Below are 55,876 nucleotides of genomic sequence, written 5' to 3'. Positions count from 1 at the left end.
TGGCGATCGACGTGTCGCTGTCGATGGACGCCGACGACGTGGCGCCGAACCGCCTGGAGGCGGCGCAGGAGGCGGCCAAGGCGTTCGTGAACGAGCTGCCGGCGACCTACAACGTGGGCCTGGTGTCGTTCGCGAAGTCGGCCAACGTGCTGGTGTCGCCGACCAAGGACCGCTCCGCGGTGACCTCCGGCATCGACGGCCTGACCCTGGCCGAGGCGACCGCCACCGGCGAGGCCGTGTTCACCTCGCTCGACGCGATCCGCACGGTCCCGGCGGACGGCGCGGACGGCGCTCCGCCGGCCCGCATCGTGCTGCTGTCCGACGGTTACCGCACGTCGGGCCGGTCGACCGAAGACGCGGCGACGGCCGCGACGCAGGCGAACGTGCCGGTGTCGACGATCGCGTTCGGCACCGACACCGGTGTGGTGAACATCCAGGGCGAGAACAAGCTGGTCCCGGTGGACCGGCAGTCCCTGCAGCAGTTGGCCGAGTCGACCAAGGGCTACTACTACGAGGCGGCGTCGCTCGGCGAGCTCAAGAAGGTCTACGAGGACATGGGCAGCTCGATCGGCCACCGCGTCGAGTCCCGCGAGGTGACCCAGTGGTACGCCGGGGTCGCCCTGCTGTGCGGCCTGGTGGCCGCGGGCCTCAGTCTGGTGTGGACGTCCCGCCTGCCGTAAGGGTCACGAGTTGCTGTGCACCAGCACGAACAGCACGACGACCCAGGCGGCGGCGAGGGTGAAGCTGAGAGGCGCGACGAAGTTCTTCATGTGACTGACTCCCGCGTTGGTGACTGGCGATGGAAAGCGCGCAGATCACGTCGCGGCCGGCACCGCGCATCCCGGCGTCGCGGCGCACACGACAGGGACGGCCGCACCACTTCGGCGAAGCGGTGTGAACCGGGGATGCGGGGTGGGATCGATGTCAGCAGACGGGCTGACGACCGGCCCGGCCACGACTAGGAGGATCGCTATCTCGCACAGCGATCACCTCCTGCAAGTAGTCGGGCTTCGGGGCCGTCGGAGACTGTACCCCTTAAGCGCCACTTAAGAAACGCGACCGGCACTCTCGTGGCGAGGACCACCCGAGAGGACTACGTCGGTGACCGCGCGCAGGGTCGCGCTGCCCTCGGTCAGGTAGTAATCGTGCCCGGCCACACCGTCGGTGGGCAGGGAATACGCGCCGAAGCCGGCCGAGGACGGCCGCTTGCCCAGCCCCAGTCCGAAGAGTCGGACCTGCGGGATACGGCGGATCCAGTCCTGGGGGGCGAGCGCCGACCAGACCCGGGCCCCGCCGAGATCGGCCGCGTGCGAGACGCCCATGCCGGGCGAGCCGAGCGCGATCACGTCGCTCACCTGGGGCAGCCGGGAAGCGGCCAGCCCGACCACGAGCGAGCCGTAGCTGTGCCCGATGAGCGTGATCGTGGCGCTCGACTGCCGTTCGACATCTCGGACAAATCGCGTCAGTAGCGCGGCTCCGGCCTCGGCGCGGCCGTAGGTGGCGGCGGCGAGACCGACGCCCTCGGGCGGGTCGTAGCCGAGCCAGGAGATGACCGCCACGTTCCGGTCCCGCTTGCTGAGCTGCTGGTAGAGGGTGCGGCCCTGGACCCCCGGCGCGCGCCGGGCCACGCCGCCGAGCCCACGGTCGAAGTCCTCGAGAGTGGTGTCCACGCCCGGCACCAGGATCGCGATCCGGCTGGCGGTGGCGAGGTCGCCGAACACCTCGGCGGTCCGGCCGTCGCCGGCCGGGTCGAAGAACAGGAAGTGCCGGCCCTGCGCGGCCCAGTTGGCGTAGGGGCAGCCGGTGGCGAGCATGCGCACGGCGGTCTCGCGGTAGGCCTCGGCGAAGGCGGGCAGCGGGGCCGGCGCGGCGGCCGCGGCCGAAACCGGCGCGGAGACCGGGATGGGCAGGAGAAGGGCCAGGGCGAGGGCGCTCGGGAGGATTCGCATGGGCCGCACACTCCGGCCGGAAAACCCCTGCGGTCGTCACCCCGCAGACCGCACTTGCGACCCCTACCCCGGTACTACGAGGCCGGTCTCGTAGGCGAAAACGACCGCCTGCGCCCGGTCGCGCAGGTTCAGCTTGGCCAGGATCCGTCCGATGTGGGACTTCACTGTCTGCTCGGCGACCACCAGGTCCTCGGCGATCTCCTGATTGGACCGGCCGCGCGCGATCAGCCGCAGCACGTCGGTTTCGCGCGGGGTGAGCGCGTTCAGCGCCACCGGCCGGGGCCGGTCGTGGCTGGGCCGGGTGGCGAACTCGGCGATCAGCCGCCGGGTCACCGACGGCGCGAGCAGGGCGTCGCCGGCCGCCACCACGCGGACCGCGTTGATCAGGTCGGCGGCCGGGGCGTCCTTGAGCAGGAAACCGCTGGCCCCGGAGCGCAGCGCCTCGTACACGTAGTCGTCCAGATCGAAGGTGGTGAGGATGAGCACCTTCGGCCCGTCGCCGATCCGCCGGGTCGCTTCCAGGCCGTCCATCACCGGCATCCGGATGTCCATCAGCACCACGTCGGGCGCGAGCTCGCGGGCCTGGGCCACGGCGGCGGCCCCGTCGGCCGCGTCGCCGACGACGACGATGTCGGGCTGGCTGCCGAGCAGCGCGCCGAACCCCTGCCGGACCATGGCCTGGTCGTCGGCGATCAGCACCTTGATCATGCGGGCTCCTGGGCGAGGGGGAGGACGGCGTGCACCACGAACTCGGCCCCGGCCGGGCCGGCGGTCAGGGTGCCATCGAGCAGCGTCGCACGCTCCCGCATCCCGACGATCCCGTGGCCACTGCCCGCGAGCGGAGCGGTCGCGGGCCCCGGCCGGTCGCCCGGCCGGCGCAGAGGGTTGCGGACGGCCAGTTCCAGGCGGCCGGGAAAACCGCGAGCTTCGACCGTCACCGGCTCGCCGGGCGCGTGCCGGGCCGCGTTGGCCAGGGCTTCCTGCACGATCCGGTACGCCGCGAGCCCCACCGTCGCGGCCGCCCCGTCACCCAGATCGGTCGCCTCGAGCGTGACCTCCACGCCCGCGCTCCGGGCCGTCTCGACCAGGTCGCCGAGGTCGGCCAGGGTCGGCTGCGGCGCCTTGTCCGGCTCGGCCTCCTCGGAGCGCAGCACCCCCAGCAGGCGACGCATGTCGGTCAGCGCCTCGCGGGCCGACACCGCGATCCCGGCCAGCTCGTCCTTGGCGTCAGCAGGGAGGCCCGGCAGGCGGTAGGGGGCGGTCTCGGCGCGGACCGCGATCATCGACATGTGGTGGGCGACCACGTCGTGCATCTCCCGGGCGATCCGGGTGCGTTCCTCCAGCACCGCCCGCCGGGCCCGTTCCAGCTCCGTGAGCTCCTCCTCCTCGGCGAGCTTCGCGGCGAGCAGCTCGCTGGTGCGCCCGCGCCGGTAGACGATGTCGCCGACCCCGGCGATCGCCACCAGCAGCACGGCCGCGCCCCAGGCGTTCGCGTCGGGGGCGAACAGGAACACCGGGACCAGGCTGAAGGCGGTCGCCCAGCCGGTCACCCCGGAGCTCTGGGTGACCGCGAGCCGGGCCAGGACGAACAGGAAACCGAGGATCTGCACGCTGTTCCACGGCCAGGGTTCGGTCCGGCCGGCGTTGATCACGCCGAGGAACATCATCGGGTACGCGATCCGCCAGGCCCAGACCGGCAGGCGGTAGGAGACCAGCATCGGCAGCACCGAGCCGGCCGCCAGGATCCCGATCACGATCGCCGGGAGCTCCCGGTTGTCGGCCAGGTAACGGTCGGCGGCGAGGCCCAGGCCGATCAGCGCTAGCAGGCCCAGGGGCAGCACGAACATCATGAATCGGCGGCGGGCCGGCGGCCGCGGCGTCTCCCGGGCGGTCAGAAGTGTGCGCAGCGGCCCCGTGGCATTGCGCGGTCGCGCCGGGCCGATAGTCTCCATCCCGGCAGGTTACGGCGCTGTTGCGGCGTCGTCGTGACCCTGTGGTGCCAACCGGCACCCCCTACCTGGGTATGAGGAGAGCGTTCGTGGCTCGCACGGTATTGGTGACTGGCGGCAACCGGGGCATCGGTCTCGCCATCGCGCAGGCATTCGCGAAGCAGGGCGACCGGGTCGCGGTGACGCACCGGGGGAGCGGCGCGCCCGAGGGCCTGTTCGGCGTGCAGTGCGACATCACCGACTCGGCCGCGGTCGACGCCGCCTTCGCCGAGGTGGAGAAGGAGCTCGGCCCGGTGGAGGTGCTGATCGCCAACGCCGGCATCACCGACGACACGCTGCTGCTGCGGATGAGCGAGGAGCAGTTCGAGCGGGTGATCGACACCAACCTGGGCGGCGCGTTCCGGGTCGCCAAGCGAGCCAGCTCCAAGATGCTGCGCGCCAAGTGGGGCCGGATGATCTTCATCTCGTCGGTGGTCGGCCTCTACGGCGGCCCCGGTCAGGTGAACTATGCGGCGAGCAAGGCCGGCCTGGTCGGCATGGCCCGCAGCATTACCCGTGAGCTGGGCAGCCGCAACATCACCGCGAACGTGGTCGCCCCCGGCTTCATCGAGACCGACATGACGGCCGCTTTGCCCGAGGCGCGCCAGGCCGAGATCATCAAGGCGGTGCCGGCCGGCCGGCTCGCCAGCACCGACGAGGTGGCGGCCGTGGTGACCTTCCTCGCGTCCGACGCCGCCGCGTACATCAACGGCGCCGTGATCCCGGTCGACGGCGGCCTCGGTATGGGTCACTGAAAATCAACTAGGAGAGTATTTCCCGTGTCTGGACTGCTGGCCGGCAAGCGGCTGCTCGTCACCGGCGTGATCACCGACGCCTCGATCGCCTTCTCGGTGGCGAAGATCGCCCAGGAGCAGGGCGCGACCGTCGTGCTGACCGGCTTCGGCCGGATGTCGCTGGTCGAGCGGATCGCCAAGCGCCTCCCGTCGCCGCCCCCGGTGATCGAGCTCGACGTGACCGACCCCGAGCACCTGGCCGCGCTGCCCGGCAAGGTGGCCGAGCACATCGACGGCATCGACGGCGTGGTGCACTCGATCGCGTTCGGCCCGCAGAGCGTGCTCGGCGGCGAGTTCCTCAACGCCCAGTGGGACGACGTGGCGAAGGCGCTGCAGGTCTCCACGTACTCGTACCAGGCGCTCGCGGTCGCCTGCCTGCCGATGATGCAGTCCGGCGGCAGCATCGTCGGCCTGACCTTCGACGCCACCAAGGCGTGGCCGGTCTACGACTGGATGGGTGTGGCCAAGGCCGGCCTCGAGTCCGCCTCCCGCTACCTCGCCCTTCACCTGGGCGACCGGGGCATCCGCAGCAACCTGGTCTCGGCCGGCCCGCTGCGCACGATGGCGGCCAAGTCGATCCCCGGCTTCGAGCAGTTCGAGGAGGCCTGGGCCAAGCGTGCCCCGCTCGGCTGGGACCTGCACGACACCACGGCGGCCGGCAAGGCCGTCTGCGCGCTGCTGTCCGACTGGTTCCCGGCCACCACGGGTGAGGTGGTGCACGTCGACGGGGGCTACCACGCGCTCGGCGCCTGACCAGGAGGAGGATGGGTGCGTGGCTTACGACGCGTTCGTCCTGCTGTCCTTCGGTGGCCCCGAGAAGCCTGACGATGTGATGCCGTTCCTGCGCAACGTGGTGCGCGGGCGCGGCGTCCCCGACGAGCGGCTCGCCGAGGTGAGTGAGCACTACATGCACTTCGGCGGCGTCTCGCCGATCAACCAGCAGTGCCGCGACCTGCTGGCCGCGGTCGACGCCGACTTCGAGGCCCACGGCGTCGACCTGCCGACGTACTGGGGCAACCGCAACTGGCAGCCGATGCTGGAGGACACCGTCGCGCAGATGCGCGACGACGGCGTCACTCATGCCCTTGGCTTCGCCACCAGCGCCTACGGCGGTTATTCGTCCTGCCACCAATACTGGGAGGACATCGCGCGGGCACGGGAGAAGGTCGGCCCCCGCGCGCCGCAGATCAGCAAGCTGCGCCAGTTCTGGGACCACCCCGGCTTCATCGGGCCGCACGTGGACGCCGTACAACTGGCTTTGGAAAAGCTGGAACCGGCGCGCCGGGCCTCCACCCGCGTGGTCTTCACCGCGCACAGCATCCCGGTGAGCATGGCGCGCACCGCCGGCCCCGACGGCGGCCGATACACCGCCCAGCTCGAGGAGACCGCCCGGCTGGTCTCCGCCGAGGCGGCCACCGACCTGCCCTGGGACCTGGTGTGGCAGAGCCGTTCCGGGCCGCCGCAGGTGCCCTGGCTGGAGCCGGACATCAACGACCACCTGACCGCGCTGGCCGAGAAGGGCGTCACCGACGTGGTGGTCAGCCCGATCGGGTTCGTCTCCGACCACCTCGAGGTGCTCTGGGACCTCGACAACGAGGCGCTGGAGACGGCCAAGAAGCTGGGTCTGGGCTACGCCCGTGCCGCCACGCCCGGCACCGACCCGCGTTTCGTCACGATGGTCCGGCACCTGGTGGAGGAGCGCACCGCCGGGCGTGCCCGGGAACGGCTCGGTACCCTCCCGATCTGGGACGTCTGCCCCTCCGGCTGCTGTCCCACCCCTCAACGCCCTGGAGCGAAATGACCGAGCGCAAAGCCACCGAGAGCTGGCTCACCGACATGGACGGCGTGCTCGTCCACGAGGGCGTGCCGGTTCCCGGCGCGCCCGAGTTCGTCAACAAGATGAAGTCGTCCGGCAAGCCGTTCCTCATCCTCACCAACAACTCGATCTACACGCCGCGCGACCTGCAGGCCCGCCTCAACCGGATGGGCTTCGACGTGCCGGAGAAGTCGATCTGGACGGCGGCGCTGGCCACCGCGCAGTTCCTGTCCGACCAGCGGCCGGGCGGCACGGCGTACGTGATCGGCGAGGCCGGCCTGACCACCGCCATGCACGCGGCCGGTTACGTGCTGACCGAGTTCGACCCCGACTACGTGGTGCTCGGCGAGACCCGCACCTACAGCTTCGAGGCGATCACCAAGGCCATCCGCCTGATCGACAGCGGCGCCAAGTTCATCTGCACCAACCCCGACGCGACCGGCCCGTCCAACGAGGGCGCGCTGCCCGCGGCCGGCTCGGTCGCCGCGATGATCTCCAAGGCCACCGGCGTCGACCCCTACTTCGTCGGCAAGCCCAACCCGATGATGATGCGGTCGGCGCTCAACGCCATCGAGGCCCATTCGGAGAGTACGGCGATGATCGGCGACCGGATGGACACCGACATCCTGTGCGGCCTGGAGGCGGGCCTGGAGACGATCCTGGTGCTCTCCGGCATCAGCTCCCGGGCCGACACCGACCGCTACCCGTTCCGCCCGTCCCGCATCGTCGACTCGGTGGCCGACCTGATCCCGGAAATCTAACGGGTGAAAACCCCTTATTCCCCGACATAGTTGGCGGCGGCGCGCCTAGCTTGGTCGGATGCGCCGCGGCCCGAGCACCCGCCGCCGCACGGCCTCCGTGACCGCGGCGGTGCTGGCGTTCGGCATCGCGTCCTGCTCCGGCGAGCCGCCCGAGCCGCCCGAGTCGGCGCCGGTGCCAAGTCCCAGCGCGGCGCCCTCCGCCCCGGCGCCAAGTCCCAGCGCGGCCCCCGCGACGGTCGCGCCGGCCGCGAAGCCGACCGGCGGCCTGAAGACGATCAGCTACACGCACGTGCCGGCCGGCTTCCCCGCCGACCCGGCCCCGGCATCGCTCGGCCCGCTGACCGAGGGGCTGCACCCGACCCGGAAGCTCGCCGTGTACGACGCGCCCGGCGGCACGCCGCACGCCTACCTCGCGCCGACGATCCGCGGCGTGCCGGTGGTGGTCCCGATCGTCGCGAAGAAGCCCGGCTGGTCGGCGGTCCTGCTGCCGTCGGTGAACCGGCGCATCGGCTGGCTGCCGGATCGCGGCTGGACGGCCGTCCCCCTGCGCGATCAGGTGATCGTCCGGCTGAGCGACCGCACCCTGACGTGGTTGCGCGGCGGCGTACTCCAGAAGACCTGGACCGTGGGAATCGGCGCCACCCGCACCCCGACGCCGCTGGGGCGGACCTTCGTGCTCGGCCGCACCGGCACGCACGGCCACATCTACGCCGGCCTCGACGCCCTCGTCCTGGGCGCGGTGCCGGACGACCGGGGTGCGGTGGCCCCGGGCCTGCAGAACGCGCACACCGGCATCCACGCGTGGTACCGCAAGTCGGTCTTCGGCCACCGCATCTCCAACGGCTGTGTGCGGATGCCGGCCGCCGCCCAGCAGACCCTCCTCGACAACCTGGCCCCGGGAACGCCGATCACCGTGCTCTAGCCGGGTGGACCCGCTGTGCCAAGGTGGAAGGCAGCTTCGCGCCCCGCGGGTAGGGAGGTCCGGCTGTGCCCTCGCTTTCCTGGTCGGTTGCCGGCGCTTTCGACGATTTCTTCTCCTACCTCTTGTTTTCACTCGCGGCAACCGCGGCCCTTTTCGGCGGTCCTCCGCTTGCGCTCTGGTTGTATTCGATGTCGACGGCGCGGCGGGTCAACCTGCCATTGGTGGAGGCGAACAGTTCGGTAGATCCGGTTCCTTACTCCGTGCGGGTGCAGGACCGCGAGCGGTTGCTCGAGACTTTGTACCGGCTGTCGAATGGTTCCATCTCCGAGTTCACGAAGATTACTGTCCTTCATGCGCATTTGGCCGGTATGGATGCGGCGTCACTGTGCCGAGCCCTGGCCTTTCTCGACGATGCGAAATTTGTCGAATGGAGACGTCCCTGGGATCGGGGGCGTCGTCGGTGGAACAACGGGTTCGTGATTCTGGCCGAGGGTGGCGTGAACGCGGCGAAGAAGAAAATTCCGCTCGACCCCGAATCGGCGGCCATGAATGATTTGATGGATTGGGTGTACAGCGCGACGCGGCCGGTCGGCACCGACGCCGTGCGCCTGTCATCCGCGCGACGCGATCTGCCTCACCTGCGGCATTCGATCCTTCTGACGTCGTTGAGATTGCTCGAACGGCGCGGGCTGGTGACCTTCTCGCCCCGTGATTACGAGTTGTGCGAGGTGGGATGGATCGGAGTGTACGAGCGCGATCCGAACGAGGTCCGCTATTCGGATCCGCGCCAGCGTGACCGGGATGTGCGGTTGACCGGCCAGGGCAGTGAGGTAGCGGGGGAACGAGCACTGTGGAAATCGTCCACGTCCTCGGGGATCGGTCGGGCCGATCCGGTCCGGCCCGTTGTCGGGTGGGGGATGACCGAGTCCGAGATGGCCAGAACGAAGATGGTGGAGTGGCTCGACCCAGATTCTCTGGCGAAGCTAGATCGCCCCACCGTGGGGTCCTATGTGAAAGCGACCGGGCTTTCCGTCGACGAAACTCGGAAATCGGTCGAAGCGCTGATGCGCCAGGACCTCGTGGTGCGTAGCCCGATTCCACTGACCGGGATATCCGAGCTTCCGCTCGCCCTGACCGAGAACGGGCGGGCGTTCGCCCAGTCGGTCCGTCGCGCCCGGCAGTCGTCCCATGCCCGGCGCGCGGCGTGCCGGGACGCGCTCCTGGGCTGGTTGTACGACCAGGACGGGGAAGCGGACGTCACTGATTTCCTGCCGGACCGGCGGGCAACCTATTTCGGCGTGCGCAGGGCGTGAACATCACCTCGCACAGCCCCGGTTCCTACCAGCTCGTGACGCAGAACCGGGCGGACGGGCAGCAGATCGCGCCGGGCTTCGAGGTGCTGGCGCAGGCCGTCGCGGACATCCTGAAGCAACTCCCCGCGCTCGGTCTTCCCGCGCAGGACCAGGAGGACGTCGAGGAGGTCGCCAACGAGGTGCTGGGCGAGGTCGTCCAGGCCGAGCCGAACCGGGGAAGGCTTCGCCGGGCCGCGGCAGCCCTGCGCGGCTTTCTCATGCCGGTGGCAGCCGGGGCGATAGCCGGTGTCGGCGAAGAGGCCCAGGAGTTGGCGAAGCAGGCGGTCGAACACCTGGCGTCGGCAGTGACGTAGGAGCGCCGGTAGGCTTGCCGCCGTGATTGCGGAGGTTCTGGCGACGGCCTGGGTGTGTGTGCGGGACCGGCGGGTGCTGGTGGTGCGTCCGCATTACACGGACGTGTTCTATCTGCCCGGCGGGAAGCCGGAACCGGGGGAGAGCTATGCCGAGGCGGCCGCGCGCGAGGTGCTCGAGGAGGTCGGCCTGGTCGTCGATCCGGCCGACCTGACGCTGTTCACCGAGATCGTGGCGGAGGCGCACAACCGGCCGGCCGGCACTCAGGTGCGGCTGCTCTGCTTCACCGGCGGCAAGACCGACGACGAGCCGGTGGCGGCGGCGGAGATCGGCGAGATCGCCTGGTTCACCTCGGCGGACACCGAGCGCTGCGCGCCCGCGATCCGGCTGCTGGTGGGCGAGCTGGTCACGGCCGGGCTGATCGGCTGACCCGCTCGGCGGCGTAAGCGCGCAGCAGGTCGTGGCAGGCGTACCGGCCGGGGGCGGCTTCGGTGAGCAGCGCGGCCCGGGCCAGCTCGGCCAGGACGACCGTGGCCTGCCCGACGGTGAGGCCGGTGAGGCCGGCCGCCGCGGTCGCCGTGAGGTCCGGGCCCGGATGGTGGCCGATCAGCCGGAACAGCCGGGCGGCCGGTGCGGTGAGCCGGCCGAAGGACCAGGCGAACACGGCCCGGACCGAGGTGTGCGGGTCGCCGGCGGCGTCGGCCGGCCCGATCTCGGCGTTCACCGCGGCGAGCGACCGGCCCCCGGCGCGGGCGGTGATCAGCGACAGGGCCAGCGGCATTCGGGCGCACCGGTCGATCACCGCGGCGACGGCCAGGGCGTCGGTGGCCACCCGGTCCCAGCCGAGCCGGTTGATGAGCAACTGGGCGGCGTCGGCGGTGCTCAGCGGCGGGACCGCGGTCAGCTTCGCGCCCTCCCGCACGATCAGCCCGGTCAGCTGGTTGCGGGTGGTCACCACGGTCACGCAGCCGGAGGCGGCCGGCAGCAGCGGCCGCACCTGGGTGGCGACGCCGGCGTTGTCGAGCACCACCAGCGCGCGCCGGTCGGCCATCTCGGCGCGGTAGAGCGCGACCCGGCCGCCGAGGCCGGCCGGGATGTGCCGGGTGGGCACGCCGAGCGCGGTCAGGAACCGCCGCAGCGCCTCGGCCGGCTCCATCGGCTGCGCCACGTGGTCGAAGCCGCGCAGGTTGACGAAGAGCTGCCCGTCGGGGAACCGGCCGGCCGCCCGGTGCCCCCAGCGCACGGCCAGCGCGGTCTTGCCGCCGCCGCCCGCTCCGGCGAGCATCGCGAGCCCGCCGTCGCCGATCGTGTCGAGCTCGGACAGCTCGACGGAGCGCCCGGCGAAGCCCCGCTCATCGCGCGGGAGCAGTGCGGGCGCAGCGGGTTTGAGCAGCAGGAAGTCAGTCATCAGGGCCTCCGGCCGGGGCAGCCGGTAGCCGCCTGACACATCGACCACGAACAATTCCATACCTGGCGGGTAGACCACAATGCGCGACGTCCTGATTACGCTCTCTTCTTATCGCGCACACTAGGGGCCATGCAGATCGAATTCGACGCCGAACTGTGGATCTGGGATGCCCGGCCGGACGAGGCCTGGACGTTCGTGAGCCTGCCGGTGGACGCATCGGACGTGATCCGCGACCTGACCGCCGGCGATCGCCGCGGCTTCGGGGCGGTGCGGGTGGAGGTGCGCATCGGCGCCACCACCTGGCGGACGTCGATTTTCCCGGACGCGAAGCAGGGCGCCTACGTGCTGCCGATCAAGAAGGCGGTGCGGAAGGCGCAGAAGCTCGACGTGGGCGACAGCGCACGGGTGGCGGTCGAGTTGATCAACCTCTGAAACTGAGTCAACCTTTGAAGAAGTGGTTCGCGACCGCCGTGTGCAGGCTGAAGCCCAGCTCGGCGGGCCCGTAGAGGATCTCCCAGCCGAGGGTCTCCTCGTTCGGCGCCGACGGCGGGAGCGCGCCGGCGTTGGGCAGCGCGGGCAGCAGGCCGAACACGAGCAGGGTGCCGTCCGGGGCGCTGAGCGTGTCGAAAAGGCGTACGTCATCGGCCGAAGCCTGAAGCCCGACCTCTTCGAAAAGCTCTCGCACCGTCGCGGCCTGCCACGCCTCGCCGTAGTCGACGAAACCGCCCGGCAGGGCGAGCAGCTCCCGCGCCGGCGGGATGCCGCGCCGCACCACGAGCAGGCCGGAACCGACCGGCTGCACCGCCACCGCCACCGGAGTGGGATTGCGGTAACTCGTCTCGCCGCACGCCCCGCAGCGGCGCGGCCACGCCTGCCCGGGGGTGAACCGGGCGCCGCAGAACGTGCAGTGCGCGAATTTGTCAGGCATGCAGCGGCGCGTTACAAGCGGCGACCAGGGCCTGGCGGCAGGCCGACATCAGCGGCCGCAACGCCGCATCACGCTGCTGGGCCTCGAATCCGTTGATGGCGCCGCCCGGCGCGTTCGTCTCGGCCAGCGCGAGAACCTGGTCGAGCACGCTGGCCCGGGCGAACAGCCGCCGCGACCGCGGGTCGAAACCGGGCGGCAGCGTGGCCGTGCTCTCCGGCCGGCGCAGCGCCTGCAACGCGCCGGCCAGCTCGGGTTTCCAGTGCGCCACGTCGAGCTTGGTGAGCTGCGTGGTCGTCTCGGTCAGCACCCGGGTCAGCTCGGCCTCGGCCTCGGCCGCGCCCATCTGGAACACCGGCCGGTGCTCGGCGACCGGGAAGAACCGCCACAGCACCGTCTCGAACTCGACCCCGGAGCCGGACGTGTGCCGCCGCACCTGCGGGACCACCCCGAACGACGGGGTGACCAGGGCCTCGCCGGCCAGCAGCGCCGCGCCGGTCAGCTCGCCCGGGCCGGGCAGGCCGCGCGGGTCGCCGGGAACCGGCAGCACCAGGCGGATGTCGTCGGGATGAAGCTTGGCGAAGAGCGGCAGCCCCTGCGGCAGCGGCACATCGGTCCACGTGCCGGGGGCATCGGCGACGAGGTGCTCCTCGTCGGCCGCGATCTCGTCGGCCAGCTCGTCGAAGGGCACCAGACCGGCGCGCCAGGCGCGCACCCAGGCCACGAACCGGGTGGAACGCCGCGCGGTGCGGGTGGCCGCATCAGCTGCGGGGGACATGCGAGCAAGGGTACGTGCCCACCGGGAAGGTTGTCTCGGCCGGAGCGTCAGAAACGCCGTGTCCCAACGCACGGGTTACCGTGCCTTGCATGTATGGGGAGGACGTGCTCAAGGCGCAGTGGCGCAAGAAAAGGGTCGTGCCCGAGGTGGACGCCGAGCCCGATCTGGTGGTCGAGGACGCCGATTCCGGTTTCTGCGGCGCGGTGGTCGGGTTCGAGCTGGGCGCGGTCGTCCTGGAGGACCGGTTCGGCAAGCGGCGCAATTTTCCGCTGACCCCGGCCGCGTTCCTGCTCGACGGCAAGGCGGTGACGCTGCGGAAACCGGCGGCTGCTCCGCAACAAGCTCAGCGGCGGACAACCGCGTCCGGCTCGATCGCCGTTGCCGGCGTCAAGGCGCAGGTGGCCAAGGCCAGCCGGATCTGGGTCGAGGGCATCCACGACGCCGCCCTGGTCGAGCGCATCTGGGGCGACGACCTGCGCATCGAGGGCATCGTGGTGGAGCCGCTGGACGGCATCGACGACCTGGCCGCGGCGGTCCAGGCCTTCGGTCCGAGCCGCGATCGCCGCCTCGGCGTGCTCGTCGACCACCTGGTGCCCGGCTCCAAGGAGAGCCGCATCGTGGCCGCCGTCAAGGACCCGAACGTGCTGGTCACCGGCCACCCGTACATCGATATCTGGCAGGCGGTGAAACCGGAGCGGGTGGGCATCAAGAAATGGCCGGTGATCCCGCCCGGCCGCAACTGGAAAGAGGGCGTCTGCGAGGCGTTCGGCGTCCGCGTGCCGGCCGATCTGTGGCGGCGCATTCTGCGCGAGGTCAATTCCTACAAGGACGTCGAGACGCCGCTCATCAATTCGATGGAACGGCTCATCGACTTCGTCACGGTACTGGAGTGAGGGCCTCTCCCAGCCGCTTCGCGGCTTCGGCGAGCCGATCCGGAGATTGCGCGGCGTAACCGATGATCAGGCCGGGCGGGCCGGGTTGCAGGCGGTGCCACGACAGCGGATGCACGAGTACGCCGTGGGCAGCGGCCCGTTCGGCAAGTTCTGCATCGGATGCCGGCTGAGGCAGCAACGCCAGCAGATGCAATCCCGCCGCGACGCCGGTGACGCGGGCCGCCGGCAGATGCTCGGCCAGCCCGGCGATCAGGGCGTCGCGGCGGCGGCGCTGCCGTTGCCGGACCAGCCGCAGGTGCTTCTCGTAGTCGCCGTTGCTCAGCAGGCGCGCCAGGACGAGCTGCGGGATGGCGGGGTTGCCGAGGTCGGAGTCGTGCTTCGCCTCGAGCAGGGCGGGCTGCAGCCGGCGCGGCGCGATCAGCCAGCCGAGGCGCATGCCCGGCGCCAGCGATTTGGAGACGCTCCCGGAGTAGGCCACCCGTTCCGGCGCGGAGCCCTGCACGGCCGCGACCGGCGCCCGGTCGTAGCGGTGCTCGGCGTCGTAGTCGTCCTCGATGACCAGGCCGCCCCACTCCAGCAGCGCGCGGCGGCGGGCCGGGCTGAGCACCACGCCGGTCGGGAACTGGTGGGCCGGGGTCAGCACCGCGACCTCCTGGGTGATCCGGTCGACCCGGATGCCCTCGTCGTCCACGGGGACGGCTTCCGCGCGTACACCCCAATGGGTCATCTGGTCCCGGGCCCCGCGCGAACCCGGATCCTCGACCGCCGCGGCGGTCACGCCGCCGGCGGCAAGCGTCTGCGCGAGCAGCGCGAGCGCCTGAGCCACCCCGCTGACCACGATGATGTCGTCGGCCTCGGCGCGGATGCCGCGGGTGCGGCGCAGCCAGCCGGCGAGCTCGGCCCGCAGCCGCGGGGTGCCGCCGGGATCGCCGTAACCGAGGTCGGCCGCGGTGATCTCGTCGAGCACCGCCCGTTCGGCGCGCAACCACTGGCTGCGCGGGAAGGCCGACAGATCGGGCACGCCGGGGGAGAGGTCGATGTCGATGTTCTCGGCCGGGGGCAGCGGCAGGCGCAGGTCCTCGAGCGCGCGGCGGCGGTCGGACGGCGGTTCGGCGCCGCGGCCGTGCCCGAGAACCGTGGTGCCGGCGCCGGTGCGGCCGGTGGCCAGGCCCTCGTCGATGAGCCGCTGGTAGGCCTCGACCACGACGCCGCGGGAGATCCGCAGGTCGGTGGCGAGCACCCGGGTCGCCGGCAGGCGCGCGCCGCCGGGCAGCCGGCCGTTGTTGATCGCGTCCCGCAGGCCCGCCGTCAGCCAGGAGGTGAGGCCCTTGGCCGGGGCGTCCCCGGCGCGCAGCTGGAGGAAATCGGAGCCGGAAATTGGTCCTCCTTTTGCCTACCGCAATTGGCTCTTCCAATGGACCATACCCGCTTGGAGCATGGGCCTCGTGAACCGCTTACCAGCCCTCGCCGGCGCCACCGGCATGATCTTCGTGGGCGGCAGTGTGGCCGTCTCGGGCGCGCTCGCCGACGCTCCCGTCCTGACCGTCCAGTGCCTTCGTTACGCCGTCGCCTGCCTCCTGCTGCTCGCCTTCGCCCGGGTCCGCCGCCCCCGGCTGGTGAAGCCCCGCGGCGCCGAATGGCTGTGGCTCATCGGCGTGGTGATAACCGGGATGTTCGTCTTCAACCTTGCTCTCGTCCTCGGCGCGCGCCACGCGGAGCCGGCCGTGCTCGGCGTCGCGGTCGCCTGCGTGCCGGTCCTGCTGGCCGTCGCCGGCCCGCTGCTGGAGGGCCGGCACGTCGCGTACCGGCTGGTCGTGGCGGCCCTGGTGGTGACCGCCGGGGCGGGGCTGGTGCAGGGTTTCGGCCGCACCGACCGGATCGGTCTGATGTGGGCGCTGGTGACGTTCGCGTGCGAGGCCGGCTTCACCCTCCTGGCCGTCCCGGTGCTGGGCCGGCACGGGCCACTCGGCGTCTCGGTGCACGCGACCTGGCTGGCCGCGGTGGCCTTCGGCGTCGCCGGCGTCGCGCTCGAGGGGCCGGCCGCGGCGCTGCGCCTGGGCGCGGACGACCTGATCGCGGGCGGCTATCTGGCGGTCGGGGTGACGGCCGTCGCGTTCGTCCTCTGGTACACCTGCGTCGAACGCCTCGGATCCGACCGGGCCGGCCTGCTGACCGGCATCGCCCCGGTCGCGGCGGCGGCCACCGGGGTGGCCCTCGGCGGCCCGATGCCGTCCCCGGCGGTCTGGCTCGGGGTGTGCGTCGTCGCGGGCGGACTCGTCCTCGGCATGCGGCCGGCGTCAGGCCAGGTGCGCGGGGTCGCGGCTGTAGACGAACGTCGCGATGTCGATCCGCGGGACGCCGCCCTCCGCGTCGCGCAGGGGCAGCAGGACCTCGCCCTCGTTGTCGCCGTCGACGCCGCGCCAGCGATCCGGCGCCTCCCGGACGAACCGTGAGCGGTGGTTCGGGCCGGTCATCTCCAGGGCCTCGCCGTCCGCGCGGACCTCGTACTCCCGGCCCATCCACCACCAGCGGCCGACCAGTGCGACCGCCTCGCCCGCCGCGGCGGCCGGGGGTGTCCAGGCCGAGGCCGTCACCGGCTCGGCGTCCAGCACCGCGGTCAGCGTTTCCAGGGCCACCTCGCTGATGTGCGTGCCGGTCAGGCCGTACGAGTTGGCGAACGCGACCACCCCGAGCCGGCTCCGGCGGTGCACCACCAGATGGGCGACGTAGCCGGGCATCGAGCCGCCGTGCCCGACGTAGACCCGCTCGCCCACCCGGAACAGCTGCACGCCGAGGCCGTACCCGCCGGTCCACGACTCCAGGTCGCTGATCACCACCGGCGCGCACATCTCGTCGACCGTCTCGCGCGGCAGCACCTGCGGGGCCGGGTCGGTGAGGAACGCGGCCCACTTGGCCATGTCGGTCACCGTCGACCACAGCTGCCCGGCCGGGGCCATCGCGCCCGCGTCCAGCCGCGGCTCCTCGTGCAGGCTGCCGTCCAGGGCATGCACGACGTAGCCGCGGGCGAACGGCTCCATCGGCGCGTACGTGGTGCGCTTCATGCCGAGCGGGTCGAGGACCCGTTTGCCGGCCAGCGCCGCCCACGACTCGCCGGTCACCCGCTCCAGAACCACCCCGAGCAGGCCGTACGCGAGATTCGAGTACCGATAGCGACGGAACGGCGCGCCGGACAGCTTGTCGTACCCGAGGTCGGCGAGCAGCTTGTCGGCGTCCCCGCCGGTGTGGCGTTCCCACCACCGGCCGTCCGGCTCCCGCTGCAGGCCGGACACGTGCCCGAGCAACTGGCGCAGCGTCACCCCGCCGATCGGGGTGCCCGGCAGATGGCGGTAGAGCAGGTCGTCCAGGGCGAAGAACCCCTCGTCCCGCATCTGCATGACCATCGTCGCGGTGATCGTCTTGGTGATCGAGCCGAGCCGGTACTGCGTCTTCACGTCGGGCACGGGATTTTCCCCGACGCACGCGTGGTGCAGCACGGCCCGATCCCGGACGACCGCGAGCGCCAGCGACGGCGTTCGCCCGGCGGACTGAGCCCGCGCGGCGATCTCGTCGACCCGGCGGGCCGTCTCCGGTAACAGCGACACGTTGGACCCTCTCGACAAATGACTGTTCTGGTTAACTGCGAACCGCCGATATGGCTACGCCTGCATCAGGCATCGCCGATAGTGCGTCGGCGTGACACGATCGAGGTGTGGAAGCGGTTGTCTGGATCGTGCTCGGCATCGCACTGGCGATCGCCGAGGCCTTCACGGCCACGTTCCTGATCATCTTCTTTTCGGTGGGCGCTCTGGCTGCGGCCGGCGCGGCCGCGCTCGGAGCTCCGCTCCTGCTCCAGGTGATCGTCTTCGCGATCGTCTCCGGCCTCTCGGTGGGCGCGCTGCGCCCGATCATCCTGAAACACGCTCGCCCGGCGCTCGAGTCCGGCGAGACCCCGATCGGCCTCGAGGCGATCGAGAACAGCCAGGGGATGGTCCTCGAAGAGGTCGACGGCAACCACGGTTGCATCAAGATCGACGGAGAGATCTGGCAGGCACGGTCCTTCGACGGCAACGAGAAATACCTCCCGGGGGAACGCGTCCGGGTCATTCGAGTCAAGGGCGCCACGGCCATCGTGTGGCGCGACGATCTGCCAAACATATAGAGAGGCGCCATGGAAGCAGTGATCGGCGTACTAGTAATCGTGATCGTGGTTTTTGCCATCGTCACGCTGCTCCGGTCCGTCCGCATCGTCCCCCAGCAGCGGATGGACGTGGTGGAGCGCCTGGGCAAGTACAAGCGGACCCTCAGCCCCGGTCTGAACATCCTGGTCCCGTTCGTGGACGCGGTGCGCAGCAAGGTCGACATGCGTGAGCAGGTCGTCTCGTTCCCGCCGCAGCCGGTGATCACCTCCGACAACCTGGTCGTGTCGATCGACACGGTCCTCTACTTCAAGGTCGTCGACCCGGTGCGGGCGACCTACGAGATCAGCAACTTCCTGCAGGCCATCGAGCAGCTGACCGTCACCACGCTGCGTAACGTCATCGGCTCCCTCGACCTGGAACGGGCCCTGACCAGCCGCGAGGAGATCAACCGGCATCTCTCCACGGTTCTCGACGAGACCACCGGCCGCTGGGGCATCAAGGTCACCCGCGTCGAGATCAAGGCGATCGAGCCGCCGCCGAGCATCCGCGACTCGATGGAGAAGCAGATGCGTGCCGAGCGGGAGCGCCGCGCCACCATCCTCAACGCCGAGGGCCACAAGCAGGCCCAGATCCTCACGGCCGAGGGTGAGAAGCAAGCCGCGGTGCTGCGCGCCGACGGTGACCGGCAGGCCCGCATCCTGCAGGCCGAGGGCCAGGCGAAGGCGATCCGCACGGTCTTCGACGCGATCCACACCGCGAACCCGTCGCAGAAGGTGCTGGCCTACCAATACCTGCAGGCCCTGCCGCAGATCGCGAACGGCACCGCCAACAAGGTGTGGATCATCCCGACCGAGCTGACCCGTGCCCTCGAGGGCATGGGCGGTGCGCTGGGCGGCCTGGCCGGCATGGTCGGCGACATCCCGAAGGCGAACGTCGACGCGGCCTCGGTGGAACGCGAGGCGGCAGCCGCGGCCGAGGCGGCCGCGGCGGAAGCGGCCCAGGTGAACGAGCAGGTCCGGGTGGCGGAAGCCCAGGTGAGCGGCGACCCCGACCGTACGGCGGCGCTGCCCGCTCCGGAACCGATCCCGCCGTCGGCGGCGCTCGGCGGCGCCGACTACAACGGCAACCAGATCCGCGACCACGCCTGAGATACGACAAGAAAAGGCCGGCCCCTTCCCGGGCCGGCCTTTTCCGTTGCCTCTTGCTTACTTCTTCGCCTTGGTGGCCGCGGCGCTCGGCTCCTCGCTGGGTTCCGCGCTGGGCTCCGCACTGGGGTCGGCCTCGCCGGCCCCGTTGTCGGCAGCACCGATGCCGGCCGCCGTCTTGGCGTCGGACAGCGCCAGGCAGGCCTGCAGCAGCGTCTTCTGCGCGGACGCCACAGCCGCGGCAGCGGCCGCCGCCTGGTCCGCCGCACCCGCGTCGTCAGCCGCACCGGCGTCACCGGCGGCACCGGCATCGTCGGCGGCACCGGCATCGTCGGCGGCACCCGCGTCGTCGGCCGCGCCCTTGTCGCCGGCCTGCTCTTCCTTCTGCTTCTTGGCCGACTTGAGCGCCTTCAGGTACTTGGCGGCCAGCTTCTTGTTGGCCGCCTTCTTCTCCGCGGGGCTCTTCTCATCGGCCGCGCCGGCGGCGCCGGCCTCGTCAGCCGGAACCGCTTCGTCGGCGGCGCCCGCTTCGTCCGCGGCGCCCGCGTCATCGGCGGCGCCCGCGTCGCCCTGGGCGGCGGCAACATCCGCCACGAACGTGTCACAGGCCGCCTCGAACGCCACGGCGGCGGCGTCGGCCTGCGCACCCGCGTCCTGCGCCTCCTGCGGCTGGAGCTTCTCCCCGTCGCAGATCACATCGACGCCGCTGACCTCGAGCGTCGTGCACGCGGCCACCTCGAACTGCTTGCCGTCGACGACGATGACGTTCGCGGCCTTGGTGCTCGTCGTGCTGGCGTTCGCGAGCTGAACCCCGGCGATGCCGGCCGCAGTCACAACACCTGCGACGACGACGGCACCGAGTGCCTTCCGCCGGTTGGGACCTTGGTTCCTCCGGTACGCACGCGGTCTCATCATCACTCCTCGTTCGTGGGTGTCGATGTGCTCGGTCGGCCCCCAGTACGGACCTCACCCGCAACGGGGTTCAATGCCCGCGCCTCAGCACCGTCTCCACACCCCGCCAGACATGGCCGTTTTTGCAGCTCAGGGCGGGTCGAAAATAAATTTGAAATCGATCGACCCATTCACCCCGCCGAGGCCGCAAATTATGCCCAGCCAGTGAGCCGCACCCACGACGGTGACGCCGAGTAATGATCGCTCCGCCGTCTTAAATTCAACAGCATCGATTTCTGTACGCGGTGCCCGAGCCGCCGCCTCCGGTTTCGGCGACGCCACTTCGGCCGTACGCTGCTGAGGGTTTTCTGGGTATCGGCGGCATTTCTGGGAACCGCCTGCGCGGGGTGCGTACGTTTGGAATGCTCTCCGCAGGATCCCGACCGGTTGCCCCCGGGCCGCTCGGCTTGAGCCCAGCGAGGCGGAGCCATGAGCATCAGCCACCACCGCACGGCCAGTGGACGACCGTTGCGGGTTGCGCCCGCCTGGGTCGGCGCCGCCGGCACCGCGGACAAGGACCACCTTCTGCCGGTACGCGAGGCGGTCTGGATCTGGTCGGTCCGCCGTTACGCCCGCCTGGCCCTGTGGGCACTCCCGGCCGCCGCCGTGCTTGACGGCTGGCTCACGCTGGGCATCGACACCCCGCCCGGCCCGCTCCCGGTGGCCCTGGCCGCCGACTGGCTGACCGTGCTCGCGATGATCGCCCTGGCCGGCTTGCTGGCCGGCACCCGAACCCGTCGCAGCGCGATCACCGGCCTGCTGATCGGCCTGGCCGGCGCGATGCTGACCCTCCCGCTGGCCGCCCTGCCCCCGGGCGCGGCGGCGTCGGGCGCCTCGCTGTCGCCCGACCAGATGCAGCATGCGGCGACCGTGGCGGCCGTGACGACCGGGGCCGGCTGGCTGTTGCTGGGCTGGGCGGTCTTCCGCTCGAAACTGGTCAACCCGGCCGACGGCATCCTGCTGATGCTGGCGGCCGCGGCCATCGGAGCAGGCGTTTACGCAAGGCAGCCCCTGCCGACGGTGGGGGCTTTGTTGTTGCTGGCCGCAGGCACCGGCCTGGCCTGGACCGGCGCCCGTCTGATCCCCCGCCACTGACCCGCCCGGGTCCTCCTCAGTCGTCCCGGGCCGAACCGGTGCCCGGGTTGATCCGGGCGATCAGATCGGTGACGAAATCCGCGGCGTTCCGGGCGGCCGCGGCCTGATCGTTGTCGGTCTTCCCGACGCCCCAGTCCGATATGCCCTTGACCAGGATCCAGTCGCACTTGGCCTGCGCCGCAGCCGCGTACATGCCGGTCGCCTCCATCTCGCCGGCTTCCGCCTCCTCGCCGAGGGCGCGCAGCCGGGCCCGCTCCGTCGCGTCGTTCACCAGCGTGTTGAGCGAGAGCACCGGCCCGAAGTGGATGGCCGGAGCGCGGCCCCGGGCAGCCACGCGGGCGTGGCTGAGGAGATCACTCGCGGTCTCCGGGCTCGGACCCCGGATGATCTCGTACGGCGAACCGCCGGCGCCCGTCGTCACCTTGCGGTGTTCCACTGCGCGTAACTGGGTGGCGACCACGACATCGCCGATCTCCTGGTCGCCACCGTCGATCACGCGGGAGTTCAACCCGTAACAGACTCCGGTGAGCACCAGGAACGCCGGGTCGAGCTGCTTGATCACATTGTCGACCGTCCACGGCATCGAACCGGCCCCGACCGTGCCCTGCTCGCTCTGCGCCAGGACGACGTTCGCCCCGCCGAGAGTTCCGAGCCGGGTCACGGCCTTCGTGCCCGCCCGGCCGGGCACCGGCGCCGACCCGGGTGAGCGCGCGGCGAAGGCGTCCTCGACCGCCCGGCTCTCGATCTCGTTGACGACGACGATCGCCACGGTCGGCGCCGTCGCCATCCGCTCGATGGCCTGGTACATGAGATCCTTCCGGGCCTGCCGAAATCTGTTGCGCCATCTCAGGGTCAGGACGACACCCGCCACCAGCACCGGCCCGAGGAGCGAGACGAGCACTCCGAGCACCTGTGACTGGGCCGTAGCCGGCCCCGGGAACTGGAAGAAGAGATGCTTGACGAGCCAGATGAGCGCCGCCGGATAGCTGACCGGCCGGGTGCCGCAGTCCGTAGTGAGGCAGGACTGACGTTCGGCCGAGGCCACCCACTGCGCCCCGGCGGCCAGGCAGAGAATCGTGGCGGTGAGCATGAGCCGGATGCCGCCCAGCGGCCGGACCGCTTCCTGATCGGGCTTCTTGAAGTCGCTCCGAGCGCCGATGACGAACCAGCTCGTGCCCGGGACGGGCTCGAGGGTGGGGAGGGATCCGGTGAAACTACCGGCCTGGACCCCCACGCAACCGGAGCCGAACGCCGGGTCCTGGGGCAGCCGGGCTTCCGTCAGCTCGGAGGCACGCCGGAAGGCGTCCTGGCAGAGCCGGTCAGCCTCGCCGGGATCGAGCGCGTGGCAGAACGTGATCGTCCATTGATAGCTGCGCAGTTCGTCACCGAAGATCTCGCCGTCGGTCACGCCGCCGCTGCCCGCTCGAAGAAGGGACCAGGTCATCCGGACGACTCCGGCGATCAGGTCGAGGACCGCAACCGCCACACCCACCAGCACCAGCACGATCGCGACCAGGGCGGCGGCCCGGGAGACCAACGCGAGCGGGATCGCCATGATCATGGCCAGCACGGCCGGAGCGAACGCCACGAACTGCCAGGCCCGCACGAGCAGACCGAGCGCCCGGACCCGGCCGGCCCGGCTTCGCATCGCCCGGTTCCACTCGGCGTTCCGGGCGATCGGCGGCTCGATGACGGCGAATGCGTCCGCCGACCCGACCAGCCGCCCCTCCCGGTCCGCCAGGCACAGCAGCACGGGCAGCCGCGGCCGGGCACGATGGATTCCCAGACCACGCGGTCGGATGATCCCCACCGCCCGCTTCGCTTCCCGGGTCCGCGGGACGCCATCGGCCCAGGACCGGCACTCCCGGTAGCTCAGGCCCCGCACCACTCCAGGAGGCAGCCCCGCTTCCACAGCCGTCGAGAGTAGACCAGCCGGGAAAGCCGCGGGTCTCTGTCAGCTTGACGGGCGGAACGGGGCGAGGGTGGCGCGGATCAGGTCGGCGGCGCCCCAGTCGTTGTCGAACTGGGCCAGGACCGCGAGGTGTTGTCGCAGTTGGATGATCGGCATGCGGGTCTGCCAGTCGCTGTCCAGCCCGGTCAGCTCCGCGTAGAGCGGGAAGAACCGTTGCGCCTCGGGTGGGGGCGCGGTGGTCCAGAGGTGGGCGAGGTCGACGTCGGCCCACGTGTAGGACACCGCCGGGTCGATCAGGGCGGGCCGGCCGTCCGGGGTGGCCATGAGGTTCTGGGTCCACAGGTCGCCGTGGGTCAGGCAGGCCGGTCGGCCGGGCAGCAGGTCGGGGAGCCGGCGGCACAGCCGTTCCAGGGCCGTGCGGTCGCCGGCGTCGAGTGCGGCGTCGACGCGGGGTTGGCCCAGCCATCGGAGCAACCGGTGTTCGGCGAAGAAGGCGAAGCCGTCGTCGTTCCAGGTGTTGATCTGGCGGCGGCGGCCGAGCCAGTTGTCGTGGTGCCACCCGAACCGTGGGTGGATTGTGCTGGTGTGCAGGCGGGCGAGCGCGTGGGCGAGCTGTTCCCAGAAGGTCTCGCGGTGCGGTCTCGCCTGCAGTGCCGACAGCACGAGCAGTTCGCGGTTCGCGAGGATCACGTCGGGTGTTGCCATGCCGCCGATCTCGCGCAGGGCGGTCAGCCCCTCGGCCTCGTTGGTGAAGACGTCGTCGTCCGGCGGATCGGCGAACGCCTTGACGAACACCGGCGGCGCGTCACGCCGGGTTGCCATGCCCGCGAGCGCCGCCAGCCCGCCGGTCACCGGCTCCACCGCGAGGACGTCGCCCATCCCGGCCCGATGCAGGCACTCGAGCAGAAACGCCGTCACCCCGTATGCCTCCTCGTTGCCGATCTTAGGTGAACGAACTTGTCACACCCGGGTGGCATGCTCTGAGTAGTGGTTCGCCGGGCGGGAGGAGCAGGTCGTGGCCAAGGTCGTCGCTGACATCACGGTGTCGCTTGACGGGTTCGTCACCGGGCCCGATGCCGGGCCGGAACAGGGGCTCGGGGTCGGTGGGGAGGCGTTGCACGACTGGGCGTTGCAACCCGACGCGATCGACCAGGCCGTGCTCGAGGAGTCCGTCGCGGCCACCGGGGTGGTCATCATGGGGCGCCGGCTGTTCGACGTCATCGACGGCCCGTCGGGGTGGAACGACGAGATGGGCTATGGCGCGGGCCTGGTGGCGGAGCCGCCGGTGCTGGTGGTGACCCGCATCCCGCCGGACAAGGTGCGGCTCGCCGACCGGATGACGTTCGTCGTCGACGGCATCGCCGGCGCGGTGGCCAAGGGCCTCGCCATGGCGGACGACCGCAACGTCGTCATCATGGGCGGCGGCGAGACGATCCGCCGGGCGATCGACGCCGGCGTGGTCGACGAGCTGCGCCTGCACATCGCGCCGGTGCTGCTGGGCGCGGGCACGCCGCTGTTCACCGGCGCGACGCCACGCAACCTGCGCCAGACGCACGTCCAGGTCTCGGGCCACGCCACCCACGCGACCTACCGCCTCGACTGAGCCACGGCGGCCTCCGCGTCGGCGAAGAGCGGCGGGCGGGCAGGCGAGGCGGGCGGGCGGGCAGGCGAGGCAGGCGAGGCGGGCGGGCAGGCGAGGCGGGCGGGCAGGCGAGGCGGGCGGGCAGGCGAGGCGGGCGGGCAGGCGGGCGGGCGGGCGGGGTCAGGCCGACTCTCGCCAGACGATGGGGGAGGGGAGCAGGAGGCCCCGCTGGGAGATCTGCTCGCCCTTGAGCTGGCGGAGCACCATGTCGGCGGCGTGTGCGCCGATGTCGTCGGCGGGCTGGTGGACCGTCGAGAGGTTGGGGCGGGTCCGGGTGGCCCACGAGCTGTCGTCGAAGCCGACCACGCCGACGTCGGCCGGCACGTTGCGGCCCGCCTCGCGCAGTGCCTCGATGGCGCCGGCGGCCACCGCGTCGGAGGCGGCGAAGACGCCGTCGATGTTCGGCTCGCGTTCCAGCAGCGTGCGCATTCCCTTGGCGCCGCAGGCGAAGTCGTAGAGCGGGACCTCGGCGACCAGGCTCTCGTCGAAGAGCGGGCCGAGGGCCTGCTGGAAGCCGACCAGGCGGTCGGCGCCGGAGTCGCGGTCGACGGCGGCGGCGATCATGCCGATCCGCCGGCGGCCGGTGGAGGCCAGGCGGCGGGTGATCTCCTCGGCCGAGGAGAGGTTGTCGATGCCGACGTACGGGATCTCGGGGTGCAGGTCGCGGGGGTGGCCGACGAAGGCCGACGGGAGCGCCAGGCTGCCCACCACCTGGATGATCGGGTCGTGGCTGCGGGCCGAGACGATGATCGCGCCGTCGACGAAACCGCCGCTGAGATAGCGGGTGATGCGGGTGGTGTCCCGTTCGGAGTCGACCACCAGGTTGACCATCTGGTAGTCGGCGGCGGACAGCGTCGCGTTGGCCCCCAGCATGATGCCGCCGATGTTGGGGTCCTCGAGGAACAGTGAGTGCGGCTCGAGGACGATGAAACCGATGGCCTGCGACCGTTGCATGACGAGGTTGCGGGCGGCCGTGTTCGGCACGTAGCCGACCTCGCGGATGGCCCGCTCGATGGCGGCGCGCGCGGTCGCCGACACGTAGCCCCCGTTGAGCACGCGGCTCACCGTGCCGCGGGAAACCCCGGCCGCGGCGGCGATGTCGTGCACGGTGGCCCTTTTGCCGGGCTTGATCGGCGTACTCATCTCACGACTTTATCTTTTCGGTCTTGACGGTGATTCGCAGCAATCCTAGTGTGTGCACGTTCACACATCTGACCTGGGGATTTTTCCTCACGGAAATGTGTGCACGTGCACAGAGAAGGAGAGACGCCCGTGATCACCCTGGGCTGCGATTACAACCCGGAGCAGTGGCCGGCCGAGGTCTGGGCCGAGGACGTCGCATTGATGAGGGCCGCCGGGATCAACCTGGTGGCGATCAACATCTTCGGCTGGTCGGACCTCGAGCCGCGCGCCGGTGAGTACGACTTCCAGCAGCTCGACCGCATCGTCGGCCTGCTGCACCAGAACGGTATAAAGATCAACCTCGGCACCGGCACGTCGTCCCCGCCGCCGTGGCTGGCGAGCCGCCACCCGGAGATCCTGCCGATGGCCGCCGACGGCACCCGCCGCTACCCGGGCGGCCGGCAGGCCTGGTGCCCGAGCTCGCCGGTCTTCCGGGAGCACGCCCTGGCCCTGGTCGCGCAGGTCGCCGAGCGTTACGGAACGCATCCGGCGGTCGTGCTCTGGCACGTGTCGAACGAGCTCGGCTGTCACAACGCGCTCTGCTACTGCGAGGCGAGCGCGGAGAGTTTCCGCGTCTGGCTCACTGAGCGCTACCAGACGATCGAGGCCCTCAACACCGCGTGGGGCACGTCGTTCTGGAGCCAGCGGTACGGCGCGTTCGACGAGGTGCTGCCGCCGCGGGCCGCCTTGTCGCTGCGCAATCCGGCGCAGATGCTCGACTTCCAGCGGTTCTCGTCGGACGAGCTGCTCGGCTACTACGAGGCCGAGGCGGCGCTGCTCAGAAAAGCGAGCGAAATCCCGGTCACCACGAACTTCATGGTCACCGCGCACATCCGCAACATGGACTACTGGCGCTGGGCGCCGCGGATGGACGTCATCGCCAACGACCACTACCTGGACCACCGGCTCGGGCACCCGGCGGCCGAGCTCAGCTTCGCCGCCGACCTGACCCGCGGCCTGGCCGGCGGCAAGCCGTGGATGCTGATGGAGCAGGCCACCGGCGCGGTCAACTGGCAGCCGATCAACCCGGCCAAGGCCCGGGGCGAGATGCTGCGCAACACGCTCACCCACGTGGCCCGCGGCGCCGACTCGATCTGCTTCTTCCAGTGGCGGGCCTCGCAGCAGGGCAGCGAGAAGTTCCACTCGGCGATGCTGCCGCACGCCGGCACCGAGACCGAGCAGTGGCGCGAGGTTCTCGACCTGTCCTTCAGCCTGCGCCGGCTGGCCGAGGTCGCCGGCAGCAAGGTCCAGGCCGACACGGCGGTGCTGTTCAGCTGGGAATCGTGGTGGGCGACCGAGCAGGAGGGCCGCCCGTCGAGCGCGGTGAACTACCTCGAGCAGGTGCACGCCGTCCACGAAGGGCTGCGCGAACTGGGCGTGACCACCGACGTGATCAGCCCGGACGCCGATCTGTCCGGCTACCGCCTCGTCGTGGTGCCCTGCCTCTACCTGGTCTCCGACGCGCAGGCGAAAGCCGTCACGCAGTTCGTCGAGAACGGCGGGCACGTGCTGGTCACCTTCTTCAGCGGGATCGCCGACGCCGACGACCGGATCCGGCTGGGCGGTTACCCGGGCGCGTTCCGGGAGCTGCTCGGCGTGAGCGTCGAGGAGTTCGCGCCACTGAGCCCGGACACCACGCTGACGCTCGACAACGGCGGCGAGTCGGGCCTGTGGGCCGAGCGGCTGCGCATGACGACGGCCGAGGCAAAAGCCCGTTATGTCGACGGCCCGCTGCCGGGCGTGCCGGCGATCACCCGTAACCAGGCCGGCGACGGAAGCGCCTGGTATGTGGCGACCGCGCTGGACCGGGCCGCGATGCGCGACGTGCTGCGCGCGGCGGCCCAGGGCGCCGGCGCGACCGCCGGGGGGCCGGAGAACGACGGGTCCGTCGAGGTGGTGCGGCGAACGAGCGAGACACAGACGTACGTCTTCGTGATCAACCACGGGACGCGCGAGATCGAGTACGCGGTCGCCGGGTGCGACCTGATCAGCGGCGAGCACGTGCGTGGCCGTCTCCGGGTGCCGCCCGGTGGCGTACGCGTCGTCCGTGAGGAGGCCCGGCCGTGACCAAGCGGCATGTCAGCGCGGTTCTGTTCTTCGTCACGCCGTTCGGCGTGCTGTTCGCGCTCTTCTATCTGGTTCCGATCATCTACGCGGTGGTGCAGTCGCTCTACACCGTGAAGCGCAAGGGCACCTTCGGGCCGGCCACCGACGTCTTCGGCGGTCTCGTCCAGTACCGGCAGGTCTTCAGCGACGGGCCGTTCTGGCAGTCGATCGAGCGGGTGCTGCTCTTCGGCGCCGTGCAGGTGCCGGTGATGCTCGGCCTCGCGCTGGCCTTCGCGCTGCTGCTCGACTCCGGCCTGGTGAAGGGGCGGCGGTTCTTCCGGCTCGCGTTCTTCCTGCCCTACGCGGTGCCGGGGGTGGTCGCCGCGATCATGTGGGGCTACCTCTACTCGCCGAACCTGTCGCCGTTCACGGCGGTGACCGCGAGCGCCGACCTGCTCTCGCCGAGCTTGGTGCTCTGGGCCATGGCGAACGTCGTGACCTGGATCTATGTCGGCTACAACATGCTGATCATCTACTCGGCGCTGCTGGCGGTGCCGACCGAGATCTACGAGGCCGCGAAGATCGACGGCGCCGGCCCGTTCCGGACCGCCTGGTCCATCAAGATCCCGATGGTGCTGCCGGCGATCGTGCTGACCACGGTCTTCTCGATCATCGGCACGCTCCAGCTGCTGGCCGAGCCGCAGGTGTTCAAGAGCTTCAGCTCCGCGGTCTCCAGCACCTACACCCCGAACCTGACCGTGCTGAACGCCTCCAGCATCCCGAACTTCCACCTGGCCGCCGCGTTCTCGGTGGTCCTGGCGCTGGCCACGTTCATCCTCTCGTTCACGTTCCTCAAGTTCACCCAGCGCAAGGGAGTGCAGTGATGGCTGCCTTCAAGCTGCCGAAGTACGCCGCCACGCTGGTCATGGCCGTCTTCACGCTCTACTTCCTGACCCCGCTCTGGTGGCTGTTCGTCGCCTCGGGCAAGAAGGACGGCCAGGTCACCGACGGGCACGCGCTGCTGCCGGACAAGTTCGCGATCGGCGAGAACCTCAGCGACCTGTTCCGCTACCACGACGGCATCTTCCTGCGCTGGATGGCGAACTCGATCGCCTACACCGTCGGCGCGGCGGCGATCGGCACCCTGCTGGCCGGCATGTGCGGCTACGCCCTGGCCAAGTACGTGTTCCGCGGCCGGGAGCTGCTCTTCAACATCGTGCTCGGCGGCGTGCTGGTGCCGGCCACCGCGCTGGCCCTGCCGCTGTTCCTGATGTTCAGCAAGGTCTCGCTGGCCAACACCTTCTGGGCGGTCTTCCTGCCCAGCCTGGTCAACCCGTTCGGCGTCTACCTCGGCCGGATCTACGCCGCGGCCAGCGTTCCGGACGAGCTGATGGAGGCGGCCCGGATCGACGGGTCCAGCGAGGTGCGCACCTTCTTCACCCTTTCCGTACGCCTTATGGCGCCGGCCTTCGTGACGATCTTCCTGTTCCATTTCGTCGCGGTCTGGAACAACTTCATGCTGCCGCTGATCATGCTCGGCAATGAGCGGCTGTTCCCCGTCACCCTCGGACTCTATTCATGGAACACCCAGGTCAACCAGCATCCGGAGCTGCGCGCCCTGGTCCTGGTCGGAGCGTTCGTCTCGCTCGCTCCGATGGTCATCGCATTTCTTTCACTGCAGCGCTTCTGGCGCAGCGGCCTCGGGGCCGGCTCCATCAAATAAGAAGAGAGGAAAAACAATGCGCCTTCGCGCACGCTCCCTTGCGATTTTGCTTCTTTCCACCCTGTCGATAACCGCATGTTCGTCCGGCGGCGACGACGAAGCCACCGGCACCACCGGCGCGGCGGCTTCCTGCGCCCCGTCCAGCGGCCCGGTCACGCTGACCTACACGACCTGGATCCCGAACATCGAGAAGGTCGTCGACGTCTGGAACAAGGCCAACCCCGACATCCAGGTCAAGGTCCAGACCGGCCCGAACGGCAACGGCGGCACCTACGCCAACTTCTTCAACCAGCTCAAGGCCGGCAACGCGCCCGACCTCGGCCACATCGAGTACGACGCGCTGCCCAGCTTCCGGGTCCAGGACGGCCTGGCCGACCTCGGCAGCTGTGACATCGTCACCCAGTCGCAGAGCAAGTTCATCGACTGGACCTGGAACCAGGTCACCTTCGGCGAGCAGGGCCACGTCTACGGCATCCCGCAGGACGCGGGCCCGATGGCGCTGTTCTACCGCAAGGACCTGTTCGAGAAGAACAACATCCCGGTGCCGACGACCTGGCAGGAGTACGCCGACGACGCGGTCAAGGTCAAGGCGGCCGGCGGCTACATCACCAACTTCTCGCAGAGCGACATCAACCAGTTCGCCGGCTTCGTCTGGCAGGCGGGCGGCCACTGGTTCGGCAACGACGGCACCAACTGGACCGTCAGCATGACCGACGACGCCACCAAGAAGGTCGCCGACTACTGGCAGGGCCTGATCGACAAGAAGCTGGTCTCCTCGGTGCCGCCGTGGACCCCGGAGTGGGACAACGCCTACAACTCCAGCAGCGCGTGGACCTGGGTCTCCGCGGTGTGGGGCGCCAACTCGATCTCCAGCGGCGCGCCGAAGACCTCGGGCAAGTGGGCGGTCGCCCCGATGCCGCAGTGGACCGCCGGCGACAAGGCCGCCGGTAACTGGGGCGGTTCGTCGACCGCGGTCTTCAAGAGCTCGAAGCACCCGTACGAGGCGGCCAAGTTCGCGCTCTGGCTGAACACCTCCACCGAGGCGCTCACCCTGCTGAACAAGGAGGCCAACCTCTACCCGGCCACCAAGGACGGCGCGTCGCTGCCGGCCCTGAAGGAGGGCGTGGAGTTCTACGGCGGCCAGCAGATCTACGACGTCTTCGCCGAGGCCTCCACTCAGGTCAAGCCCGACTTCACCTGGGGCCCGACGATGACCAAGACCTACACCGATGCCTCCGACGGCTTCAAGAAGGCGGTCACCGGCCAGGAGACGCTGACCAAGGCGCTCGAGGACGCGCAGGCCAGCACGATCACCACGCTGAAGTCACAGAGCATCCCGGTCAAGGAATAACCAGCAGGTGTACGCCGGGCCGGTCCGCCCTTCAGCGGGCCGGCCCCGCTCGTTCAGCTGCAGGCCGCACCGTTGACGGCGCAGTCCTTCGGGGCGGCCGCGCCGGAGAGCCTGAAGTGAAACCGCATCGCGCCGGTGGAGTGCGCGGCGAGCGGGACCGAGGAGGTCCAGGTGTAGGTGGTTCCCCGCTGGACCAGGGTGGGCTGGGGGAGGGACTCGAGCCAGGAGGTCACGAGATCGCCGGGGTAGACGAGGGTGACGTGCCAGGACTGCCCGGCGCCGGTGTCGTTGCGGACCAGGACCTCGCCGATGAACGAGTCCGGGTAGGAATCGATGACCCGGAAGGCGCCGGTGACGCCGGGCGGGGTGGGGCGCGGGGCCGGCTGCGGGTCCCGGGTGGTGTCACCGGCCGGGACCGTTTCGGAGGCGCGCCCGGCCTCGACGCTCCGGGTGGGGCCGGGGGTGTCGCTCGGCAGGAGGCTGATCGGGAGCTGCGGGCCGGAGGTGACGCCCGGGAGGGTGAAGGCGGGCTCGGGCGGGGGCAGGGTGGCCGTCCGGTCGTCACCGGGGGCGAGCCGCAGGACGGTGACGACGGTGAAAGCGAGGACGGCGATGGTGCCTGAAATCGCCGGAAGCCATTTCTTGTCCACAGCATTCACATCCAGGTCATAGCTCGCATCTCCGGCCATAGAGTAACCACCGGCAGGCGAATAGGAAAGACCCGAATTTCGACGGTGAAAGTAATTCTGGAATGATTCCGAACTGAATCAGCGGCTCAGTTCGTAAAAGGCGATCGCCGCAGCCGTGGCGACATTGAGCGAGTCCACGCCGTTCTGCATCTCAATCGCCACCCGCACGTCGCTGGCGGCCAGCGCGGCCCGGCTCAGGCCCGGCCCCTCGGCGCCGAGCATCAGCGCCGGCCGTGCCCGCTCCGCCGCGCTGAGCTGCGGCAATGCGACGGCGTCGGCGCCCGGGGTCAGCGCGAGCAGCCGGAATCCGGCGTCCTGCACGATCTTCAGCGCCTCCGGCCAGGCGTCGGCCTTCGCGTACGGAATCGCGAACACCTCGCCCATGCTCACCCGGACCGCCCGGCGGTAGAGCGGGTCGGCGCAATTCGGGGACAGCACGATCGCGTCGATGCCGAGGGCGGCCGCGCTGCGGAACAGCGCGCCGAGGTTGGTGTGGGTGTTGAGCCCTTCGAGGACGGCGAGCCGCCGGGCCGGAGCCACGAGCTGCTCGACCGACGGAAGCGCACGCCGGTGAAATGAGCCGAGCACCCCGCGATGCACGTGAAATCCGGTGATCGCCTCGAGGATCTCCGGCGTGCCCGAATAAATCACCGCGTCATCCGGCAGGTCGGCGAATTGGTCGACCCGCTTCTCGTCGACCATGATCGAGCGCAGTCGGTAGCCGGCCCGCAGGGCCCGCCGGATGACCAGTTCGCCCTCGGCGATGAACAGGCCGTTCGGCGGTTCCCAGCGGGTGCGCAGCTCCAGGTCGGTCAGCGCCCGGTAATCCGCGATCCGCGGATCGTCCGCGCTGTCCAGTCGAGTTGTCGCCACGAGGGCATTGTGTCAGCCGGTGCGGCGGGTCCCGAATTGCTTGCGGGCCGGGACGGCGCCGCGGCCGTGCGGCTGGTTGCCGGCCTGCGCTCCGGTCTGGTCGGCGTGGCCGTGCTTCTTGCTCTTGGCGGCTCGTCGGGCGGCCCGGTTCAGGAACTCCTCGGGCTGCGCCTCGGCGTTCTCTTCGGGGTTTTCCTCGTCGCGCTCGTCGATCTTGGCGTCGGACATGCGTTCAGTATGGCCGACGGCCTGTGGGCGGGCGTCGACAACCCCGGCCCGGGGTCACCTCTTGCGCAGTGTGGTGAGCAGGCCCAGCTCCGGCTCGAGGGCGCCGGCCTGGCCCAGCGACACGAAGTCGGCCTCCACGTCGGCCAGGGCGAGGGTGCCCTCCCGGACCGCCTCGTAACGGACGTAGCTCCACAGGAACACGTCCAGGTTGTCGAAGCGGGTGTGGCCCTCGAGCACCTCCTCCTCGTGGAACCACACCGCCACCTGGCCGTCGGCCAGCACGACGTAGAGGTTGCCGCCGTCGGCGCCGATCGAGTAGACGTCGTCGTCGGTCAGCGTGGTCTCGTAGTCGGCGTCGAGGATGCCGCACTCGTTGGCCTCGAAGTCGAAGCCGTAGCACCAGTCGGCGATGTCCAGGAACTCGGGCAGCGTGCCGGAGCCCACCATCCGATCGAACGCCGCCAGGGCGGCCGCGGCGGTGGCCGGCAGGCGCGCCAGGAACGGCTCGATCGGGCGCACCTCGGCCAGATCGAGGTCGGTGATGGCCGGGCGGCCGGGCAGCAGGCGGGCCAGATCCGCCGCGAGGTCGCGCTCCGCGTAGCCGATGAGATCGTTGACGGTGAGGGTCACCGGCGGATCTTAGCGGGCACTAATGTGGGGCCCATGATCGATGAGTCGCCGGAGTTTCGGGTCGGTTTCATGTTCGAGCGGGATCGGGCTCCGGAGGAGCTGACCGCCTGCGCGGCCGCGCTCGAGGAGTTCGGGGCGGACGATCTGTGGGTGATCGAGGACCTCGGGTGGACGGGGTCGATCAGCGCGGCGGCTCTCGCGCTCGCCGCCACGTCGCGGCTCCGGGTCGGCATCGGCATCGCGCCGGTGGCGCTGCGCAATCCGGCGTTGCTGGCCATGGAGGTCGCCAACCTCGCGCGGGTCCACCCGGGCCGCCTGGTCGCCGGGGTCGGGCACGGCGTCCCGGAGCTGATGCGCCAGGTCGGCGCGGAGCGGGTGCGCAAATTGGCCCTGCTGGAGGAGACGATCGTCGCCGTGCGCGGACTGGTCTCCGGCGAGCACGTCACGATGCACGGCCGCGAGGTGACCGTCGACGGGGTGCGGCTGGTCCACCCCGCCCGGGAGGTGCCGCCGATCGTGACCGGTGTGGTGAAGCCGCGGTCGCTCGAGCTCTCCGGCCGGGTCGCCGACGGCACGATCCTCGCCGAGGGCGCCGGGCCGGCCGAGATCACCGCCGCCCTCGAGCACATCGGGGCCGGGCGGAAGGCCGGTGACCGGCCGGCGCACGAGCTGATCGTCTTCGCCTACCTGCACGTGTCGGACGACCCGGAGCGGGCCGCCGAGGCCACCCGCGAGATGGTCACCGGGCAGGCGGCCTGGCTCGGCGTCGCCCCGGAAGACGTGTTCAGCCTGATCGGGCCGGCCGCCGACATCCCGGCCCGGGTGGCGGCGCTGCGCGCGGCGGGCGCCTCGACCGTGGTTCTGCGGCCGCTCGGGGACGACCCGGACGGCCAGGCCCGGGTGGCCCTCGAAGCGCTGGGTCGCGCCCGATCCTGACGAGTTCGTCCGGAAAGTCGGGTGGATTTGGGACTCTGGGTGGGGGCGGTCATAGGCCTCCAGCGGCAGTACGGTTGTACTGTTCGCGTGATCCGCTGAGCGGGGGTGTGACGGTGTCATCCGAGTCGGGATCTGGTTCGGGGGCCGATCAGCACCTGCTGGCGTTGCTCCGCGCGATCCGCCTGCGCCAGGCCGCGCCGGACGCGGTGGACGCCGGCGCCGCCGACACGGCCGCCGCGCTGAGCGACCTCGCGCGCCGCCGCGCGGCCGAGGCCGGGCCGCCGGGTGCACAGCCGCCAGGGTTGCTGCCTGGCGCGATTCCGCCCCGTCCGGGCTGGGCCGAGCCGCATCCGGCCCCAGGGGCAACCGCCGAGCCGCATCCAAGCCCAGGGGCAACCGCCGATGACGATGCTGAGCTAGCCGGCGAAGCCGGGATGCCGGTCGGCGAGGCCGACGCGGGGCTTCGGGCCTCCGCGGCGGACTTCTTCGGCCGTAGCACCGCCGCCAAACCCGGCCGGAGCGACAAATTGGGTCCTCCTCCGCCCCACCCGGCGGGCGGCGAGACGTCCGCCGAGGGCGGCTCGCTGCTGCTGCCGCCCGTCGACCCGCTGCGGACGGCCGGCGACGACGGATACGGGCCGGAGGGCGAGGATCGGGTCGGCCGGCTGAGCCGGAACCGGTTCGCCGGCCTCGGCCCGGGCCAGCCGTCGCGCGAACCCGCCGCTCCGGAGCCCGCCGGTGGGCCTGCCTCCGGGGCCATCCGACCGGTGGAGAAGCAGCCCGGGACGGCCCGGCCGGGCTGGGCCTCGGGCGAGCCGGAGCACGGCGTACGGCCGCGGGTCCCGCATTTTGAAGGGATGATGCCGCCGACGGTGGCGGCCTCCGGGCCGGCGCCCTCGTCCGACGGCAGGGACCCGGCCGACGACGCCCTGCTGCGGCAGACCCAGCGGCTGCTGAGCACCAGCCTCACCTTCGCGGGCGGCCCCGGTGACGTGGCCGACCGGCTGCGCGCGGCCCTCTACCAGGCGCATCCCTCGCTGCTCGCGATCCTGCCCGGCGACGCCGGCGCGCAGGCCGACCGGCTCGCCGTCGGCCTGACCTGGCTCGTGCACCACCTCGACCAGCCACCGCTGCTGGTCAACGGCTGCGCCGCGCTCGGCCGGGTGCTGGCCGGGGCGGGCGTGGAGCTGGACCGGCTCCGACTGGTCGGCCCGGCGCTGGCCGAGGCGATGCGCGCGGGCATGGCGCCGGGGGAGTGGCGACAGGAGTTCGACGTAGCCTGGCGGTCGACATGGCAGCACCTCTACGAATGGATCCGGCACGGCGTGGCGACCGCCCCCTATGACCAGACCAGTTGGACGGCCGTCGTGGTCTCGCACGAGCTGCGCCGGCCCGACCTTGCCGTCATCCGGGTGCGCCCGCACCTGCCGCTGCCGTTCCGGGCCGGGCAGTACGCCCGGGTCGAGGTGCCCGAGTTGCCGGGCATCTGGCGGCCGTACTCGCTGGCCGGGGCGCCGCGCCGGAACGATCTGGTCGAGCTGCACGTGCGGGCCAAGACGCACAACGGGGTCAGCGGCACCCTCGTTTACCGCACCCGGGAGGGCGACCAGCTGCGGCTGAGCCGGCCCGAGGGGCAGATGGGGCTGCCCGAGTCGCCGCAACGCGACCTGCTGATGATCGCCGGCGACACCGGGGTGGCGCCGCTCAAGGCGCTGCTGACCGAGCTGGCCGACACCCGCGACCCGCGCTCGGCGGTGCTCTTCTGGGGCGTGCGCAACCTCGACGAGTTGTACGACATCGACGACATCGCCGAGATCGCCCGCACCGCCAAGCGGGCCACCGTGGTGCCGGTCGTCTCCGAGGGCGACCCCGGACCCTACGCGTCCGGCCTGGTCACCGACGCGGTCGCGGCCTACGGCGAGTGGTCGCGGCACGAGGTCTACCTGGCCGGCCCGCCGCTCATGCTGGCCAGCACCTCAGCCGCGCTGCACCAGCTGGGCGTCGCGCCGGACCACATCCATCACGACGCGCCGGAGTAAGGCACCGCGTAACCGGGCAGCGACGGCCAGCGGCAGGTGAGCACGACCGAGGCCTGCTCGGCGAACCAGGAGTGGTCGTCGCCGACGCCCCACAGGACGTAGTCGCCGGGCTCGGCCAGCACCACCGTGCGCTCCGGGAACTCCATGTGGAAGCGGCCGCTGATCAGCACGAGCACGGCGGTGCGGCGCTCGTTGCGCGCCCACTCGCCCCGACGTTCCCCGGCCGGGTGCCGGCCCCACTTGATCTCGACGTCGCTGCTGTGCCGGGCGTCGCCGGCCGGCATGAAGTGCCCGATCAGCCAGCCCCGCTCCGGCGGAGCGTCGACATCGGCTTTGCCGACATAGATCATGCGAGGGCGGCGTCGAGAATCTTGGCGTACGCCTCGGGAACGTATGTTCGTCCGCCCGGCGTCAGCACCGCCTCGCGACTCGCCGCAGCCCACGCCTGCGGCGGGACCGCGGCGCGCAGCGCGACCAGGACCGGGGCGTCGTCGTCGAGCATGCCCAGCGCGACCAGCGACTCCTCGACCTCGCCGACGCACTCGAACGGCTTGTGCGCGTCGATGCCGAGCAGCTCGAGGAAGCCGGGCACCTGGGCCGGGTCGGCGAACAGGTCGTGGCCGAAGATGTGGGTGAGCCGGGGCCGCTCCATCGCCGGCGCCATCGCCAGGAAGACGAACCGGCACTTCGGGCAGTCGCCGCACCAGCGCACCGTCGGGTCGTGCAGCTTGAACGCCTTGTTGCAGCTGGTCACCACGTCGTCGTAGGCGGTGTGCCGGGCGAACAGCTGGGCGATGTGCAACTCGGACAGGCTTCGCAGGAGCGAGAAGTACGGCTCGGTGAGGCCGGCGTGGGTGCTCACCGCGTCGCGCAGCAGTCCTTCGGCGACGACGCCCTTCGACCACTGGTGGTTGATCTCGAAGCCGTTCCACACCAGGTTGGGGTCGGAGGCCGAGCGCTCGTTCGACATGACCACCGGGCCGAGGCCGTGCCAGGTCGCGGTGGCGATCGCGATCAGCGAGTTGATCGCGGTGACCGGGATGTGGCCGTTGAGTGCGCCCGCCTTGTTCAGCTCGAACAGGCGCGGGTCGAGCTGCCGGCGGGCGGCCAGGGCGGCGAGACCGGACGCGGCGTTGACCGCCTTGATCACCGGGTTGGGATTCACCGAGAACGGGACCGGGTCGAGGCCGGCCGCGCGCAGGATCTCCAGCGTCACGATCGAGTCCTTGCCGCCACCGACGGCGGACAGCGGGCGGCCCTGCGAGTTGTCGATCGGTTCGGCGAGGCCGGACACGCCCGGGACCTCGACAGTCAGATCCAGGACATGGGCAAGTTGGTTGCGATACGCGTACTCGGCCAGGCCATGGGTGTAGATCGCGGTGAAGAAGTCGGCGGCCGGGGCCGGGACGGCCACCGGAGCGACCACCCGCGGGGGCGCGCCGACCTTGTAGTAACTGACCCCGGCGACCACGTGGAGCAGGTCGAGGACCCGGTAGAACGCGTCCGGGACGGCGGTGCCGGCCGGGACCGGGAACGTGATCGTCTCGGTGAAGCTCAGCGGCTCCGGGCCCTCGAGCAGGTAGTCGAACGTCGCGACGCCGGTCTGCGGGTCGAACGCGTACGAGGGGAAGCGCATGACGTCGAACTGCACCCGGAAACTCCTGTCTGATGGCCGACCGGCAATACTAGTTCGATTCGACGAGGAGGGCTCGACGTGCGTCTGGCAGACCTGAACGGCCGGTCCGTGGCGATCTGGGGCACCGGGCGGGAGGGCAGGGCCGCGGTCACCGCGATCGCCGCCCACCAGCCGTCCCGGCTGATCGCGGTCGATGACAGCGCGAACTACCTCTCCGTGCCGTGGGAGTCGTACGCGTCGCTCGCCCCCCTCGCCGGTGGCGATCATGCCTTTCCGGCGCTCGTGACGGCCGATGTGGTGGTCCGCTCGCCGGGTGTGCCACAGACGCACCCGTGGATGAAGGAGCTCCGCGAGCGCGGCGTGACCGTCACCGGCGGTAGCGCTCTCTGGATGGCCGACAACGCTGCGCGAACCATCGGCGTGACCGGCAGCAAGGGCAAGAGCACCACGTCGAGCCTGATCAGTCACCTGCTCGCCGCGGTCGGCCGGCCCAACGTCTTCGGCGGCAACATCGGCGTGCCGCTGCTCGACCTGCCGCCCGCCGCGCTGTACGTCCTGGAGCTGTCCAGCTACCAGTGCGCCGACCTCACCGACTCGCCCCGGGTCGCGGTGGTGACCTCGCTGTTCCCCGAGCACCTGGACGCGCACGGCGGCGAGCAGGAGTACTACCGCGACAAGCTCAACCTGCTCCGGCACGGCCCCGAGATGATCGTGGTGAACGGCTCCGACCTGCGGCTGCGCGACAACATTCGGGGCACCTGCGACCTGCACGGCTTCCCGCCGATCCCGGCCGGGGCGGACGACTCCCGGTTCCGGATCCACGACGAGTGGGTCTACTGCAGCGACGAGCCGCTGTTCCACCGGGAGGCGCTGCACCTCAAGGGCGCGCACAACGGGCGCAACCTGTGCGTGGCGCTCGCCGTGCTGGACGGCCTCGGGGTGGACGTGCCGGGCTCGAAGGACGAGCTGGAGGCGGCCGTCGAGGCGTTCGAGGGGCTGCCGCACCGGCTCGCCGAGATCGAGGACCCGTCCGGGCTGACCTTCGTCGACGACACGCTCTCGACCAGCCCCTATTCGGCGATCCACGCGATCGAGGCGTACGCGGCCCGGCCGCTCACCGTGCTCGTCGGCGGCACCGACCGTGGGCTCGACTACACACCGCTGCGCGAGTTCCTCGCCGACCGTGAGCTCACCGTGATCGGCATCCCGGACTCGGGGCCGCGCATCCTCGAGTCGCTGGCCGGCCTCGAGAAGATCCGCGTGGAGAACGCCGACGATCTGCCGGCGGCGGTGCGGCTGGCTCGCAAGCTCACTCCGGCCGGCGGGGTCGTCCTGCTGTCGCCGGCCGCTCCGAGCTACGGCCGGTACCGGAATTTCGAGCACCGCTCCGAGGCGTTCGCGACCGCGATCCGCGAGTCGGCCTGACCGCCGGAGAGCCGATCCCACGGCGGTAATAGTTACCGGCGGTAACGCCCGTCGATGCCTGCCGCGCCCGGCCGGAGGCCGGGTGAGCAGCGCAATTGTCGCCTCGCCGATCCCCTCGGCGGGGCGTCGCTGTGCGTTTGGGAGCGGTCCCACCTCGTACGGTAAATGTTTCCGTGGTTGCCCTGATGTTTCAAAACCATCGGCAGATCGTCTTTTCGGCCAGGTGGTGCATCGTTCTTTCGGGCTTGGGCCATCGGCCGGAAGTGCTATCCGAAAACCGGGCAAATCATTTCATGTGACTGCGGTCACCCTGTAAAGAACATTTCCGGATCGATAGCCGTCAAGCGGTTCTCGCGAAACATGCGTTCATCGGCGCTGGTCAGGTAACGGTTTGAAAACTTCGCCCACAGCCTTGACACAGGAGGGGTGTTAGTAAGAACTTTTACCGCGACAGTAAACAGTCCTTCCTGAAAGGGTGGCCGATGAGCGAGCCTTTGGACGGCGCCATGCCGACCGCGGTCGTCGACTCGCCCGTCGCCGATCAAGGGCATCCGTCGGACGGGGTGCTCCTGCGGGTCCGCTCGCTGCTGCCGGAGTTCACCGGCGCGCTCAAGCGGGTGGCCGAGCAGGTGCTCACCGACCCGGCTGCGGCCTCCCGGGCCACCATCGTCGAGCTCGCCGAGCGCAGCGGCACCTCACCGGCAACCGTCACCCGGTTCTGCCGCGCGCTCGGCTTCGACGGTTACGCCGATCTGCGGCTCGGCATCGCGGCCGAGACCGGGCGGGCCCGCTCGGCCGGCTGGACCGTGGACATCGGCCGCGAGATCCAGCCCGGCGATCCGCTCGCCCGGGTCCTCGGGCAGATCATGGCGGCCGACACCCGCGCCATGCACGACACCGCCGCGCTGCTCGACCTCGCCGAGGTGGAGCGGGCCGCGGTGGCCATCGCGGCGGCGCCGCGGGTCAACATCTTCGGCGCCAGCGGAAGCGCGCTGGTCGGCGAGGAGATGCAGTTCAGCCTGCACCGCATCGGGGTGCCGGTGTGGGCCTGGACCGACGTGCACAACGGCCTGGCCAGCGCCGCGCTCTCCCGGCCCGGCCACGTCGCGCTCGGCATCTCGCACTCGGGGGAGACCGGCGAGACCATCGAGCTGCTCGCCGAGGCGAACAGCCGGGGTGCGACCACCATCGCCCTCACCAGTTTTCCCCGGTCGCCGCTCGCCGAGCTGGCCGACATCGTGCTGCACACCGCCACCCAGGCGACGACCTTCCGGCCGGACGCGCTCAGTGCCCGGCACCCGCAGCTGGTCGTTCTCGATCTTCTCTATGTCGCGGTCGCGCAGCGGACCCACGAACGTTCGCATGCGGCCTTTCAAAAAACCGCACAAGCCGTCCAAGGCCACAAAGCGGCCAAAGACGGAACCCCCGTGTAACCACCACCGGCCCCACCACCGCCTTAAGCGGAATAAGTACAAATCCCCTTTTTTCCTTGTAGGAGGAAGCGATGAAGCGCCAACTCGTCGCAGTAGCCGCTCTCGCGGCGACTCTGCTCGGGGCCGCAGCCTGCGGTTCCAACGACGATGACTCCCCCACGACGTCCGCTTCCGGCCCGGTCGACGGCAAGGGCAAGACCCTCAAGGTCTGGCTGATGGTCGACGCGCAGAGCTCGTGGAAGGGTGTCGTCGACGACGCCTCCAAGCGGTTCACCGACGCGACCGGCGCCCAGGTCAGCGTCGAGTACCAGCAGTGGGCCAACCACCTCACCAAGCTGGACGCCACGCTCGCCGGCAACGACGTGCCGGACGTGGTCGAGCTCGGCAACACCGAGTTCCCGAAGTACGTGTTCAGCTCGGCCTTCGCCGCCATCAACCCGGGCGACTACGAGAACTCGGGCAGCTGGCTGCAGGGCCTCAAGGGCGCCTGTGACTTCGAGGGCAAGACCTACTGCGTGCCCTACTACGCCGGGGCCCGGGTGCTGATCTACCGCACCGACCTGTTCAAGAGCGCCGGCATCGCCGCCGCGCCGACGACCTACGCCGAGTTCCTGGCCGACGCGGACAAGCTGCAGGCCGCGAAGAAGTCCGACTCGAAGTTCGGCGCCGTCTACATGCCCGGCCAGTACTGGTACTCCGCGATGTCCTGGGTCAAGTCGACCGGTGGCGAGATCGCGGTGCAGAACGGCGACAAGTGGGCGGGCCAGCTCTCCCAGCCGAAGTCGATCGAGGGCCTGCAGCGCTGGGTCGACATGGTCAAGAAGTACTCGAAGGGCGACCCGACCAAGAACGAGAACGACCAGGCGGGCATCTTCGCGCAGGGCGAGGCCGGCATGTTCTACGGCAACGCCTGGGAGGTCGGCGCGGCCGAGCAGATCAAGAAGGACCCGAACGACCCGAACTCCCCGCTGGTCGACACCAAGGTCAAGGGCAAGCTGGCCGCCGCGCCGATGCCCGAGGTCCCGTCCTTCCTGGGTGGCTCGAACCTGGGCGTCACCGAGAAGAGCCAGAACAAGGAACTGGCCGCTCAGTGGATCAAGGCTTACACCGACAGCACGTCGATGGCCGGTCTGATCAAGGCGAACGCCCTGCCGAACGCGACCGCGCTGCTGGACAAGGCGGCCACCGACAACCCGACGATCGCGCCCGCCGCGCTCGCCGCGAAGAGCAGCTGGTTCACCCCGAGCGCCGAGAAGTGGGCGGACGTCGAGAAGGGCAACATCCTCCAGACGATGCTCACCGACGTCCTCACCGGCAAGAAGTCCGTGGCCGACGGCGCGAAGTGGGCCGACGACCAGATGAACACCACCCTGAACGAGAGCTGACCCCGCAGCCGCCCGCCCTCACGGGGCGGGCGGCCTCCGCTCCCGGAAGAGGAACCTGATGTCCGTCGTCGAATCCCCGGCGACCCGCCCAGCGGGCGGGCCCACTCCGCACCGCGCGCCCGGCCGCACGTCCCGGTCGCGTCGCCGCCGCCAGAGCGCCGCGACCCCGTGGCTGCTGTCCATCCCCACCCTGCTCCTGCTCGCCGGCCTGCTCGGTTATCCGCTGGTCCGGATGGTCGTGCTGTCGTTCCAGAACATGCGGCTGCGCGAGCTGCTCAGCGGCCGGACCCCACCGTGGGTCGGCCTCGACAACTACACCAAGGTTCTCGGCGACTCGGTCTTCTGGACGGTCGTGGGCCGCACGGTTCTCTTCACGATCATCTGCGTGTTCGTGTCGGTCCTCATCGGACTCGGCATCGCGCTGCTGATGCGGCGGGTCGCCCGCGGCGTCCGGCTCTTCATGATCGTCGCGATGATGTTCGTCTGGGCCCTGCCGCAACTGGTCGCGGCGCAGATCTTCCGCTGGATCACCGACTCCGACTTCGGCGTCCTCAACTACGTGCTCGACAAGCTGCCGGGGGTGAACTACCAGAACCACAGCTGGTTCGTGAACCCGTGGCAGGGCTGGGCGGTGATCACCACGCTGGTGATCTGGGCCGGCATCCCGTTCCTCGCGATCACCCTCAACGCCGGGCTCACCCAGGTGCCGAAGGAGCTCATCGAGGCGGCCACGGTCGACGGCGCGACGCCCTGGCAGGTGCTGCGCAACATCACCCTGCCGATCCTCAAGCCGCTCATCACGATCGTCACCACGCTGTCGGTGATCTGGGACTTCGGGCTGTTCACCCAGAACTGGGCGCTGCGTGACGGCCACCCGGAGCCGCAGTTCCAGACCCTCGCGACCTATTCGTACACGCAGGCGTTCGGCCAGTCGCGGTACAGCCTCGGCTCGGCCATCTCGGTGATCACCGTGCTGCTGATGCTCGGCGTGATGGCCTTCTACATCCGGCAGATGTTCAAGATCGGGGAGGTGGACTGATGGCGGAGCGCCCGGATCAGGGTGTGGTCACCGTCGGCCGGTCCAAGGCCGGCACGGTCGCCGCCAACACCATCGGCGTGATCTTCTCGCTGCTCATGCTCTTCCCGGTCTACTGGGTGCTGAACACCGCGTTCAAGCCGGCCGACGAGGTGCTCGCGCTGACCCCGACGTTCTGGCCGAAGCACCCGACCTTCGCCAACTTCACGTCGGCGTTCAAGGCCCCGCTGTTCATGCAGGACATGCTGAACGGCCTGATCGTGACGCTGCTGGCGGTGGCCGGCGCACTGGTGGTCGGCTTCCTGGCCGCGCTGGCGATCGCCCGCTTCAACTTCTACGGCCGCAAGGCGATCATCCTGGTCGTCCTCGCCGTCCAGTTGGTGCCGTTCATCGCGCTGCTCATCCCGCTGTTCCTGATGCTGCAGAGCGTGTCCTTGACCAACAGTCTGATCGGTGTGAGTATCACCTACTTGGTCCTGATCTTGCCGTATACGGTGTGGACACTTCGCGGGTTCATCTCCGGCATCCCCCGGGAGCTCGACGAGGCGGCGCTGATCGACGGCTGCACCCGGGCCCAGGTGTTCTGGCGGATCATCCTGCCGCTGACCGGCCCCGGCCTCGTGGCGACCAGCGTCTACGGATTCATCCAGGCCTGGAACGAATTCATCATCATCAACACGCTCAACAGCCCGGCCAAGCAGAACCTGATGGCCTGGCTGCTGCAGAACCAAACCACTCGCGGTACCGCCTGGGGGCCTCTCATGGCCGGTGCGATCATCACCTCCATCCCGGTGGTGATCTTCTTCCTGATCATCCAACGCAATATCGCCACCGGTCTTACGGCCGGTGCTGTAAAGGGCTAGCACCTGAGGAGATGCTGTGACCGAGATATTCGCCAACGAGGTCGACCGCCGCACCCTGCTGCGCCGGGCGGCCGCCGTCGGTCTGATGGCCACCCCCGCGGTTGGTCTGCTGAGCGCCTGTGTCGGCGGCGGTGACGACACGCCCGCCACGCAGTCGTCCGGCGCCAAGTCGGCCGACAACCCGCTGGGCATCGACACCAAGGCCGGCGTCGAGATCGTCATCTTCAACGGCGGTCTGGGCACGGCGTACGCCACCGACGTGGACACCCCGCTGTTCAACAAGAAGTGGGCCGACGCCAAGATCACGTTCTCGCAGACCGAGGAAGTCTCCACGGTCATCCAGCCCCGGATCAACGCCGGCAACCCGCCGGACATGATCAACAACTCGGGCTCGAAGCTGATGGACTTCGGCGCGATCGTCAAGGCCGGCCAGGCCGCCGACCTGACCGACCTGTTCGCGGCCCCGTCCTGGGACGTCCCGGGCAAGACCGTGGCCGAGACCCTGGTGCCGGGCGCCATCGAGCAGGGCACCTACGACGGCAAGCCGTTCGCGATGAACTACTCGTACACGGTCTTCGGTCTCTGGTACAACGCGAAGCTCTTCCAGAAGAACAGCTGGACGATCCCGACCACCTGGGCCGACTTCACCGCGCTGTGCGACAAGATCAAGGCGGCCGGCATCACGCCGTTCGGCTACGCGGGCGCCAACGCGTCGTACTACATGGTCCGGGCCCTGCTCACCAGCGCCGCGAAGATCGGCACCGAGCAGGCGCTGAAGGACATCGACAACCTGAAGCCGGGCGCGTGGACGGCCGACCCGATCAAGCAGGCCGCTCAGGCCTGGGGCGAGATCGGCAACAAGTACATCAACAAGACCTTCCTGGGTCTGCGGCACACCGAGGTCCAGCTGCAGCAGGACCAGGACAAGGTCGCGTTCTACCCGTGTGGTTCCTGGCTGGAGAACGAGCAGGCCAAGGACACCCCGGCCGGCTTCGAGTACGCGGTCTGCGCGTTCCCGAGCGTCACCGCCGCCGACAAGCTCCCGGCGACCGCCATCAACGCGGCGGCCGGCGAGATCTACTTCGCGGCGGCCAAGGGCAAGAACCCGCAGGGCGGCAAGGAGTACCTGCGGGCGATGCTCTCCAAGGAGGCGGCGCTGGGCTTCACCAAGCTCACCAAGTCGCTTACGGTGGTGGCGGGCGCGTCCGACGGCCAGACCATCTCTCCCGGTCTGACCAGCGCGAACGACGTGCTGACCAAGGCCGGCCAGGATGTCTTCGTGGGCTACCTGTTCGACACCTGGTACAAGAAGCTCGACGATGAGTCCCGCGGGGCCGTCAACGACCTGATGTTCAAGGGCGGCGACGCCCAGAAGTTCTGCGACCGGATGGAGAAGGCGTCCCAGGCGGTTGCCAAGGACTCCTCGATCACCAAGTTCACCCGCAGCTGATCTCGAGTTTTAGGTAGGGCGCCATGCGGCACGGCAAGTATCCCTTCATCATCGGCTTCCTTGTCGTGCCGGTGGCGCTCTACGCCATCTTCGTGGTCGCGGCGTACCTCCAGACGTTCCAGCTGTCACTGACCAGCTGGTCCGGCCTCGGCAAGATCGAGTACATCGGCTTCGACAACTTCGTGAAGCTGTGGCACGACGACACGTTCTGGAAATCGATCAAGCACAACCTGTTCCTGCTGATCCTGCTGCCGATCATCACGATCGTCATCGCGCTGGTCTTCGCGTTCCTTCTCAACGTGGGTGGCGGGCACAAGGGCGGCCAGACCCGGGGCGTCTGGGGCTCCAAGGTCTACCGGATCATCTTCTTCTTCCCGCAGCTGCTGGCCCTGGCCATCGTCGCGGTGATCTTCGGCCGGGTCTTCGGCCCGGACAAGAGCGGCATGCTCAACGGCCTGTTCCCGGCCTCGTGGAAACCGTGGCTGTTCCTGGCCGACGAGCGCTATGCGATGGCCTGCATCCTGATCGTGCTGATCTGGCAGGCGGTCGGCTTCTACGTGGTGCTGTTCTCGGCCGGCATGGGCTCGATCTCCACCGACATCTACGAAGCCGCCGCGCTCGACGGCGCCACCCGCATCACGCTGTTCTTCCGGATCACGGTCCCGCTGCTCTGGAGCACCATCCAGGTCGCCTGGGTCTATCTCGGCATCGCCGCGTTCGACGCGTTCGCGCTGGTCAACATCATGTCGGTGGACCGGGGCGGCCCGAACGGCGCGACCTCGGTGCTGAGTCTCATGATCTATCGCAACGCGTTCGACTTCTCCCAGGCCGGCTATGCCTGCGCGCTGGGCGTCGTGCTGTTCTTCCTGACCCTGACCTTCGCGGCGCTGACCCTGCGGGTCACCCGGCGCGATTCCGTGGAAGCCTGAGGGGGCCGTTCATGACCACGCTTGCCACCGCCCCCGCCCCGGAGACGAAGAAGAGCGCCGGCGAGAAGCCGAACGCCAAGCGCGACATCAACGCGTTCACCGGGCTCGCGCACATCGCCCTGATCGCCTGGGCCCTGGTCACGGCCGGCCCGCTGATCTGGGTCGTGCTCGCGTCCTTCAAGAACAACACCGAGATCTTCCTCGGCAAGCCGTTCGCGCTGCCGTCGAGCTTCTCCCTCTCCACGTACTTCGACGCGTGGACCGAGGCGCACATCGGGCGCTACTTCTTCAACAGCGTCATCGTGGTGCTGATCAGCACGGCCGGGACGATGCTGTTCGGGTCGATGGCGGCCTATGTTCTGGCCCGCTACAAGTTCCCGGGCAACCGGTTCATCTACTACCTGTTCGTCTCCGGTCTCGCGTTCCCGACGTTCATGGCCCTCGCGCCGCTGTTCTACATCCTGAAGAACATGGGGCTGCTCGGCTCGTACACCGGCCTGGTCCTGGTCTACATCGCCTATTCGCTGCCGTTCACGGTGTTCTTCCTGGCCGCGTTCTTCAAGTCGCTGCCTTATGAGATCGAGGAGGCGGCGACCGTCGACGGCGCCTCGCACACCCGCAAGTTCTTCCAGATCATGATGCCGATGGCCCGGTCCGGCCTGGTCAGCATCACGATCTTCAACATCGTCGGGCAGTGGAACCAATACCTCCTGCCGGTGGTCGTGATGACCGGGCCGGGCGCCGAGAACAAGTACCTGCTCACCCAGGGCATCGCGAACATCAGCGTCTCGGCCGGTTATCACGCGCAGTGGTCGACGCTGTTCGCGGCGCTGACCCTGTCGATCCTGCCGATGATCGTCGTCTACGCGATCTTCCAGCGGCAGATCCAGGCCGGCCTGACCGCGGGCGCCGTCAAGTAGTACTACCTGGGTACCACGGGCGGCCTTGATTGCCGCCCGTGGTACCACTTCGGCCGTCGTCGCGGTCCGTAGCGTCGAGACCATGATTCAGGTACGCGAAGTAACCAAGCGGTACGGCGCGAAAACGGTCGTCGACCGGCTGTCGTTCACCGCGAAGCCCGGTCAGGTCACCGGCTTCCTCGGGCCCAACGGCGCCGGCAAGTCCACCACCATGCGGATGATCGTCGGCCTGGACGCGCCGACCTCGGGTGATGTGCTGGTCAACGGCCGGGTGTTCGCGGCGTCGGAGAAACCGCTGCACGAGATCGGCGTGCTGCTCGAGGCCAAGGCCGTGCACCCCGGCCGCTCCGCGGTCAGCCATCTGCTCGCGATGGCCCGCACCCACGGCATCGGGCGCTCCCGGGTCGACGAGGTGCTCCACCTCGCCGGCCTGGAGAAGGTGGCGCACAAGCGGGTCGGCGCGTTCTCCCTCGGCATGGGCCAGCGACTCGGCATCGCCGCCGCGCTGCTCGGCGACCCGGCCGTGATCATGCTCGACGAGCCGGTCAACGGCCTCGACCCGGAGGGCGTGCTCTGGGTCCGCAACCTGCTCACCGGCCTGGCCGCCGAGGGCCGCACGGTGCTGCTCTCCTCGCACCTGATGAGCGAGGTCGCGCTGGTCGCCGACCACCTGGTCATCGTCGGCCGCGGCAAGCTGCTCGCCGACACCACGGTGGCCGACCTGGTGACCGCGGAGGGCGTCCGGATAGTTACCGCCGCCCCGGACGAGCTGCGCGCGCTGATCGGCGGGGCCGGCGTCACGGTCACCTCGACCGGCGCCGACGCGTTGTTCGTCACCGGCCGGAGCGCCCGGGAGATCGGGCTGGCCGCGGCCACCCGCGGGATCCCGCTGTTCGAGCTCGTCCCGCAGAACGCCTCCCTGGAGGAGGCGTTCATGGACCTGACCCGCGACGCCGTCGAATACGAGGCTGCCCGATGAAACTCACCACGCAAGGCGTCATCGCCGGGGAATGGACCAAGTTCTCCTCGCTGCGCTCCACCTGGATCACCACGGGTGTCTCCGCCCTGCTCCTGATCGCGTTCGGCATGATCGCCTCGGCCTCCTTCGCCGGCCAGGGCCTGAGCGCGATCGACCTCGCCCTGTCCGGCAGCACCCTCGCGGCCCTCGCCGTCGGCGTGCTCGGCGTGCTGCTGGGGGCGGGGGAGTACTCCACCGGCATGATCCGGTCGACGTTCGCGACGGTGCCCCGCCGGCTCCCGGTGCTGTGGTCGAAGAGCCTGGTCGCCGGTCTTGCCGCCGCCGTCGTGATGACCGCCGGCGCGTTCCTGGCGTTCTTCCTGGGGTCGGCGGTGCTCAACAGCGCGATCGCCGGCGCCGGAATCGGCGATGACGGCGTGCTGCGGGCCCTGTTCGGCGCCGGCCTCTACCTGGGCCTGGTCGCCGTCCTGGGCGTGGCGCTCGGCATGCTGGTCCGCTCCAGCGCCGGTGCCATCGCGATCCTGGCCGGCGCCCTGCTGATCGTGCCCGGACTGACCGCGCTGCTGCCGCAGTCGATCTCCGACGCGATCACGCCCTATCTGCCGAGCAACGCGGGCAGCGCCGTGATGGCCCTGACCCACTCCGGCAACACGCTCGCGCCGTGGACCGGGCTCGCGGTCTTCGCCGGATATGTCGCCGTGTCTCTGGCTGCGGCGGCATACCGGCTCAAGAAGAGCGACGCTTAGCTCATGAACGCGCAGGGGTGGCTGCTCGACCGGCAGCAGCGGATGCGGGCCCTCGACCGGCGCCGCCCGTGGCTGCTGGACGCCCTGGTGGCCATCCCGATCGTGCTTTTCAGCATCCCGGGCATCGTCCAGGCGCCGCTGTCGGCCACGATCGCGACCGCGGCGCTGCTGCCGCCGCTCTACTGGCGGCGGCGGCACCCGTTCCCGGCGTTCGTGGCCACCGCGGCCATCGAGCTGACCGAGGTGTTGCTCCACGTCAGCGTCGGCGCCGGGGTGATCCTGCTGGTCATGCTCTTCTCGGTGGCATCCCGCGCGAGCTGGCGGGCGTTCGGCTGGGCCGCCGGGATCACCGTCGCGCTGCTGGTCGCCGAGATCTATCTGTTCGAACCGGTGCTGGAGCACCGCACCACCACACTGTTCCTGGTGCTCGGCACGTCGGCCGCCGCGGTCGCGTTCGGCCTGGTGGCGCGCACCCGCCGGGCCTACCTGATGGCGCTGGAAGATCGGGCCGCCCGGCTGGAGACCGAACGCGACCAGCGGGCCCGGCTCGCCGTCGCCGACGAGCGCGCCCGGGTGGCCCGCGAGATGCACGACATCGTCGGCCACCACGTCTCGGTGATCGTCGGCCTGGCCGACGGCGGCGCGGCGCTGGCAACCTCCCGGAACGAGCAGACCGCCGAGCCGCTGCGCCTGATCGGGGAGACCGGCCGGCAGGCCCTCGGCGAACTGCGCCGGGTGCTGGGCGTGCTGCGCGAGGAGGACGCCGACCCGCAGCTGAGCCCGCAGCCCGGCATCGACGACCTGGACCGGCTCCTGCCGAGCGTGCGGGCCGCGGGCCTGCCGGTCACCTACTCCACCTCCGGTGACCTGCACACCCTTGGCCGGGGCGTGCAGCTCGCGGTCTACCGCATCGTGCAGGAGGCGCTGACCAACACCCTCAAGCACGCGGGCCGCGCCGCCGCCGCGCAGGTCACGGTCGCGGCCGGCGACGGAGAGGTACGCGTCCGCGTGCACGACAACGGCACGGCCGCGCCCGCGGCGCCGCACCACGGACTCGTCGGGATGCGGGAACGCGCGGCGATGTACGGCGGCGTGCTCGGCGCCGGCCCGGCCGAGGGCGGCTGGCTGGTGGACGTCGTACTGAAGGAGCCTCGGGCATGACCGCCTGCACCGAGCGGCACTTCCGCAAGTTGCGCGCCCAGGCGGAAGGCGAGGGCCAGAAGGGCATGCCAAAGGAGGCTCAGTGACCACCGTGCTGATCGCCGACGACCAGCCGCTGCAGCGCCTCGGTTTCAAGATGCTGCTGGACGGCACGCCCGGGATGACCGTGGTGGGCGAGGCCGCCAACGGCGTGGAGGCGGTGCGGATGGCCGGTCAGGCCCGGCCGGACGTGGTGCTGATGGACGTGCGCATGCCCGGGATGGACGGCATCGAGGCGACCCGGCGGATCACCACGGCCGGCGACCGCACCCGGGTGCTGATCCTCACCACGTTCGACCTCGACGAATACGTCTACGCCGGGCTGCGGGCCGGGGCCGGCGGCTTCCTGCTCAAGGACGCCCGCCCCGAGGAGCTGATCGCCGGCATCCGGGCGGTCGCCTCCGGCGACGCGGTGGTCGCGCCGAGCCTGACCCGCAAGCTCATGGAGGCGTACGTGAATCGGCCCGGCCCGGCGCCGGCGACGGATCCCCGGCTGGCCGCGCTGAGCGAGCGGGAGCGGGAGGTGCTCGTCGCGATCGGCCACGGGGAGACCAACACCGAGATCGCGGCGCGTTTCACACTCACCGAGTCGACCGTGAAGAAGCACGTCGGCCGGGTGCTGGCCAAGATCGGGGCGAGGGACCGGGTCCAGGCGGTCATTTTCGCCTACGACAACGGGCTGGTTCGCCCTACCGGTAGGTAATGTCCGACTTCATTGTCCTCAACTAGGCACTGTCCGAGCCGACATTCCCGTCACCCCAAGTGAAGGGAGCCCCGTGTTCGGCTCGAAAAACAAGTCAGCATCCGCCCAGCTCAACGCCGACCTCGACGAAGCACGGGCGGACGTCGAGGCAGTCACCGAGATCGTTCGGGCGATGGAGACGGCCGGCTCGCCGGACGAAGCCATCGGCGCCGCGCTCCGGCTGGTCCGGGAGCGGTTCGGCTGGGCGTACTCGTCGTACTGGCAGCTGGACACGACGGCGCAGGTGCTGCGCTTCGCCCAGGAGAGCGGCAGCGCCGGCGACGAGTTCCGCCGGGTGACGCTCGAGGCGGCGTTCGCCGAGGGCGTCGGGCTCTCCGGACGCGCCTGGCGGGCCCGTGACCTGGTCTTCGTCAAGAGCCTCGCCGAGCTCACCGACTGTTCCCGGGCACCGGCCGCGACCCGCGCCGGCGTGCACAGCGGCATCTGCTTCCCGCTGATCGAGGACGACAAGGTCGTCGGCACCATGGACTTCTTCGCCATGGAGGAGCTCAGCCCGTCGGAGGGCCGGCTGGCCGTCCTGCGCACGGTCGGCCTGCTGGTCTCCAACACCCTGATGCGCCTGCACGAGGGGGTCCGCCAGGAGAAGGCCAACCAGGACGTCGACGCGGTCTCCACGGTGATCCGCCAGATGACCCAGGCCACCAGCCGCGACGACGCGCTGCGCTCCGCCCTGGAGACCGTCCGCAAGGACTTCGACTGGCAGTACGGCTCGTTCTGGAGCCTCGACGAGAAGGACCAGGTGCTCCGCTTCGCGCTCGAGTCGGGCGACGCCGGCGCCGAGTTCCGCCAGGTCACCATGTCTGCGTCGTTCGCGCAGGGGTCGGGCTCTCCGGCCGGGCCTGGGCGCGTGGCGACCTGGTCTTCGTCGAGGACCTCGGCGAGCTGACCGACTGCGTGCGCCGCCCGGCCGCGCAGCGCGCGGGGGTCAAGTCCGGCGTCTGCCTGCCGATCAGGGTGGCCGGCAAGATCGTCGGAACGATGGACTTCTTCGCCACCCGGACCCTGATCATGTACCCGGGCCGGGAGGCGGCGCTGCGCAACACGGCCTTCCTGGTCGGGCAGGCCCTGGAGCGCTTCGTCTCGACCGAGCAGTTGCACAGCGCGGGCCGCAACCTGCTCGAGTCGATCGCGGAGGTGGAGCGCAACGTCAGCTCCGCCTCGGCCGTGGCGGCGCAGGGCGAGCGGCTCACCGTCGAGGCGAACGAGCAGGTGGCAGCGCTCGGTCAGGCCAGCGCCGAGATCAACAACGTGGTGCAGGCCATCCAGTCGATCGCCGCCCAGACCAAGCTGCTCGCGCTGAACGCGACCATCGAGGCGGCCCGGGCCGGCGAGTCCGGCAAGGGCTTCGCGGTCGTCGCCGGCGAGGTCAAGGAACTGTCCAGCGAGACCGAACGGGCCACCGCCGACGTCAGCGACCGGGTCAACACGATCCAGGCACGGGTGGACGCGGTGACCGCGTCGCTGGCCGACATTCACACCGCCGTCGAGCAGATCAACGAGACCCAAGACCTCATCAGCGAAGTCCTCAAAGAGCAGGTCGCCGTGACCGGCGCCATCCTGAACTGATCGGAGCGAAGACATATGACCAGCACCAGTTGGGCACGGCTGCTCGAAGGCAATCAGCGGTGGGCCGAGGGACGTAGCGAGGCCGGCGACACCCGCGGCGCGGTACGCCGGGCGGAGCTCACCGGCTCGCAGAGCCCGAAGACCCTGATCCTGGGCTGCGCGGACTCGCGTGTGCCGGCCGAGATCCTGTTCGACCAGGGCCTCGGTGACCTGTTCGTGGTCCGGACCGCCGGGCACACGCTGGACGCGGCGGTGATCGGCTCGATGGAGTACGCCGTGGAGATCCTCGGCGTCGAGCTGCTCGTCGTGCTCGGCCACGAGGGCTGCGGCGCCGTCGCGGCGGCGGCCCGGGTCGTCGACGAGGTGGCCGTCCCGCACGGCTACATCCGGGACGTGGCCGAGAAGATCTCGCCGAACGTGCTGCGCGCCCGCCTGGGTGGCGCGTCCACCCTGGACGAGGTCGGCCGGCAGCACGCGCGCTACACCGTGGAGCAGGTCCGGGAGCGCTCCACGGTGCTCGGCGACGCCCTCCGCATCGGCGCGCTCGAAGCGGTCGCGGCGCAGTACTGCCTCAGCACCGGCCGGGTCACCGAGGTGGGTGCGGTTCCCGAGCAGCACCTGCTGGCCGTCTGACCAGTGACCGCAGCGCCCCGCCGGCTGGTCCCGGCGGGGCTGCCGTGTTGGACGCGCGGGCCCGCTGGGTACCAGGGTGGAGTTCGTACCCCGTACGCGAGAGGACCCCTCATGCAGAGCCGCCGCATCGGTGAAGTCCAGGTCAGCGCGATCGGCCTCGGTGGCATGCCGATGTCGATCGAGGGCCGCCCGGACGAAGAGCGTTCGATCAGCACGATTCACGCCGCGCTCGACGCCGGCGTCACGCTGATCGACACGGCCGACGCCTACCACATCCACGCCGACGAGGTCGGTCACAACGAGTCGCTGATCGCGCGGGCGCTCGCCTCCTACGGCGGCGACACCAGCGGCGTGCTGGTCGCCACGAAGGGTGGTCACCTGCGCCCCGGGGACGGCAGCTGGACCGTCGACGGCGCACCGTCGTACCTGCAGAGCGCCTGTGATGCCTCTCTCAAGCGGCTCGGCGTCGACGCGATCGGCCTCTACCAGTTCCACCGCCCCGACCCGGCGGTGCCGTACGCCGAATCGGTCGGCGCCCTCCGCGACCTGCTCGACGCCGGTAAGATCCGGATGGCCGGCATTTCCAACGCCGACCCGGCCCAGATCGTCGAGGCCCGCGAGATCCTCGGTGACCGGCTCGTCTCGGTGCAGAACCAGTTCTCGCCCGCGTTCCTGTCGTCCACCGCCGAACTGGAGCTGTGCGACCAGCTCGGCATCGCGTTCCTGCCCTGGTCGCCGCTGGGCGGCATCGGCCGGGCGGGCGGGCTGGGCGGCGGCTTCGCCGAGGTCGCCGAACGGTGCGGGGTGAGCCCGCAGCGGGTCTGCCTGGCCTGGCACCTGTCCAAGTCGCCGGTGGTCGTCCCGATCCCGGGGGCCAGCCGGCCCGCCTCGATCCAGGACTCGGCCGCCGCCTCCGACCTCGATCTCACCGCCTCCGACCTCGCGCTTCTTCCCTGAGAGAGACCATGACTTTCGTTTCCGCCACCGACCGCTACGACTCGATGGAATACCGGCGGACCGGCCGCAGCGGCCTCAAGCTCCCCGCCGTCTCGCTGGGCCTGTGGCACAACTTCGGCGACGACAAGCCGATCGAGACGCAGCGGGCGATCCTGCGCCGCGCCTTCGACCTCGGCATCACGCACTTCGACCTGGCGAACAACTACGGTCCGCCGTACGGGTCGGCCGAGGTCAACTTCGGGCGGCTGCTGGCCGAGGACTTCCGCCCCTACCGCGACGAGCTGGTCATCTCGACCAAGGCCGGGTACGACATGTGGCCCGGCCCGTACGGCGATCTGGGTTCCCGGAAGTATCTGACCGCGTCGCTGGACCAGTCGCTGAAGCGGATGGGCCTCGACTACGTCGACATCTTCTACTCGCACCGGCACGACCCGGACACGCCGCTCGAGGAGACGATGGGCGCGCTCGACACCGCCGTCCGGTCCGGCAAGGCGCTCTACGCCGGCATCTCGTCGTACTCGCCGGCCAAGACGCTGGAGGCGGCCGCCATCCTGCGTGACCTGGGCACGCCGCTGCTGATCCACCAGCCGTCGTACTCGATGCTGAACCGATGGATCGAGGACGGCCTGCTGGACGCCCTGTCGTCGGTGGGCGCGGGATGCATCGCCTTCTCGCCGCTGGCGCAGGGCATGCTGACCGACCGCTACCTGGGCGGCGTCCCGGCGGACTCACGGGCAAACTCGGACAAATCTCTTTCAACCGATCTGCTGAGTACGGATAATTTGGACAAAATTCGCGCGCTGAACGAGATCGCCTCGCAGCGTGGCCAGACCCTGGCGCAGATGGCGATCGCCTGGGTGCTGCGCGACGCGCGGATGACCTCGACGGTGATCGGCGCCAGCTCGGTGCGTCAGCTCGAGAACAACGTGGCCGCGCTGGCCGGCACGTCGTTCGGCGACGACGAGCTGGCCGAGATCGACAAGTACGCCACCGAGTCCGGCATCAACCTCTGGGCCCGGTCCAGCGACTCCTGAACCGTCGTCACACGGTTCCGCACACGCCTGCGCGGCACAGTGCCCTCATCCGTTTTCTCAAGGGGGAGGCACTGTGCCGCTTATCAATGTCCGGGTCATCGAGGGAGTCTTCGACACGGCCCAGAAGAACCGCATGATCTCCGACCTGACCGACGCGATGGTCGCGATCGAGGGCGAGAACATGCGCCCGGTGACGTGGGTCGTGGTCGAGGAGGTGGCCAGCGGCGAGTGGGGCATCGCCGGCAAGCCGCTGACCACGGCCGACGTGAAGGCCCTAGCCGCCGGCATCGGCTGAGGGTGGTGTCGGATGTCCGGTGGCCCGAAGACGCTTCCGCGTGGACAATCACCCGACGTGGGGGCGACGATCCAGCTTCTCGGGCGTCCCGGCATTCATCGGCCGGGCGAGCAGAGCCCGCGGCCACGTGGCCGCAAGACGTGGGCC

58 protein-coding genes and 2 pseudogenes (2 of these 60 only partly in view) are annotated in these 55,876 nt (G+C 70.3%); 42 read left to right on the top strand and 18 right to left on the bottom strand.

What is annotated here, in order from left to right; all coding sequences use genetic code 11:
* Positions 1-680, top strand: partial view of a VWA domain-containing protein gene (locus tag AB0E90_RS03780; protein ID WP_360398646.1) — the 3' portion only. The gene continues 271 nt to the left of window position 1, outside the view; only the last 680 of its 951 coding nucleotides appear in the window; its start codon lies off the left edge, out of view; the stop codon is at positions 678-680.
* Between the two features lie 366 nt (positions 681-1,046).
* Here AB0E90_RS03780 and AB0E90_RS03775 read toward each other — a convergent pair whose 3' ends face one another.
* From AB0E90_RS03775 to AB0E90_RS03765, 3 genes are all read right to left on the bottom strand, one after another.
* On the bottom strand, positions 1,047-1,949 hold the full coding sequence (locus AB0E90_RS03775) for an alpha/beta hydrolase (RefSeq protein WP_360398644.1): 903 nt from the start codon (positions 1,947-1,949) through the stop codon (positions 1,047-1,049).
* A 63-nt stretch (positions 1,950-2,012) separates the two neighbouring features.
* Positions 2,013-2,657: a response regulator transcription factor gene (locus AB0E90_RS03770; RefSeq protein WP_360398642.1), complete on the bottom strand. Its 645-nt coding sequence runs from the start codon at positions 2,655-2,657 to the stop codon at positions 2,013-2,015.
* The gene (locus AB0E90_RS03765; RefSeq protein ID WP_360398640.1) at positions 2,654-3,901 is read right to left on the bottom strand and encodes a histidine kinase; all 1,248 of its coding nucleotides are present in this window, start codon (positions 3,899-3,901) and stop codon (positions 2,654-2,656) included. Before AB0E90_RS03765 ends, AB0E90_RS03770 begins: the two co-directional genes overlap by 4 nt.
* An 86-nt stretch (positions 3,902-3,987) precedes the next feature.
* Between AB0E90_RS03765 and fabG the strand changes: the two genes are divergently transcribed.
* From fabG to AB0E90_RS03725, 8 genes are all read left to right on the top strand, one after another.
* On the top strand, positions 3,988-4,692 hold the full coding sequence (fabG, locus tag AB0E90_RS03760) for a 3-oxoacyl-ACP reductase FabG (RefSeq protein ID WP_360398638.1): 705 nt from the start codon (positions 3,988-3,990) through the stop codon (positions 4,690-4,692).
* 24 nt (positions 4,693-4,716) lie between these two features.
* Positions 4,717-5,484 carry an enoyl-ACP reductase FabI gene (gene fabI / locus AB0E90_RS03755; RefSeq protein WP_360398636.1) on the top strand — a complete coding sequence of 256 codons (768 nt, stop codon included), beginning with the start codon at positions 4,717-4,719 and terminating at the stop codon, positions 5,482-5,484.
* 19 nt (positions 5,485-5,503) lie between these two features.
* On the top strand, positions 5,504-6,532 hold the full coding sequence (locus tag AB0E90_RS03750) for a ferrochelatase (RefSeq protein WP_360398634.1): 1,029 nt from the start codon (positions 5,504-5,506) through the stop codon (positions 6,530-6,532).
* Complete coding sequence (locus tag AB0E90_RS03745) at positions 6,529-7,308, top strand: HAD-IIA family hydrolase (protein WP_360398632.1); 780 nt, start codon at positions 6,529-6,531, stop codon at positions 7,306-7,308. Before AB0E90_RS03750 ends, AB0E90_RS03745 begins: the two co-directional genes overlap by 4 nt.
* A gap of 58 nt (positions 7,309-7,366) precedes the next feature.
* On the top strand, positions 7,367-8,230 hold the full coding sequence (locus tag AB0E90_RS03740; protein WP_360398630.1) for a L,D-transpeptidase: 864 nt from the start codon (positions 7,367-7,369) through the stop codon (positions 8,228-8,230).
* A gap of 65 nt (positions 8,231-8,295) precedes the next feature.
* Entirely contained in the window at positions 8,296-9,543 is a 1,248-nt protein-coding gene (locus AB0E90_RS03735) for a hypothetical protein (RefSeq protein WP_360398628.1), read from the top strand.
* A complete protein-coding gene (locus AB0E90_RS03730) occupies positions 9,540-9,896 on the top strand; it encodes a hypothetical protein (protein WP_360398626.1) in 357 nt (118 codons plus the stop codon). Before AB0E90_RS03735 ends, AB0E90_RS03730 begins: the two co-directional genes overlap by 4 nt.
* Before the next feature lie 22 nt (positions 9,897-9,918).
* The gene (locus AB0E90_RS03725) at positions 9,919-10,323 is read left to right on the top strand and encodes an NUDIX domain-containing protein (RefSeq protein WP_360398624.1); all 405 of its coding nucleotides are present in this window, start codon (positions 9,919-9,921) and stop codon (positions 10,321-10,323) included.
* Here the strand turns inward: AB0E90_RS03725 and AB0E90_RS03720 are convergent.
* On the bottom strand, positions 10,301-11,362 hold the full coding sequence (locus AB0E90_RS03720) for a hypothetical protein (protein WP_360398622.1): 1,062 nt from the start codon (positions 11,360-11,362) through the stop codon (positions 10,301-10,303). The genes AB0E90_RS03725 and AB0E90_RS03720 overlap by 23 nt on opposite strands.
* A gap of 69 nt (positions 11,363-11,431) precedes the next feature.
* Between AB0E90_RS03720 and AB0E90_RS03715 the strand changes: the two genes are divergently transcribed.
* Positions 11,432-11,734 carry a DUF1905 domain-containing protein gene (locus AB0E90_RS03715; protein WP_360398620.1) on the top strand — a complete coding sequence of 101 codons (303 nt, stop codon included), beginning with the start codon at positions 11,432-11,434 and terminating at the stop codon, positions 11,732-11,734.
* A 7-nt stretch (positions 11,735-11,741) separates the two neighbouring features.
* On the opposite strand, the gene AB0E90_RS03710 is transcribed toward AB0E90_RS03715, so the two are convergent.
* Positions 11,742-12,230 carry an NUDIX domain-containing protein gene (locus AB0E90_RS03710; protein WP_360398618.1) on the bottom strand — a complete coding sequence of 163 codons (489 nt, stop codon included), beginning with the start codon at positions 12,228-12,230 and terminating at the stop codon, positions 11,742-11,744.
* Positions 12,223-13,005 (bottom strand): hypothetical protein, encoded by a 783-nt coding sequence (locus AB0E90_RS03705; RefSeq protein WP_360398616.1) that lies wholly within the window; start codon positions 13,003-13,005, stop codon positions 12,223-12,225. The genes AB0E90_RS03710 and AB0E90_RS03705 overlap by 8 nt, the downstream gene beginning before the upstream one ends.
* An 89-nt stretch (positions 13,006-13,094) precedes the next feature.
* On the opposite strand from AB0E90_RS03705, the gene AB0E90_RS03700 reads away from it, so the two are divergent.
* Complete coding sequence (locus AB0E90_RS03700; RefSeq protein ID WP_360398615.1) at positions 13,095-13,898, top strand: DUF3097 domain-containing protein; 804 nt, start codon at positions 13,095-13,097, stop codon at positions 13,896-13,898.
* Here the strand turns inward: AB0E90_RS03700 and AB0E90_RS03695 are convergent.
* Positions 13,882-15,210, bottom strand: a complete 1,329-nt coding sequence (locus tag AB0E90_RS03695; protein WP_360399441.1) for a PLP-dependent aminotransferase family protein — start codon at positions 15,208-15,210, stop codon at positions 13,882-13,884. The genes AB0E90_RS03700 and AB0E90_RS03695 overlap by 17 nt on opposite strands.
* A 124-nt stretch (positions 15,211-15,334) precedes the next feature.
* Here AB0E90_RS03695 and AB0E90_RS03690 point away from each other — a divergent pair.
* Positions 15,335-16,120, top strand: a pseudogene (locus AB0E90_RS03690) (DMT family transporter); the annotation flags it as partial.
* 75 nt (positions 16,121-16,195) lie between these two features.
* Here AB0E90_RS03690 and AB0E90_RS03685 read toward each other — a convergent pair.
* Positions 16,196-17,500, bottom strand: a complete 1,305-nt coding sequence (locus tag AB0E90_RS03685) for a serine hydrolase domain-containing protein (RefSeq protein ID WP_360398613.1) — start codon at positions 17,498-17,500, stop codon at positions 16,196-16,198.
* Between the two features lie 107 nt (positions 17,501-17,607).
* Between AB0E90_RS03685 and AB0E90_RS03680 the strand changes: the two genes are divergently transcribed.
* Both AB0E90_RS03680 and AB0E90_RS03675 read left to right on the top strand, forming a co-directional pair.
* A complete protein-coding gene (locus tag AB0E90_RS03680; RefSeq protein WP_360398611.1) occupies positions 17,608-18,057 on the top strand; it encodes an NfeD family protein in 450 nt (149 codons plus the stop codon).
* 9 nt (positions 18,058-18,066) lie between these two features.
* Positions 18,067-19,185 (top strand): SPFH domain-containing protein, encoded by a 1,119-nt coding sequence (locus AB0E90_RS03675; protein ID WP_360398609.1) that lies wholly within the window; start codon positions 18,067-18,069, stop codon positions 19,183-19,185.
* A 57-nt stretch (positions 19,186-19,242) separates the two neighbouring features.
* On the opposite strand, the gene AB0E90_RS03670 is transcribed toward AB0E90_RS03675, so the two are convergent.
* A complete protein-coding gene (locus AB0E90_RS03670) occupies positions 19,243-20,016 on the bottom strand; it encodes a hypothetical protein (protein WP_360398607.1) in 774 nt (257 codons plus the stop codon).
* A 546-nt stretch (positions 20,017-20,562) separates the two neighbouring features.
* On the opposite strand from AB0E90_RS03670, the gene AB0E90_RS03665 reads away from it, so the two are divergent.
* Positions 20,563-21,228 carry a hypothetical protein gene (locus AB0E90_RS03665; RefSeq protein ID WP_360398605.1) on the top strand — a complete coding sequence of 222 codons (666 nt, stop codon included), beginning with the start codon at positions 20,563-20,565 and terminating at the stop codon, positions 21,226-21,228.
* A 16-nt stretch (positions 21,229-21,244) separates the two neighbouring features.
* Here the strand turns inward: AB0E90_RS03665 and AB0E90_RS03660 are convergent, their stop codons facing one another.
* On the bottom strand, positions 21,245-23,038 hold the full coding sequence (locus AB0E90_RS03660) for a hypothetical protein (protein WP_360398603.1): 1,794 nt from the start codon (positions 23,036-23,038) through the stop codon (positions 21,245-21,247).
* Positions 23,039-23,182: 144 nt separating this feature from the next.
* A complete protein-coding gene (locus AB0E90_RS03655; RefSeq protein WP_360398601.1) occupies positions 23,183-24,058 on the bottom strand; it encodes a fructosamine kinase family protein in 876 nt (291 codons plus the stop codon).
* A 97-nt stretch (positions 24,059-24,155) separates the two neighbouring features.
* Between AB0E90_RS03655 and AB0E90_RS03650 the strand changes: the two genes are divergently transcribed.
* On the top strand, positions 24,156-24,743 hold the full coding sequence (locus tag AB0E90_RS03650) for a dihydrofolate reductase family protein (RefSeq protein ID WP_360398599.1): 588 nt from the start codon (positions 24,156-24,158) through the stop codon (positions 24,741-24,743).
* A 159-nt stretch (positions 24,744-24,902) separates the two neighbouring features.
* On the opposite strand, the gene AB0E90_RS03645 is transcribed toward AB0E90_RS03650, so the two are convergent.
* On the bottom strand, positions 24,903-25,925 hold the full coding sequence (locus AB0E90_RS03645) for a LacI family DNA-binding transcriptional regulator (protein ID WP_360398597.1): 1,023 nt from the start codon (positions 25,923-25,925) through the stop codon (positions 24,903-24,905).
* Between the two features lie 129 nt (positions 25,926-26,054).
* On the opposite strand from AB0E90_RS03645, the gene AB0E90_RS03640 reads away from it, so the two are divergent.
* From AB0E90_RS03640 to AB0E90_RS03625, 4 genes are read left to right on the top strand one after another with little or no spacing between them, the layout of a single operon-like run.
* A complete protein-coding gene (locus AB0E90_RS03640; RefSeq protein ID WP_360398595.1) occupies positions 26,055-28,031 on the top strand; it encodes a beta-galactosidase in 1,977 nt (658 codons plus the stop codon).
* The gene (locus AB0E90_RS03635; protein WP_360398593.1) at positions 28,028-28,894 is read left to right on the top strand and encodes a sugar ABC transporter permease; all 867 of its coding nucleotides are present in this window, start codon (positions 28,028-28,030) and stop codon (positions 28,892-28,894) included. Before AB0E90_RS03640 ends, AB0E90_RS03635 begins: the two co-directional genes overlap by 4 nt.
* Positions 28,894-29,733, top strand: a complete 840-nt coding sequence (locus AB0E90_RS03630) for a carbohydrate ABC transporter permease (RefSeq protein ID WP_360398591.1) — start codon at positions 28,894-28,896, stop codon at positions 29,731-29,733. Before AB0E90_RS03635 ends, AB0E90_RS03630 begins: the two co-directional genes overlap by 1 nt.
* A gap of 46 nt (positions 29,734-29,779) precedes the next feature.
* Positions 29,780-31,084, top strand: a complete 1,305-nt coding sequence (locus AB0E90_RS03625) for a sugar ABC transporter substrate-binding protein (RefSeq protein ID WP_360398589.1) — start codon at positions 29,780-29,782, stop codon at positions 31,082-31,084.
* A gap of 53 nt (positions 31,085-31,137) precedes the next feature.
* Here the strand turns inward: AB0E90_RS03625 and AB0E90_RS03620 are convergent, their stop codons facing one another.
* The 4 genes from AB0E90_RS03620 to AB0E90_RS03605 all read right to left on the bottom strand — a co-directional run bounded on the left by AB0E90_RS03620 (position 31,138) and on the right by AB0E90_RS03605 (position 33,504).
* Positions 31,138-31,734, bottom strand: a complete 597-nt coding sequence (locus tag AB0E90_RS03620; RefSeq protein ID WP_360398587.1) for a hypothetical protein — start codon at positions 31,732-31,734, stop codon at positions 31,138-31,140.
* 117 nt (positions 31,735-31,851) lie between these two features.
* A complete protein-coding gene (locus tag AB0E90_RS03615) occupies positions 31,852-32,646 on the bottom strand; it encodes an RNA methyltransferase (RefSeq protein ID WP_360398585.1) in 795 nt (264 codons plus the stop codon).
* A gap of 12 nt (positions 32,647-32,658) precedes the next feature.
* Positions 32,659-32,874, bottom strand: a complete 216-nt coding sequence (locus AB0E90_RS03610; protein ID WP_360398583.1) for a hypothetical protein — start codon at positions 32,872-32,874, stop codon at positions 32,659-32,661.
* Positions 32,875-32,928: 54 nt separating this feature from the next.
* On the bottom strand, positions 32,929-33,504 hold the full coding sequence (locus tag AB0E90_RS03605) for a hypothetical protein (protein ID WP_360398581.1): 576 nt from the start codon (positions 33,502-33,504) through the stop codon (positions 32,929-32,931).
* Positions 33,505-33,537: 33 nt separating this feature from the next.
* Between AB0E90_RS03605 and AB0E90_RS03600 the strand changes: the two genes are divergently transcribed.
* Both AB0E90_RS03600 and AB0E90_RS03595 read left to right on the top strand, forming a co-directional pair.
* Positions 33,538-34,440, top strand: coding sequence for an LLM class flavin-dependent oxidoreductase (locus AB0E90_RS03600; RefSeq protein WP_360398579.1), 903 nt, complete (start codon positions 33,538-33,540; stop codon positions 34,438-34,440).
* Positions 34,441-34,553: 113 nt separating this feature from the next.
* Positions 34,554-36,479, top strand: coding sequence for an FAD-binding oxidoreductase (locus tag AB0E90_RS03595; RefSeq protein ID WP_360398577.1), 1,926 nt, complete (start codon positions 34,554-34,556; stop codon positions 36,477-36,479).
* Here AB0E90_RS03595 and AB0E90_RS03590 read toward each other — a convergent pair.
* Positions 36,461-36,829: a signal peptidase I gene (locus AB0E90_RS03590; protein ID WP_360398575.1), complete on the bottom strand. Its 369-nt coding sequence runs from the start codon at positions 36,827-36,829 to the stop codon at positions 36,461-36,463. The two genes, AB0E90_RS03595 and AB0E90_RS03590, sit on opposite strands and share 19 nt — an antisense overlap.
* The gene (locus AB0E90_RS03585) at positions 36,826-38,115 is read right to left on the bottom strand and encodes a hypothetical protein (protein WP_360399438.1); all 1,290 of its coding nucleotides are present in this window, start codon (positions 38,113-38,115) and stop codon (positions 36,826-36,828) included. Before AB0E90_RS03585 ends, AB0E90_RS03590 begins: the two co-directional genes overlap by 4 nt.
* A 78-nt stretch (positions 38,116-38,193) precedes the next feature.
* Between AB0E90_RS03585 and murD the strand changes: the two genes are divergently transcribed.
* From murD to AB0E90_RS03485, 20 genes and pseudogenes are all read left to right on the top strand, one after another.
* Entirely contained in the window at positions 38,194-39,540 is a 1,347-nt protein-coding gene (gene murD, locus AB0E90_RS03580) for a UDP-N-acetylmuramoyl-L-alanine--D-glutamate ligase (RefSeq protein WP_360398573.1), read from the top strand.
* 506 nt (positions 39,541-40,046) lie between these two features.
* Entirely contained in the window at positions 40,047-40,973 is a 927-nt protein-coding gene (locus tag AB0E90_RS03575) for a MurR/RpiR family transcriptional regulator (RefSeq protein ID WP_360399435.1), read from the top strand.
* A gap of 71 nt (positions 40,974-41,044) precedes the next feature.
* Complete coding sequence (locus AB0E90_RS03570; RefSeq protein ID WP_360398571.1) at positions 41,045-42,358, top strand: extracellular solute-binding protein; 1,314 nt, start codon at positions 41,045-41,047, stop codon at positions 42,356-42,358.
* A 58-nt stretch (positions 42,359-42,416) separates the two neighbouring features.
* Entirely contained in the window at positions 42,417-43,397 is a 981-nt protein-coding gene (locus tag AB0E90_RS03565) for a sugar ABC transporter permease (RefSeq protein ID WP_360398569.1), read from the top strand.
* Positions 43,397-44,257: a carbohydrate ABC transporter permease gene (locus AB0E90_RS03560; protein WP_360398567.1), complete on the top strand. Its 861-nt coding sequence runs from the start codon at positions 43,397-43,399 to the stop codon at positions 44,255-44,257. The genes AB0E90_RS03565 and AB0E90_RS03560 overlap by 1 nt, the downstream gene beginning before the upstream one ends.
* Before the next feature lie 16 nt (positions 44,258-44,273).
* Positions 44,274-45,707, top strand: a complete 1,434-nt coding sequence (gene ngcE / locus AB0E90_RS03555; RefSeq protein ID WP_360398565.1) for an N-acetylglucosamine/diacetylchitobiose ABC transporter substrate-binding protein — start codon at positions 44,274-44,276, stop codon at positions 45,705-45,707.
* 23 nt (positions 45,708-45,730) lie between these two features.
* Positions 45,731-46,636: a sugar ABC transporter permease gene (locus AB0E90_RS03550; RefSeq protein ID WP_360398563.1), complete on the top strand. Its 906-nt coding sequence runs from the start codon at positions 45,731-45,733 to the stop codon at positions 46,634-46,636.
* An 11-nt stretch (positions 46,637-46,647) separates the two neighbouring features.
* On the top strand, positions 46,648-47,556 hold the full coding sequence (locus AB0E90_RS03545; RefSeq protein ID WP_360398561.1) for a carbohydrate ABC transporter permease: 909 nt from the start codon (positions 46,648-46,650) through the stop codon (positions 47,554-47,556).
* An 82-nt stretch (positions 47,557-47,638) separates the two neighbouring features.
* On the top strand, positions 47,639-48,535 hold the full coding sequence (locus AB0E90_RS03540; protein ID WP_360398559.1) for an ATP-binding cassette domain-containing protein: 897 nt from the start codon (positions 47,639-47,641) through the stop codon (positions 48,533-48,535).
* Complete coding sequence (locus AB0E90_RS03535) at positions 48,532-49,281, top strand: ABC transporter permease (RefSeq protein ID WP_360398557.1); 750 nt, start codon at positions 48,532-48,534, stop codon at positions 49,279-49,281. Before AB0E90_RS03540 ends, AB0E90_RS03535 begins: the two co-directional genes overlap by 4 nt.
* Positions 49,282-49,284: 3 nt before the next feature.
* Positions 49,285-50,442 carry a histidine kinase gene (locus tag AB0E90_RS03530; protein ID WP_360398555.1) on the top strand — a complete coding sequence of 386 codons (1,158 nt, stop codon included), beginning with the start codon at positions 49,285-49,287 and terminating at the stop codon, positions 50,440-50,442.
* 82 nt (positions 50,443-50,524) lie between these two features.
* Positions 50,525-51,184 carry a response regulator transcription factor gene (locus tag AB0E90_RS03525; protein WP_360398553.1) on the top strand — a complete coding sequence of 220 codons (660 nt, stop codon included), beginning with the start codon at positions 50,525-50,527 and terminating at the stop codon, positions 51,182-51,184.
* A 172-nt stretch (positions 51,185-51,356) separates the two neighbouring features.
* Positions 51,357-52,130, top strand: a complete 774-nt coding sequence (locus AB0E90_RS03520; protein WP_360399432.1) for a GAF domain-containing protein — start codon at positions 51,357-51,359, stop codon at positions 52,128-52,130.
* A pseudogene (locus tag AB0E90_RS03515) lies at positions 52,073-52,255 on the top strand (GAF domain-containing protein); the annotation flags it as partial. The gene AB0E90_RS03520 and the pseudogene AB0E90_RS03515, both read left to right, overlap by 58 nt.
* A complete protein-coding gene (locus AB0E90_RS03510; protein WP_360399429.1) occupies positions 52,253-52,810 on the top strand; it encodes a methyl-accepting chemotaxis protein in 558 nt (185 codons plus the stop codon). The pseudogene AB0E90_RS03515 and the gene AB0E90_RS03510, both read left to right, overlap by 3 nt.
* Before the next feature lie 15 nt (positions 52,811-52,825).
* Complete coding sequence (locus AB0E90_RS03505; RefSeq protein ID WP_360398551.1) at positions 52,826-53,443, top strand: carbonic anhydrase; 618 nt, start codon at positions 52,826-52,828, stop codon at positions 53,441-53,443.
* Positions 53,444-53,554: 111 nt separating this feature from the next.
* A complete protein-coding gene (locus AB0E90_RS03500; RefSeq protein ID WP_360398549.1) occupies positions 53,555-54,400 on the top strand; it encodes an aldo/keto reductase in 846 nt (281 codons plus the stop codon).
* An 8-nt stretch (positions 54,401-54,408) separates the two neighbouring features.
* Complete coding sequence (gene mgrA, locus AB0E90_RS03495) at positions 54,409-55,434, top strand: L-glyceraldehyde 3-phosphate reductase (RefSeq protein WP_360398547.1); 1,026 nt, start codon at positions 54,409-54,411, stop codon at positions 55,432-55,434.
* 73 nt (positions 55,435-55,507) lie between these two features.
* Positions 55,508-55,729: a tautomerase family protein gene (locus AB0E90_RS03490; RefSeq protein WP_360398545.1), complete on the top strand. Its 222-nt coding sequence runs from the start codon at positions 55,508-55,510 to the stop codon at positions 55,727-55,729.
* Between the two features lie 12 nt (positions 55,730-55,741).
* Positions 55,742-55,876: the start of a BTAD domain-containing putative transcriptional regulator gene (locus AB0E90_RS03485; RefSeq protein ID WP_360398543.1), read on the top strand. The gene runs 1,662 nt beyond the window's last position; 135 of the gene's 1,797 nt are visible here — the first part of the coding sequence; it begins with the start codon at positions 55,742-55,744; the stop codon falls past the right edge of the window.

Origin of the sequence: Actinoplanes sp. NPDC026619 (assembly GCF_040638295.1) — a bacterium.
In the GTDB taxonomy this organism is placed as follows: domain Bacteria; phylum Actinomycetota; class Actinomycetes; order Mycobacteriales; family Micromonosporaceae; genus Actinoplanes.
This window is presented reverse-complemented; position numbering and strand designations above follow the sequence as displayed.

Excerpts from the sequence above, each read along its gene's own strand:
- AB0E90_RS03775 (WP_360398644.1), bottom strand. The coding sequence starts at position 1,949 with ATGCGAATCCTCCCGAGCGCCCTCGCCCTGGCCCTTCTCCTGCCCATC.
- AB0E90_RS03770 (WP_360398642.1), bottom strand. The coding sequence starts at position 2,657 with ATGATCAAGGTGCTGATCGCCGACGACCAGGCCATGGTCCGGCAGGGG.
- AB0E90_RS03765 (WP_360398640.1), bottom strand. The coding sequence starts at position 3,901 with ATGGAGACTATCGGCCCGGCGCGACCGCGCAATGCCACGGGGCCGCTG.
- AB0E90_RS03745 (WP_360398632.1), top strand. The coding sequence starts at position 6,529 with ATGACCGAGCGCAAAGCCACCGAGAGCTGGCTCACCGACATGGACGGC.
- AB0E90_RS03740 (WP_360398630.1), top strand. The coding sequence starts at position 7,367 with ATGCGCCGCGGCCCGAGCACCCGCCGCCGCACGGCCTCCGTGACCGCG.
- AB0E90_RS03720 (WP_360398622.1), bottom strand. The coding sequence starts at position 11,362 with ATGGAATTGTTCGTGGTCGATGTGTCAGGCGGCTACCGGCTGCCCCGG.
- AB0E90_RS03715 (WP_360398620.1), top strand. The coding sequence starts at position 11,432 with ATGCAGATCGAATTCGACGCCGAACTGTGGATCTGGGATGCCCGGCCG.
- AB0E90_RS03710 (WP_360398618.1), bottom strand. The coding sequence starts at position 12,230 with ATGCCTGACAAATTCGCGCACTGCACGTTCTGCGGCGCCCGGTTCACC.
- AB0E90_RS03705 (WP_360398616.1), bottom strand. The coding sequence starts at position 13,005 with ATGTCCCCCGCAGCTGATGCGGCCACCCGCACCGCGCGGCGTTCCACC.
- AB0E90_RS03700 (WP_360398615.1), top strand. The coding sequence starts at position 13,095 with ATGTATGGGGAGGACGTGCTCAAGGCGCAGTGGCGCAAGAAAAGGGTC.
- AB0E90_RS03675 (WP_360398609.1), top strand. The coding sequence starts at position 18,067 with ATGGAAGCAGTGATCGGCGTACTAGTAATCGTGATCGTGGTTTTTGCC.
- AB0E90_RS03665 (WP_360398605.1), top strand. The coding sequence starts at position 20,563 with ATGAGCATCAGCCACCACCGCACGGCCAGTGGACGACCGTTGCGGGTT.
- AB0E90_RS03645 (WP_360398597.1), bottom strand. The coding sequence starts at position 25,925 with ATGAGTACGCCGATCAAGCCCGGCAAAAGGGCCACCGTGCACGACATC.
- AB0E90_RS03630 (WP_360398591.1), top strand. The coding sequence starts at position 28,894 with ATGGCTGCCTTCAAGCTGCCGAAGTACGCCGCCACGCTGGTCATGGCC.
- AB0E90_RS03610 (WP_360398583.1), bottom strand. The coding sequence starts at position 32,874 with ATGTCCGACGCCAAGATCGACGAGCGCGACGAGGAAAACCCCGAAGAG.
- AB0E90_RS03600 (WP_360398579.1), top strand. The coding sequence starts at position 33,538 with ATGATCGATGAGTCGCCGGAGTTTCGGGTCGGTTTCATGTTCGAGCGG.
- AB0E90_RS03590 (WP_360398575.1), bottom strand. The coding sequence starts at position 36,829 with ATGATCTATGTCGGCAAAGCCGATGTCGACGCTCCGCCGGAGCGGGGC.
- AB0E90_RS03585 (WP_360399438.1), bottom strand. The coding sequence starts at position 38,115 with ATGCGCTTCCCCTCGTACGCGTTCGACCCGCAGACCGGCGTCGCGACG.
- AB0E90_RS03575 (WP_360399435.1), top strand. The coding sequence starts at position 40,047 with ATGCCGACCGCGGTCGTCGACTCGCCCGTCGCCGATCAAGGGCATCCG.
- AB0E90_RS03570 (WP_360398571.1), top strand. The coding sequence starts at position 41,045 with ATGAAGCGCCAACTCGTCGCAGTAGCCGCTCTCGCGGCGACTCTGCTC.
- AB0E90_RS03565 (WP_360398569.1), top strand. The coding sequence starts at position 42,417 with ATGTCCGTCGTCGAATCCCCGGCGACCCGCCCAGCGGGCGGGCCCACT.
- AB0E90_RS03560 (WP_360398567.1), top strand. The coding sequence starts at position 43,397 with ATGGCGGAGCGCCCGGATCAGGGTGTGGTCACCGTCGGCCGGTCCAAG.
- AB0E90_RS03550 (WP_360398563.1), top strand. The coding sequence starts at position 45,731 with ATGCGGCACGGCAAGTATCCCTTCATCATCGGCTTCCTTGTCGTGCCG.
- AB0E90_RS03545 (WP_360398561.1), top strand. The coding sequence starts at position 46,648 with ATGACCACGCTTGCCACCGCCCCCGCCCCGGAGACGAAGAAGAGCGCC.
- AB0E90_RS03540 (WP_360398559.1), top strand. The coding sequence starts at position 47,639 with ATGATTCAGGTACGCGAAGTAACCAAGCGGTACGGCGCGAAAACGGTC.
- AB0E90_RS03535 (WP_360398557.1), top strand. The coding sequence starts at position 48,532 with ATGAAACTCACCACGCAAGGCGTCATCGCCGGGGAATGGACCAAGTTC.
- AB0E90_RS03530 (WP_360398555.1), top strand. The coding sequence starts at position 49,285 with ATGAACGCGCAGGGGTGGCTGCTCGACCGGCAGCAGCGGATGCGGGCC.
- AB0E90_RS03520 (WP_360399432.1), top strand. The coding sequence starts at position 51,357 with ATGGAGACGGCCGGCTCGCCGGACGAAGCCATCGGCGCCGCGCTCCGG.
- AB0E90_RS03510 (WP_360399429.1), top strand. The coding sequence starts at position 52,253 with ATGTACCCGGGCCGGGAGGCGGCGCTGCGCAACACGGCCTTCCTGGTC.
- AB0E90_RS03505 (WP_360398551.1), top strand. The coding sequence starts at position 52,826 with ATGACCAGCACCAGTTGGGCACGGCTGCTCGAAGGCAATCAGCGGTGG.
- AB0E90_RS03500 (WP_360398549.1), top strand. The coding sequence starts at position 53,555 with ATGCAGAGCCGCCGCATCGGTGAAGTCCAGGTCAGCGCGATCGGCCTC.
- mgrA (WP_360398547.1), top strand. The coding sequence starts at position 54,409 with ATGACTTTCGTTTCCGCCACCGACCGCTACGACTCGATGGAATACCGG.